Origin of the sequence: Dielma fastidiosa, assembly GCF_003475485.1 — a bacterium.
Classification (GTDB): Bacteria; Bacillota_I; Bacilli_A; order Erysipelotrichales; family Erysipelotrichaceae; genus Dielma; species Dielma fastidiosa.
This window is the reverse complement of sequence record NZ_QRQL01000004.1, coordinates 173,015-230,685: the sequence shown is the minus strand read 5'-3', so window position 1 is coordinate 230,685 and position 57,671 is coordinate 173,015. Positions and strand designations below refer to the sequence as shown.

The 57,671-nt window shown below is 39.9% G+C and carries 50 protein-coding genes and 1 other annotated feature (2 of these 51 running past the window's edge); of the genes, 27 read left to right on the top strand and 23 right to left on the bottom strand.

What is annotated here, in order from left to right; genetic code table 11:
* Positions 1–566, top strand: partial view of a hypothetical protein gene (locus DWZ33_RS10630; protein WP_118454798.1) — the 3' portion only. The gene continues 106 nt to the left of window position 1, outside the view; the window shows 566 of its 672 coding nt (coding positions 107–672); its start codon lies off the left edge, out of view; it ends in the stop codon at positions 564–566.
* Between the two features lie 197 nt (positions 567–763).
* On the opposite strand, the gene DWZ33_RS10620 is transcribed toward DWZ33_RS10630, so the two are convergent.
* Together DWZ33_RS10620 and DWZ33_RS10615 are read right to left on the bottom strand one after the other, a co-directional pair.
* Positions 764–2,350, bottom strand: coding sequence for a hypothetical protein (locus DWZ33_RS10620; RefSeq protein ID WP_118454796.1), 1,587 nt, complete (start codon positions 2,348–2,350; stop codon positions 764–766).
* The gene (locus DWZ33_RS10615; protein ID WP_118454795.1) at positions 2,350–4,119 is read right to left on the bottom strand and encodes an ABC-F family ATP-binding cassette domain-containing protein; all 1,770 of its coding nucleotides are present in this window, start codon (positions 4,117–4,119) and stop codon (positions 2,350–2,352) included. Before DWZ33_RS10615 ends, DWZ33_RS10620 begins: the two co-directional genes overlap by 1 nt.
* A gap of 155 nt (positions 4,120–4,274) precedes the next feature.
* On the opposite strand from DWZ33_RS10615, the gene DWZ33_RS10610 reads away from it, so the two are divergent.
* Positions 4,275–5,564 (top strand): MFS transporter, encoded by a 1,290-nt coding sequence (locus DWZ33_RS10610; RefSeq protein WP_118454794.1) that lies wholly within the window; start codon positions 4,275–4,277, stop codon positions 5,562–5,564.
* 139 nt (positions 5,565–5,703) lie between these two features.
* Here DWZ33_RS10610 and DWZ33_RS10605 read toward each other — a convergent pair whose 3' ends face one another.
* From DWZ33_RS10605 to DWZ33_RS10595, 3 genes are all read right to left on the bottom strand, one after another.
* Positions 5,704–6,237 (bottom strand): hypothetical protein, encoded by a 534-nt coding sequence (locus DWZ33_RS10605; RefSeq protein WP_022938683.1) that lies wholly within the window; start codon positions 6,235–6,237, stop codon positions 5,704–5,706.
* On the bottom strand, positions 6,234–7,352 hold the full coding sequence (locus tag DWZ33_RS10600; RefSeq protein WP_118454793.1) for an AAA family ATPase: 1,119 nt from the start codon (positions 7,350–7,352) through the stop codon (positions 6,234–6,236). Before DWZ33_RS10600 ends, DWZ33_RS10605 begins: the two co-directional genes overlap by 4 nt.
* Before the next feature lie 267 nt (positions 7,353–7,619).
* Positions 7,620–8,660: an acyltransferase gene (locus DWZ33_RS10595; RefSeq protein WP_118454792.1), complete on the bottom strand. Its 1,041-nt coding sequence runs from the start codon at positions 8,658–8,660 to the stop codon at positions 7,620–7,622.
* Positions 8,661–8,828: 168 nt separating this feature from the next.
* Between DWZ33_RS10595 and DWZ33_RS10590 the strand changes: the two genes are divergently transcribed.
* Complete coding sequence (locus DWZ33_RS10590) at positions 8,829–10,391, top strand: diguanylate cyclase domain-containing protein (RefSeq protein WP_022938686.1); 1,563 nt, start codon at positions 8,829–8,831, stop codon at positions 10,389–10,391.
* A gap of 289 nt (positions 10,392–10,680) precedes the next feature.
* Here DWZ33_RS10590 and DWZ33_RS10585 read toward each other — a convergent pair whose 3' ends face one another.
* From DWZ33_RS10585 to DWZ33_RS10575, 3 genes are all read right to left on the bottom strand, one after another.
* Positions 10,681–11,112: a hypothetical protein gene (locus DWZ33_RS10585; RefSeq protein WP_022938687.1), complete on the bottom strand. Its 432-nt coding sequence runs from the start codon at positions 11,110–11,112 to the stop codon at positions 10,681–10,683.
* 50 nt (positions 11,113–11,162) lie between these two features.
* Positions 11,163–11,741 (bottom strand): hypothetical protein, encoded by a 579-nt coding sequence (locus tag DWZ33_RS10580; protein ID WP_118454791.1) that lies wholly within the window; start codon positions 11,739–11,741, stop codon positions 11,163–11,165.
* Between the two features lie 82 nt (positions 11,742–11,823).
* Positions 11,824–12,804, bottom strand: coding sequence for a hypothetical protein (locus DWZ33_RS10575; RefSeq protein ID WP_118454790.1), 981 nt, complete (start codon positions 12,802–12,804; stop codon positions 11,824–11,826).
* A 494-nt stretch (positions 12,805–13,298) separates the two neighbouring features.
* Here DWZ33_RS10575 and DWZ33_RS10570 point away from each other — a divergent pair, with 494 nt between their 5' ends.
* Positions 13,299–13,973: a PBECR4 domain-containing protein gene (locus DWZ33_RS10570; protein WP_118454789.1), complete on the top strand. Its 675-nt coding sequence runs from the start codon at positions 13,299–13,301 to the stop codon at positions 13,971–13,973.
* Between the two features lie 150 nt (positions 13,974–14,123).
* On the opposite strand, the gene DWZ33_RS10565 is transcribed toward DWZ33_RS10570, so the two are convergent.
* From DWZ33_RS10565 to DWZ33_RS10530, 8 genes are all read right to left on the bottom strand, one after another.
* The gene (locus DWZ33_RS10565; RefSeq protein WP_022938691.1) at positions 14,124–14,540 is read right to left on the bottom strand and encodes a hypothetical protein; all 417 of its coding nucleotides are present in this window, start codon (positions 14,538–14,540) and stop codon (positions 14,124–14,126) included.
* 241 nt (positions 14,541–14,781) lie between these two features.
* Positions 14,782–16,674 carry a CAP domain-containing protein gene (locus DWZ33_RS10560; protein ID WP_182425654.1) on the bottom strand — a complete coding sequence of 631 codons (1,893 nt, stop codon included), beginning with the start codon at positions 16,672–16,674 and terminating at the stop codon, positions 14,782–14,784.
* 76 nt (positions 16,675–16,750) lie between these two features.
* Entirely contained in the window at positions 16,751–17,485 is a 735-nt protein-coding gene (locus DWZ33_RS10555) for a copper homeostasis protein CutC (RefSeq protein WP_118454787.1), read from the bottom strand.
* Entirely contained in the window at positions 17,475–17,996 is a 522-nt protein-coding gene (locus tag DWZ33_RS10550) for a Fe-S-containing hydro-lyase (protein WP_244925873.1), read from the bottom strand. Before DWZ33_RS10550 ends, DWZ33_RS10555 begins: the two co-directional genes overlap by 11 nt.
* 1 nt (position 17,997) lies before the next feature.
* Positions 17,998–18,843, bottom strand: coding sequence for a fumarate hydratase (locus DWZ33_RS10545; RefSeq protein ID WP_118454785.1), 846 nt, complete (start codon positions 18,841–18,843; stop codon positions 17,998–18,000).
* A complete protein-coding gene (locus DWZ33_RS10540; RefSeq protein WP_022938696.1) occupies positions 18,844–20,280 on the bottom strand; it encodes an aspartate ammonia-lyase in 1,437 nt (478 codons plus the stop codon). It abuts the gene before it with no gap.
* Between the two features lie 68 nt (positions 20,281–20,348).
* Positions 20,349–21,617 carry a UDP-N-acetylglucosamine 1-carboxyvinyltransferase gene (locus DWZ33_RS10535; RefSeq protein WP_022938697.1) on the bottom strand — a complete coding sequence of 423 codons (1,269 nt, stop codon included), beginning with the start codon at positions 21,615–21,617 and terminating at the stop codon, positions 20,349–20,351.
* A gap of 210 nt (positions 21,618–21,827) precedes the next feature.
* The gene (locus DWZ33_RS10530) at positions 21,828–24,092 is read right to left on the bottom strand and encodes a sensor domain-containing diguanylate cyclase (RefSeq protein WP_118454784.1); all 2,265 of its coding nucleotides are present in this window, start codon (positions 24,090–24,092) and stop codon (positions 21,828–21,830) included.
* Positions 24,093–24,355: 263 nt separating this feature from the next.
* Here DWZ33_RS10530 and DWZ33_RS10525 point away from each other — a divergent pair, with 263 nt between their 5' ends.
* The 5 genes from DWZ33_RS10525 to DWZ33_RS10505 all read left to right on the top strand — a co-directional run bounded on the left by DWZ33_RS10525 (position 24,356) and on the right by DWZ33_RS10505 (position 30,871).
* Positions 24,356–25,840: a DUF1846 domain-containing protein gene (locus DWZ33_RS10525; RefSeq protein ID WP_022938699.1), complete on the top strand. Its 1,485-nt coding sequence runs from the start codon at positions 24,356–24,358 to the stop codon at positions 25,838–25,840.
* Positions 25,841–26,142: 302 nt separating this feature from the next.
* Positions 26,143–27,870, top strand: a complete 1,728-nt coding sequence (locus tag DWZ33_RS10520) for an efflux RND transporter periplasmic adaptor subunit (RefSeq protein WP_118454783.1) — start codon at positions 26,143–26,145, stop codon at positions 27,868–27,870.
* Positions 27,870–28,544 carry an ABC transporter ATP-binding protein gene (locus DWZ33_RS10515; protein WP_022938701.1) on the top strand — a complete coding sequence of 225 codons (675 nt, stop codon included), beginning with the start codon at positions 27,870–27,872 and terminating at the stop codon, positions 28,542–28,544. The genes DWZ33_RS10520 and DWZ33_RS10515 overlap by 1 nt, the downstream gene beginning before the upstream one ends.
* Before the next feature lie 8 nt (positions 28,545–28,552).
* Positions 28,553–29,725 (top strand): ABC transporter permease, encoded by a 1,173-nt coding sequence (locus DWZ33_RS10510; RefSeq protein ID WP_118454782.1) that lies wholly within the window; start codon positions 28,553–28,555, stop codon positions 29,723–29,725.
* 12 nt (positions 29,726–29,737) lie between these two features.
* Positions 29,738–30,871, top strand: a complete 1,134-nt coding sequence (locus DWZ33_RS10505; RefSeq protein ID WP_118454781.1) for an S-layer homology domain-containing protein — start codon at positions 29,738–29,740, stop codon at positions 30,869–30,871.
* A 135-nt stretch (positions 30,872–31,006) separates the two neighbouring features.
* Here DWZ33_RS10505 and DWZ33_RS10500 read toward each other — a convergent pair whose 3' ends face one another.
* Positions 31,007–31,495 (bottom strand): DUF3284 domain-containing protein, encoded by a 489-nt coding sequence (locus DWZ33_RS10500; RefSeq protein ID WP_022938704.1) that lies wholly within the window; start codon positions 31,493–31,495, stop codon positions 31,007–31,009.
* A 161-nt stretch (positions 31,496–31,656) separates the two neighbouring features.
* Between DWZ33_RS10500 and DWZ33_RS10495 the strand changes: the two genes are divergently transcribed.
* The 8 genes from DWZ33_RS10495 to DWZ33_RS10460 all read left to right on the top strand — a co-directional run bounded on the left by DWZ33_RS10495 (position 31,657) and on the right by DWZ33_RS10460 (position 40,144).
* Positions 31,657–32,148: an Lrp/AsnC family transcriptional regulator gene (locus tag DWZ33_RS10495; RefSeq protein ID WP_022938705.1), complete on the top strand. Its 492-nt coding sequence runs from the start codon at positions 31,657–31,659 to the stop codon at positions 32,146–32,148.
* A complete protein-coding gene (locus tag DWZ33_RS10490) occupies positions 32,148–33,311 on the top strand; it encodes an aminotransferase class I/II-fold pyridoxal phosphate-dependent enzyme (RefSeq protein WP_022938706.1) in 1,164 nt (387 codons plus the stop codon). The genes DWZ33_RS10495 and DWZ33_RS10490 overlap by 1 nt, the downstream gene beginning before the upstream one ends.
* A 172-nt stretch (positions 33,312–33,483) precedes the next feature.
* Positions 33,484–35,211: an ATP-binding protein gene (locus tag DWZ33_RS10485; protein ID WP_118454780.1), complete on the top strand. Its 1,728-nt coding sequence runs from the start codon at positions 33,484–33,486 to the stop codon at positions 35,209–35,211.
* 288 nt (positions 35,212–35,499) lie between these two features.
* Positions 35,500–36,174, top strand: a complete 675-nt coding sequence (locus tag DWZ33_RS10480; protein WP_118454858.1) for a response regulator transcription factor — start codon at positions 35,500–35,502, stop codon at positions 36,172–36,174.
* The gene (locus DWZ33_RS10475; RefSeq protein WP_022938709.1) at positions 36,161–37,171 is read left to right on the top strand and encodes a sensor histidine kinase; all 1,011 of its coding nucleotides are present in this window, start codon (positions 36,161–36,163) and stop codon (positions 37,169–37,171) included. The genes DWZ33_RS10480 and DWZ33_RS10475 overlap by 14 nt, the downstream gene beginning before the upstream one ends.
* A gap of 110 nt (positions 37,172–37,281) precedes the next feature.
* Positions 37,282–37,527, top strand: a binding site (T-box leader).
* Positions 37,528–37,566: 39 nt separating this feature from the next.
* Positions 37,567–38,601, top strand: coding sequence for a methionine ABC transporter ATP-binding protein (locus DWZ33_RS10470; protein ID WP_118454779.1), 1,035 nt, complete (start codon positions 37,567–37,569; stop codon positions 38,599–38,601).
* Entirely contained in the window at positions 38,595–39,275 is a 681-nt protein-coding gene (locus DWZ33_RS10465) for a methionine ABC transporter permease (RefSeq protein WP_022938711.1), read from the top strand. The genes DWZ33_RS10470 and DWZ33_RS10465 overlap by 7 nt, the downstream gene beginning before the upstream one ends.
* 17 nt (positions 39,276–39,292) lie before the next feature.
* On the top strand, positions 39,293–40,144 hold the full coding sequence (locus DWZ33_RS10460; RefSeq protein ID WP_022938712.1) for a MetQ/NlpA family ABC transporter substrate-binding protein: 852 nt from the start codon (positions 39,293–39,295) through the stop codon (positions 40,142–40,144).
* A gap of 226 nt (positions 40,145–40,370) precedes the next feature.
* Here DWZ33_RS10460 and gndA read toward each other — a convergent pair whose 3' ends face one another.
* Both gndA and DWZ33_RS10450 read right to left on the bottom strand, forming a co-directional pair.
* A complete protein-coding gene (gene gndA, locus DWZ33_RS10455; protein WP_118454778.1) occupies positions 40,371–41,777 on the bottom strand; it encodes an NADP-dependent phosphogluconate dehydrogenase in 1,407 nt (468 codons plus the stop codon).
* 210 nt (positions 41,778–41,987) lie between these two features.
* Positions 41,988–42,971: a D-isomer specific 2-hydroxyacid dehydrogenase family protein gene (locus DWZ33_RS10450; RefSeq protein WP_118454777.1), complete on the bottom strand. Its 984-nt coding sequence runs from the start codon at positions 42,969–42,971 to the stop codon at positions 41,988–41,990.
* 265 nt (positions 42,972–43,236) lie between these two features.
* Between DWZ33_RS10450 and DWZ33_RS10445 the strand changes: the two genes are divergently transcribed.
* The gene (locus tag DWZ33_RS10445) at positions 43,237–44,091 is read left to right on the top strand and encodes a MurR/RpiR family transcriptional regulator (protein WP_118454776.1); all 855 of its coding nucleotides are present in this window, start codon (positions 43,237–43,239) and stop codon (positions 44,089–44,091) included.
* Positions 44,092–44,159: 68 nt separating this feature from the next.
* Positions 44,160–44,720 (top strand): TetR/AcrR family transcriptional regulator, encoded by a 561-nt coding sequence (locus tag DWZ33_RS10440; RefSeq protein WP_118454775.1) that lies wholly within the window; start codon positions 44,160–44,162, stop codon positions 44,718–44,720.
* Positions 44,721–44,778: 58 nt separating this feature from the next.
* Here the strand turns inward: DWZ33_RS10440 and DWZ33_RS10435 are convergent, their stop codons facing one another.
* The 4 genes from DWZ33_RS10435 to DWZ33_RS17990 form a co-directional block, all read right to left on the bottom strand.
* The gene (locus DWZ33_RS10435; protein ID WP_118454774.1) at positions 44,779–46,563 is read right to left on the bottom strand and encodes a flavocytochrome c; all 1,785 of its coding nucleotides are present in this window, start codon (positions 46,561–46,563) and stop codon (positions 44,779–44,781) included.
* Between the two features lie 211 nt (positions 46,564–46,774).
* Entirely contained in the window at positions 46,775–47,248 is a 474-nt protein-coding gene (locus DWZ33_RS10430; protein WP_118454773.1) for a DUF4624 family lipoprotein, read from the bottom strand.
* Between the two features lie 235 nt (positions 47,249–47,483).
* Positions 47,484–48,221, bottom strand: a complete 738-nt coding sequence (locus tag DWZ33_RS10425; RefSeq protein ID WP_022938721.1) for an SIS domain-containing protein — start codon at positions 48,219–48,221, stop codon at positions 47,484–47,486.
* Entirely contained in the window at positions 48,222–48,365 is a 144-nt protein-coding gene (locus tag DWZ33_RS17990) for a hypothetical protein (protein WP_022938722.1), read from the bottom strand.
* Positions 48,366–48,461: 96 nt separating this feature from the next.
* On the opposite strand from DWZ33_RS17990, the gene DWZ33_RS10420 reads away from it, so the two are divergent.
* The 8 genes from DWZ33_RS10420 to DWZ33_RS10385 form a co-directional block, all read left to right on the top strand.
* Entirely contained in the window at positions 48,462–49,556 is a 1,095-nt protein-coding gene (locus DWZ33_RS10420) for a hypothetical protein (protein WP_118454772.1), read from the top strand.
* Between the two features lie 77 nt (positions 49,557–49,633).
* Positions 49,634–50,401, top strand: coding sequence for an ABC transporter ATP-binding protein (locus DWZ33_RS10415; RefSeq protein ID WP_022938724.1), 768 nt, complete (start codon positions 49,634–49,636; stop codon positions 50,399–50,401).
* Complete coding sequence (locus DWZ33_RS10410; protein WP_118454771.1) at positions 50,391–52,427, top strand: ABC transporter permease; 2,037 nt, start codon at positions 50,391–50,393, stop codon at positions 52,425–52,427. Before DWZ33_RS10415 ends, DWZ33_RS10410 begins: the two co-directional genes overlap by 11 nt.
* 158 nt (positions 52,428–52,585) lie before the next feature.
* Entirely contained in the window at positions 52,586–53,197 is a 612-nt protein-coding gene (locus DWZ33_RS10405) for a TetR/AcrR family transcriptional regulator (RefSeq protein ID WP_118454770.1), read from the top strand.
* A 21-nt stretch (positions 53,198–53,218) separates the two neighbouring features.
* Positions 53,219–53,704, top strand: a complete 486-nt coding sequence (locus DWZ33_RS10400; protein WP_118454769.1) for a hypothetical protein — start codon at positions 53,219–53,221, stop codon at positions 53,702–53,704.
* 42 nt (positions 53,705–53,746) lie between these two features.
* Positions 53,747–54,943, top strand: a complete 1,197-nt coding sequence (locus DWZ33_RS10395; protein WP_118454768.1) for a DUF1266 domain-containing protein — start codon at positions 53,747–53,749, stop codon at positions 54,941–54,943.
* 9 nt (positions 54,944–54,952) lie between these two features.
* On the top strand, positions 54,953–57,382 hold the full coding sequence (locus DWZ33_RS10390; protein ID WP_118454767.1) for a DUF6892 domain-containing protein: 2,430 nt from the start codon (positions 54,953–54,955) through the stop codon (positions 57,380–57,382).
* A gap of 99 nt (positions 57,383–57,481) precedes the next feature.
* Positions 57,482–57,671, top strand: the 5' end (the start) of a protein-coding gene (locus tag DWZ33_RS10385) for an AraC family transcriptional regulator (protein WP_022938730.1). The gene runs 653 nt beyond the window's last position; the window shows 190 of its 843 coding nt (coding positions 1–190); it begins with the start codon at positions 57,482–57,484; its stop codon lies off the right edge, out of view.

Sequence of the window (57,671 nt, the reverse complement as noted above, 5' to 3'; positions counted from 1 at the left end):
AACCTATGTTTTTAGGTAAAGCGAGTGAATATGACATCATGCAAAAAGTTATCCATTGGATTTTGACAATTATTTGTTGGGCTGTAATTACTGTTTGGCTTATGAAGAGTTCTCAAAAGAAATTAGATTACAATATTATGAATATGAATAATAATAAAGTATCAATAAAAGGGTTGACCGTCAGTTTAATTCTGATTATTGCTTGTATTCTTCTAAATGTTTATGACTGGGGAACTTTAAAAATTTTTGGAGAATTCAGTAAAAAAGGCATTGTAGAATTTTTTTTCCAATACCTTTATTACATATTTGAAGTTGGATTAGTTTTTTTAATAGTTGTATTTGGTCAAAAATTTATCGAATCATTAATAAAGAGAGAAAGCAGTATTCCTTTTGGTGGAATTATATTATGCTGTACATGGGGTGCAATCCATATTTTATCACAAGGAAGTGTCGTTACAGGATTAGGTGTAATGGCATTTGCACTCATGTATGGAATGATGTATTTAGTTCTAAATAGGAATACAAAATTGTCTTACCTTGCTATGCTGTTAGCATTTATAATTTAACTAGATCTTGTATGCAGAAATAAGTACCGCTGCCTTAGCATTACCAAGCAGGAAATCTTGAAAAGGATATCCTGCTTTCTCTTTTATTAAGATCAGATAGGATCGCTTATGTGAGAAATAACACACAGCCATTAAGATCTCCGCCGTCGTTAATAGCTTCTTTAAAATCTTCCTGCCAGCATCCACAAACAATATGTTTACCCTTCATTTTCTGACAGCATTTCTGCATATTGAACCAGTTCTTCATCGCTCAGCGATAATTGATGCTGCCATCCCATTAGAACATGACGGGCATTGAGATGTCTGCCTGACTCTGAATAATATCGGGCATTGAGACAGTCACCTACCGGCAAACCACTTATAAAATCTATCGAACATACTGCTTGTTGAGGATCGTTGGCATCAACCCCCTCCCCATATTCTGAACCAAGCCGCAGCTGCGCGTAGCTCTCATCCTGCTGTATCTTAAATATTAAATCCTTTGCCTGATAGCTGATAATAAGCTTGCCATAAATAGGATCAGTAACTGATGCCGTATAAGTAAACCCATCTTTTGTATAACCAAGCTGCATAAGATAGCTGTCAAGATCTGTAACGTTACCCAGCATCGGTTTATCCGCAGTGTCTTCAGGATAAAGTTCAGACAGCTGCTCAGTGAAACGCTTTTCCTTTTCATTGATTAAGAAAGCTCTGACATCACTCATCGTCAGCTCCATGGCATTAAATAGCTCATCAATTTGGGTTCTTAAATCAAGATACTTTGCTTTAGCTTCATCAAGCGTACAGCCCTCACTATCTTGAGCATTCAAAAAATAAGTACAGCTGACACCCTCACCCATATCAAACTGCGATGTATCTGAAAGCAGGTTATAACTACTGATATGCTCATCATCGATAAACTGAATCGTTGTTTCATTAATGATACCTTTAGGCGTTGATTCACGGGTAAATTCATGGGTTTCTTCATCATAAATAAAGCCATTGATTTCAAGCTGGGCGCCGACACCGTCATCAAAGACAGTGCTTTGCCGATAGACAGGATTCTTTACCTGAACTGTTTTCAGCATATATTCTGAAAGCTGCTTTGATAAGACAGCATCCTGAAAATCAAAGTTTACCCATTCATCATTTAGGCCGATAAAGCGTCCCTCTTCATTCATGGACAGGCATAGCAGAATTGTTGAGTTAGAAAGCGTCGTTAATTGTATATAATCAGTAATTTCCTTTGGCTTTTCCGCTTTTTTCCCAAATGCAAGCATTCTTAGATAAAGCTGGAAATCATCCAACGCTTCATCCTTTAACTGGTCGGCTTTACACATTGCTTCCTCGCACGGTTGAAAAAACACAGCCTTTTTTAATGGTTCAGCAAGAGCATCAGATAAAAAAGCTGGTATCTCTGTATATTTAATATGCTTAGCATCTGCTGCCGCCAATTTCATGAAGGAAGCCTGATCCCATTTTGCACAAGCTTGTGCGCAGATCTGTTCTTCACTAAACGTAAAACGCTCACTGCTGTTATCCGCGTATACTATTACCACAAAGTTTTCTTTTTCCGTTCTCTTTTCATCAGCAGCTGATAAATCTTTAAGATATACAAGCAAGTTATGAATCTGCTTGGGATTGCGAATAATCTGTGCTGATTCCGCATCGCTGACAATGATTTTTTCAATGTCTGACGATGATGCTTTATCAAACAGCGTTGTTTTCTGCAGCGGTTCTTCTTTTATTGGCTGCTGGCAGCCGGCAAGCAAGAAACATAACAGTACAAGCAAATATTTCTTCATCAGAATTTACCTTGTTTAAAGTCTTGGATCTTCTGGTAAAGATCGTTCAGATAAAGCCATCTTTCTTCGGTTTCTGCCTGTAAAGCCTCAACGCTGTCTCTTTTTTGACTTAATGTCTGAAGCATTGTGAAATCATTTGCATGCTCCGCAATTTCTTCATCAATCCGTTTCAGTTCCTCACCAATTTCCTCAAGCCGTTGGTCAATGCCTTCAAATTCTTTTTTCTCTTTGCTGGTCATCTGCGGAATAGCACTTCTAACCCGCACACCCTTTTCCTTTTCTTTCTTTTCTAAAGGCTGCCGCTTCTCTTCATAATCGGTGTAACCGCCAGGATATGAGCGTATACTGCCATTTTCAAAGGCAAAAATCTTATCGACAACCTTATCAAGAAAGTAGCGGTCATGACTGATCGTAATCAATGCACCGTTAAAGGTTTCCAGAAATTCTTCAAGGATAGTCAGCGTTTCAATATCAAGATCATTGGTCGGTTCATCAAAAAACAGTACATTTGGTTTAGCCATCAAAATACTCAATAAATATAACCGTCGTTTTTCACCGCCGGATAAGCGGCTGACTTGACTCCATTGTGCTTTCGCGTCAAACAAAAATTTCTCACACATCTGAGAAGCTGTACAGATACCCTCAGTTGTTTCAATTGAATCTGAGATATCAGTAATAATATCAATAACACGTTTCTGTGGATCTAATTCCTCACTCATTTGAGAAAAATAACCAATGCGCACCGTTTCACCAATCGTAATTGTTCCACAATCAGGCTGAAGTCTGCCAGCTAACAGATTCAGCAGTGTAGATTTACCGCTGCCATTAGGTCCCACAATACCAATACGGTCATTGCGCAGCAGATTGTAACTAAAATCCTGAAACAGCACCTTGCCGTCAAAGGCTTTTGAAAGACCCTCAATCTCAATCGTTTTCTTACCCAGTCTTGATTCAACGGTATTTAATGATACATTGCTTTTCTGCTGAGGGCCGCTTTGCTCATTCAGCTTATTAAAACGTTCAATACGTTCACGGCTCTTTGTCGATCTGGCAAGCGCGCCTCTTGATATCCATTCCGATTCTTTACGCAGGATGGTCTGTCTCTTGCGTTCACTGGCCAATGCCATTTCTTCCTGCTGAGCTTTTAGTTTTAAATAATTAGCATAGCCGCCGGTAAAGGTTGAACATTGACCATGGTCTAATTCAATAATGCGGTTGCATACACGATCAAGAAAATACCGGTCATGGGTTACCATAAGAATATTGCCGTTATATTGTGCCAGCCGCTTTTCTAACCATGTTACCATTTCTGCGTCCAAGTGGTTCGTCGGCTCGTCAAGAAGCAGACAGTCGCTCTCACGCATCAGCACACAGGCCAGTGCCACCCGTTTCAGCTGACCGCCGCTCAAGGTTGCGATGCTCTGATTTAGATCAACAATTCCCAGCTTAGTAAGAATTGCTTTTACTTCATACTCCTGATGATCATCCTTTTTGGCATCTAAGCCTTCATGAACAACCTCAAAAATAGATTTATACCGGTCAAGCTCAGGATTTTGGGGCAGATATAATATTTTCTTGCCGCTGCTTTTGAGAATCGTACCGCTCTCACTTGGCTCCTTATCTGCCAATATTTTTAATAAGGTAGACTTTCCAGTACCATTCACACCGATGATACCAATCTTATCTTTATCATTGACATTTAGTGAAACATCTTTCAGAATCACTTTCTCATTAAATGTTTTATTTAGCTTATCTATTGAAATCAGCAATCAAATCACCTCTTCCAAGCTAGTATACCATAAACCGGTCATGCTTTGAAAGAAAGGGAAGACGCGGTGAATTAAATTGTAAATATTTCATTAAAAGTAACAATTCCATCTTATTTTTTGATATGATTATGGAGAAATGAAGGAGAGCTGAATCTATGTTTACTAAAATACTTACAAAATTGGGCTATACAAAAGAAGAAACCAGCTGGGTTCTCTATGATATCGGTAATTCCGCACAGGTATTAACGACGATGACAGTATTATTTCCATTGCTGATTGCTTCTATCACACCAGGTGACAGCACGGTTTATGTCGGCTGGGCAAATGCTGCCTATGCTTTAATTCTTGCTTTTTTATCACCTATTCTGGGGACGATTGCTGATTATAAAGGGAAAAAGAAACGCTTCTTTAAATTTTTCCTCTATCTTGGTATCATTACTGGTTTTCTGTTAGCCATGCCGTTCTTTGACTGGCGCGCCTGTGTTATTCTATATGTTCTGGCAATGATCGGTTATACTGGTGCTAATATTTTCTATGATGCTTTTCTGGTTGACGTTACGACAGATGAGCGCACTCACACTGTTTCGGCTGCCGGTTATGCATGGGGATATATCGGTTCAGTTCTGCCTTTTATCGTTTTCATTATCCCTTTCGCATTAGTTACTTTATTCGGCGGTGAGCTTGGTTATATCATGATCGGCGGATTTAAACTGACAAATCGTCTGGCAATTACAATATCCATGGTTTGTGCAGTTGCTTGGTGGTTTGCGTATTCAAGACCCATCATCCGCAATGTACATCAAATTCATTATCACGAAGAAGTACCGCATGTTGTAAGAGAGAGCTTTAAGCGTTTATTTGCTACTTTTAAAAATCTAAGTAAAAATCGTAACGTATTCCTGTTCTGCCTTGCCTATTTTTTCTATATTGATGCGGTTAACACTGTTATCTCAATGGCTATTTCATTAGCTACGGATATGGGCATTGATCAGATTGTCTCATTGGGAGTTGTCATATTCATCAATATTATCGCCTGCCCAGGTTCAATTATCTTCGGCCGGCTGGCGACTCGATTCGGCGGTAAAAAAATGATTCTGACAGCAATCATGGGTTATCTGATAATTGTACTGGTTGGCAGCCAGCTCTCTAAAAACGCGAACCTGATCTGGGTCGTAGGCTTCTTAGTCGGCATGTTTCAAGGCGGTATACAAGCCGTATCCCGCTCATATTATGCCCTGCTTATTCCTGAGAAGGATGATGCCAATGAATATTTTGGTTTCTTTGAAATCTTCTCTAAATTCGCTGCAATCATCGGGCCGGTTATTATCAGCGTATTAACAATGGTTACCGGTAAACCAGAAATTGCTATTCTCGGTCTGATTCCATTGATGGTTTTAGGTACAATCTTCTTATTGATGGTAAAGGATCACGAAGTTAAAGCATAAAATTTCAATAAGCTGCGGCAAGTAAGAGAAAATAAAATATCTCTGAAAGTCGCAGCTTTATTATTATATTTGGCAATTTTTTCTATGTGCATTTAGGTCTCATCGTAATTCTTTACTTCCTGCTAAATTTATACCATGGTTATTTCAGCAAGTCAGCAAGATAAAGCTCATCTCTCTGATGTTTTCCTTTAAGCTGTTTGTAACGCTTAATTGAATCTACCAGCAGATCAATTCTTTCACCATAATAATCACGATAGAACGCCGTGTTATTGTTGTATCGTATTCGGTTGTAGATTACATTTTCCTTACTGAAAGTTTTAGGAGAAATTCTAGATTTCACTTTTTCAAAATCTGACTCTTTGTTTTCAGATAGTATCAGCAACATTTCCAATTCCGGTTTTGTACAATATTTTTTTATGTCTTTTATTTTTCCTTTGTACTCTCTTGGAATTTTCAGTTCATCATTAAGCTTATCACCGATTCGAAGTACATGTACATCTCCATGGTACAAATTCAGCGCAGCTTTTACCGCAGCATTATTTCCAATCTGCCTTGCATGGTAAGGAATCAAATTCAATAAATCATCTTCTGTAATTATTAATTGTTCGTGCTCCAACAACAATCGGATAATTTCAAGTTCATTTGGACCTTCACACATAATCAGATACTTCATATCATGAGCTCCTTCTTCAATGCCATAAGATCTTCATAATTAACAGAAGTATCAAAAGCATTATTGTAAAATTGACGGCTCTTTAAAAGTTCCGGTCTGATATTGTAGATTTCATACATATTATCCAAGCGAATCTTATCATCTGATTTTGCAATCCAAATATTGTCCTGACGATTGAATAAATCTAAAACTTCACAATAATGCGTAGTAAATAAAAGAGTTGCTGATTTTTTATTAACCGTCTTATCTTTAAACAAGCTGATCATATTTTCAACAAGCGTCTTATGGAAATGATTTTCCACTTCATCTATCAACAGATCAAATCCATTTTCCAAAGCCGCAACTACCATTATATATAGAAGTACGCCTTTTGTCGTACCGCTGGATAAAGTGTAAATCAGTTCTGAATCAGAAAGTTCTTTTACATGATTCTGATACACAAGTTTGTAATGATTATCATCGACCATTTCCAAACTCTGAATCTTATCATCAAAAATCTTAATCACTTTTGCCAGAACATTCTTTGAAATTTTATAGTTTTTCATAGTTCTGAACATTAGACGATATGTGTCTGCACCTTCACCATCACAGTTAAAATAAATAGCTCGGGTAGCTTTCTTTTTTAAAATAAAGAACACAATAGAAGTATCTTCTGGAAGCTCTCCTAAATCGAAAATTTCTTCAAAACCTTCGATAGAATAAATTTCTTTATTCTTTGATTTATAATATTTTTTTCGATAGATATGCTGCTCGGTGAAATTGGCTTTATTTCCTAATATCGCATCAGATTTTAAAACTGTATTGTATTTATAGATGGTATCTTCATGATAGAAAATGATTTCTAATTTCACATTGTCATAATTATAATGTTTATCTTCCAAACGGAACTCGCCAAGAATAGAGTAACCGCATTCCATCAGCTCAATCGCAGAAGTTTTACCAGAAGCATTCTTACCGATGAATGCAGCTGTATTAAACACATATAAATCTTCAGCAATCTCCTGCAGCTCATATTCCTTATCCTCGCTTGTTTTTTTAGATTTTGCCACAAGATCAATGGTAAAATCATCGCAGCAGTTTTTATAGTTTGATGCACGAACTCTTAATAGTTTCATATAATTTACCTTCCTTTACCATCATCTATTTGTATTATAGCCAAATAAGTTATTTAAAACAAGTTTTTTGTTTTAATTTGTTTATTTTATATATTTATGTGTTTTTTATTTATTTTTAATATATTTTTTTGTATTAAATATTCCACTTGTTAATCTAATGTGATTAGCAAAAAACTTTTGGCAGAATGCTGCATTCTTATTCAATTTTTTTAATGCTCTCTTCTGAATTGCAAATATTAAAAAAACCTGAAATCAAAGGATCTCAGGTTATTCAAATAACTTTTTAAGCAGCGGTACTTTTTTCAGACACCATGCCGCCAACGCACAGAACGCAAATAAAAATATTTCATATAATACGACGCTGACAAGACGGTTATTAAAATAAAGAATTTCATAACGTACAACACTCAGATGGGTATTATAAATCATATGGACAACATAGATGCCAAAGGTCGTAGCCGCAATATTGGACAGCATTTTGCCTGACCATCCTTTAAATTCACATTTACCCGCCAGCGTATAGACTGTGAAAAACACCAGCACCGCCAGTATCATCGTTGGCAGGTAATAAAGATTATCCAGCATCAAATACATCTGTCCCCATGTATTTAACTCATACAAGCCGCTGTATACGCTTAGAATTAATATACAAGGAATTGCCAGCAGTGTCAGCAGCCAGCCGCACCGCTGTACTTTAAGACTGAAATCGGTCTGAGTAATTGCATAACCGGCAAACATATAACCGATAAAATTACTCATAATCTGCACATCAAACCAGAAAGTAACCGTCGGTATAATTTCATAACGCACCAATACCGGCAGCAAGCCGCTGAAAAAAGCCCAGCCAATGAAGAAATAAAGCCAGTCCGCCTGCTTCATGGCGATGATGATCTTTCTTAAAAACGGCAGAATGAGATAAGCACCTAACAGCATATAAAAATACCAGTAAGAAGTGATAATCGGTGCTTCAATAATGCGATTGATAAAATCATGAAGATTGAATGCATTGCCTTCTTCAACTAAATATATATAAAGTGAAAATAAGAGTAAAACTGCCGCAATCTTCCCCACTTTATGAATCAGCAGCTCCTTGTAACTGTACTCTCTGCGCAGCAGCAGCGCTCCTGAAATCATCAAAAAGATTGGTACCGCAATTTTACTGAAATAAAAATATGCCAGTGATAATGCCCAGGTCAGACTGGGATTCATTCCTAAAAATACTTCTGAATTTGTATGATTGACAATTACCAGGAAACACGCCAGAATCCTTAAAATATCAAATGCATAATTATGTCCTCTTTGCTTCATAGTGCCTCCTCTTCCTTTCACTATAATAACCGATTTATTTCACTTTATCAATCATGCCATGAAAGATCATGAAAATCCTTACTCAAAGTACAAAAACAACAGAAACATGATATAATAAAATACATATAAACATAACGGCAAATAGAAATGGTTACCCTGGAGGTGCATATGGAAACTTCAATTAATCAAATCAAGGACCAGATTCTTATCGCCAGACAAAACGATCTTGAAGAATCAAAACGTCTTTGTCTCAGTCTTTTGAACAATAATAATGCTGATTATCATACATACGCATTCGCATATACATTCCTTGCTGATTATTATATGGCTAAAGATGACATGGATAACTGTACCTATATGCTGTATATGGCTAAAACCCTTTCAGAAAAGAATAACTTTGAAGATCTTTTAATCCGCATCTATCTTTATTATGGCATGATCTATCTGAATTACAGTGATTATCAGACTTCCGTGGATCATTATTTCAAGGCGCTTGCACTCGCTAAAAAGAATAATGAAACACTGTTTATTTCTGCTATTTATAATAATATAGCTAATATATTTGAATCTGCTGATGATCTTGAAGAAGCCTTTGCTTATTATAAACAAAGCTATGAAACATTAAAGATTCCTGATCTGCCCTCCCGCTATTCTTCTGAAGCAATCACTCTGACAAATTTATGCAACATCAGTTTCCAACAAGGAAAACACGATGAGCTGGCACTTTATTACGCAATGTTTAAAGAGATACCAGAAGAAGCTTATACTGAAACGATGCTTTTCCTTTTTTATTTCAATAAGTTTTTATATAAGAACAGTGTCCACAAATACGATGAAGCGCTTGTCGCTTTAGATCAATTGATGGTGCTGCAGGAAAAGATGGAAGATCGGCTGACGGTTTATCAGATGCTTGTTTATATTGGTGATATCTTGATCAGTATGAAAGAAAAAACAAGGGCTTCAAAAGTGCTGACAATGATCCAAGACAGTGATTCTGCCAAGGAAGCGATCAACGCTTTAAAAATTGTTGATATGAAGGTGCGTTTCTGTGAACAGTTTGATTTAGAAGACGAATTAAAGCAAGCCTATAAAGAATACTATGAGGCAAATCGCATCAGTTCAAAAATCATTAAAAAGAATAGCTCAAATGGCTTAAAAGCTAAGATTACCCTGCATCAAAGCAATGATGAACGCATGGCAATCCAGCATCAGAATAAACGTCTTGAATTAATGATGAATATTGATGAACCAACCAATCTTTTAAACCGCCGTTTTTTTGATCATTATCTGGTTAAGCTATGCAGTGAAGATGTCTGTCATCCTTTAGGTTTAGCGATGATTGATATTGACTGTTTCAAAGAATACAATGACTATTACGGACATATTGAGGGTGATAAGATCCTCTATGAAGTAGGTGATTCATTGAATAAATATAAAATGGATACCTTTCATATCTGCCGGTATGGCGGTGATGAGTTTGCCTGTATCTTTGAATATTGCAGCGGTGATGATATTGAGCATTATCTGAAGCGGGTTTATGACGATCTGGCGGCTAAACAGCTGGCTCATATCAAGAGTACAGTGGCATCAAGAGTCACTATCTCAACGGGCTTCATCATGTGCAAAGAGTGTTCTGACATGGAGTTTTTGATTCGCTGCGCAGATGATGAGCTATATAACGCAAAACGCAAAGGACGCAACTGCTGGAGCAAGAGTCCGCAGAGTATATAAAAGGAAAAAGCTGATACCGGCGGTGGGGGAATCGTCCGGTTCAGCTTTTTCCAACTACAATTAGAATTCGCTTTATCAATTCTAAAGCTAATTTTATTGTATAACGGAGACCTGTGTTTGTAAACCCTTTCATCAAAAAATAATGAAAGAATTACTGTTATTATGCCAGCCAATCTAACAGAAAAAAATTTACTGTAATGGTGATACAATTGCAGCTCCATTTAAAAAGTTCCTTTTATTGCAGTGTCCAGCTTTTTGCGGATACTACATTTAACAAGGAACTTTTGTTTTATTTTTTATCTTTGTTTTTAATCAATGCAAGCAGATATTTAGGCAATGCGTAAATACCGACAAACGGTGACAGAATTACTTTCACAAGATAATACAGCAATTCACCGATTCCTTTGATTTTCATGAAGCTGCTGCGCCTCATTTCGCCTAAATAGATATAACCGCTGGGCATCAGTAAACATACTAATACAAGCAGGAAGGTGGCATAGCCAAAATTCATCATATAACCAAAGACTAGACCAACGGCTCCCAGCAGCAGGGTTGGTTTGCCGATTAGTTTTTCTTCATGGGCTGCTTGACGGATGGATTTATGAAAACAATCCATACAGATATTCAGATTTGTGAAATCCGCACATTCTTTACAGAGCGGTTTTCCGCATTTGGAACATGTTGTAGTTGCTTCTCTATCAGGATGATATGCACAATTCATAGGTTAACCTCACTTTACCTTTAAAATAATACTATGTGCCGGCTTTCCTGTCAACTGTCATATACGGCATGCATAATGCGCAATAAACGGCTGTTCATCATAATTAAAAAATCTAATGAACTGTTTTCACGCTGATTATAATACTTTCTGATCTCTTCATCACGTTCAATCAGCAAACGGGCTGACTGTTCAAAATCAAATGCATCCCCTGCCCGATATTCGCTGAATTCATGAATTGGCTCACAGCCGCAGACCGGTGCCAAAAAGGTGTTATGAAATTCTACAAACGACGTTTCAGACTCCGTGTCACTTTGCTTTTTCAGCTCGTAAAACTGCGTATTTAAAAGCATTCTGACATAAGTCTCATGAAAATTCTCATCATTGATCAGCCGCATCGCAAACTCATAGGCGTTTAGGCTATTTAGAAATTCTTCAAGACTCATCGCAAAGTATGGATCAGCCAGTGCTTCATGATTCATATCTAAAATTTCATCAATAAAATTATTTCTCATACGGCAGCGAACGATTTGCTGGTGCGTAAGTCCCATCATTTTCTGATTCATGTCAGCTAGATAATGATCGATGGAAGCCAGCTGGGCTTCCAATTTTTTCTTCTTATCAGATTCCATTCTATCCCCTCATTTCTTAATGAATATCAATATCCATAACGATTCAAAAGGTTTGCTGATAAACAAACCTTTGTCTTACTTATTAATTTTTAAGCCATTTACCGTTGTTGTCAAAATACATCATTTCACCATCGATCCAACGACCACCGGTAACCATTTTACCGCTGCCGTCAAAATAATACCAATTGCTGCCTGATGCCATCCAACCGGTTTTCATAATACCATCTTTATCCGCATAATACCAGTTATTGTATGAAGGTACCCATTTGCTTGTGACAAGCTGACCCGCTGTGTTGTAGCATTTCCACACACCGCTTTCAAGCTTCCAGCGCAAATCACTGCTGTCAGCCGCTGTAATTGTACCGCCGGCTTTTTCATAAGCTTCATTATACAGCTTTACAAGATCATCATAAACCGTATAACCGCGGAAACTATTGATAGCGACATAACTCGCTGAACGGCCGGCTTTTGCGTCTTCTTTGCCGTCAGTAACAACATCCTTCTTCGCCTGTGTCAGTTCTTTGTTGTAGCTGTTATAAGCATCTGTATAAAACTCACGGTAATCAGCTTTCTCAGAAGATTTTGTCAGGGAATCCAGCGTCGTATTGCGGCCAAGACGGTTCCAGCAATCCTTCTTTGCATTCTCATCAGCTAATTCCTGAAGATTATCAACGGCATTATCTTCAAGATCCGCATAAGTTTCTTTATAAACCTTACGCCATTCTGATTTAAAATCAATATCAGAAGGACATTTTGTGCGGTTCTTGCGCTTTGCCTCAAAATCGTTATTTGCCGCTTCAATGGCCGACTTTGTAGCTTCATCCATCATTTCATCATAAGCCTTATACCAGCCTGCCTGATAACCGCGCTTATATTCATCAGTACCGCTTTTCTGTGTAAACTTTGTATTGGCATGTTCCTTTTCATAGGCATAGCCATCATCATAGCCTTGTTTGTAAGTACTCTTATCTGAGGCTGCAACAATTGGCATTAACGATTGAGCGTTATAAGCAACAGGTGCCAGACAGCATGCTGCCAGCAGACAAGCACATAATTTTTTCATAGTGTCATTTCCCTTCTTTTTCTATGGTAAGTATAACAGTTATCTGTCTTAAAAATATGTGATTTCTTTAATTCTTATTCATTTTACCAACATTATCAGCAAAAAGCCACAATTCTAACGATATTGTTATGTTTATGATACTTGAAATGTTACTCTATTTAATCAATAAATTGAAATGAACTATTTATTAACACAATATATCTATTATGGATTTATTACTGAATAAGATTATGATAACAGCCATAATCAATTGTGAATACTTGAGACATTATCATAAACGAATCATATTCGTTCTATCAACTTGTTGGATTCATTTGACAAATACAACAATTTGATATATACTAATAATGAACTAAGATTAGTTGGTTGGCAAGCAACGGAAAAACTTGATACGAAGTGAGAATAACTGGCTCACACTAGTTGGCAAGCAACGGAAAAACTTGATACAATAGAACGCTCCAAACAGCGTTCTATTTTTTTAAGGGGGGGAAATAATGGTAATAAAATTTTATGACGAAAAAAATATAATTAGAATCATACAATCTGGATTAGTTAATTATGAAACATATTTATTGAATAAAAGCTTTTTATATGTTTACTATGATACCTTAAAAAAAGATTACGATTTTATTGAATTAATATTTAAAAAAGAACATTTCAAGCATTTGTGTGGAATAAGCAATAATCCTAAAGATGTTTTTATTTATGAAAATGCCGGCATTCATAAGGAAGTCTTGTCTCCTATAAAATTTTATGATATTTGTAAAGCCAAACGGTTAGGTTATAAACACATAATAATAAAAAAGGATTCTTCAACTATACAAAAAATGAATATCCTTAACAATCTTCATTTATTAACACAAAATGAAACTATTTATTGTAATATATTGGGTGTACATAATATTTTACGATGCGATGGTATGATTGGGCTTTCAAAAGGCAATATCTCTTTAGCATTGCGTAATTTAAATGGTTATTCCATACCACTAAGTTCATTAGATTTCGATATAACCGATAGTGGTGAGAATCTATTTGAAGTTTATCTAGTAGCTAGTAAAAAGATAAATGAAAAAAAATATTCTTGTATCAATCTACAAAAAATAGATATAGAAAAACTTCCTTATGGAATTAAAGAATTATTAAATATTAAAGATAACGTACATTGTTAAGTTATGCAAAACTCGACAATTGATAGTTTTTTATGTAAACTTTTATCCAATGTATCTCATAAAAGTTACTTCATAAATCAAATAAAACCATTGTTATGTTTCTCAACCAGAAAAAAAAGAAAGCCGGGTTTTATCCCGGCCTTCACATGATTAACAACGGCATTCATTTTCAAAGCAATCATTATAAATATGCAAAAACAGGAATATACCGCCAGACATTAATGTTAAAAAGAAGAAGCTTAATGCTAGAAATAACTGTTGAAAACTCATTGAGCAATAACCGACCAAGGTTACAAAAAAGGCCGAGATCAGCAGTCCTGAAGCACCCAAAACCGCCCATGTTCCGGCTGAGCAAAAGGCTATCTTCAACAAACGGCTTTTTGGTGACCACAGCAGTCCAATCACAAAAAAGGTTAATACGACAAGGGCTGTAAATGCAAGCCCGGTTGAGAGAATCATCGGATCATCTAAACAAATTTCACCATTGGCAAGCAGCAGATAAACACCAAAGCCAATCAACAGGCTGACTACCAACAGCGCACTCTTCCATCGATTAATCACTTTCATATCGTTCACCCCCCTTCATAGACTAAGCTATGCGTCAATTTGCAGTTGGACTGGTTTTTTATCTTGCCAACATAAAAAAAACCATTTGCAATCAACAGATGGTTTACTATTCATATTTATTGTTTTATATGCCGCAAATTAAGATTTTTTCTTTATTCATGATATAAAATAGGTTCAAAACTTGACTATTACCATCAGTTTTGAACCTATTTATCATTTAAATTACCGAATAACCTTCAGCTTATTTCTGAGTAAGCAATACTACCCAATACATTTTCTTCTTGTATTCGACAGCGCCTACTGCTATCTTCTTATAGCGTGTATTGTCCACAGCGCTGTCATCAGTGATTTCATCAATAACATAATCGATATCATCTTCATCCTTGACAATGATTTCATACGCATATGTACCATAATCATAATCTAAATCATCAAGGAAATCTTCAATATCATCCTTATCCTTACCTTGTGCTACTTGTACTACACGCTGGAAGGCATATTTGTCAAGATTGCCGGAAGTGACTTTCGTTAAAGCGGTACCGCTGCGGTAATCATTAACACCATTCATAATTTCCAGCTTATCCGTGCGGTATGCTGTAGAACTGTAAGTCAGTGAAGTATCTGGCTCCACAAGCAATACAACTACATATGTATGCTTGCCGTCTTCGACAATACCGATACCGACATTTTTGTAATCCTCATCAACAATTGCACGTTTGTCAGCACGGACATCCATCCATTCATCAACGATAGTTTCATAATCATCTTCGTCTTTATAAATCAATTCATAAGATGAATTATAATCAACCTTGAAATCATCAAGTACTGTTTCATAATCTTTGCCGTTTGGACGCGTATCACTGAATTTGCTGGCGATTTCCACCGCCCGTTTATAAGCGGCTTTATCCAATTCATCATTGTAAGCCAATGTCAGTGAATCAACCTTGTCACTCTTGCGGTAATCATTCAGATAACCTAGAATCTCACGTTTATCAGTACGGTATTCACGATAATCATAACCGGATACACCAGTACCTGAACCGCCGTCTGTCAGCAGGATCACATAAACATATTCATCATTGCTGTCCTTAGCGATACCCACAGCGATTTCATTGAAATCTTCATTCAGGATATCCCGTTCAGCCCAGCGGTCATTAAACAATTCTCTCAGTGCGTCTTTTGGTGACGCCGCCTTTACGAAATGTTCCTCAACCATATCATAATCCAGTTTTAAATCATCCATTAAATCATCCAATGACTTGCCGTTTGGACGATCATAGCTGAAATCATCAACTAATTCATTCGCACGAATATAAGCTGCCTTATCAAGGCCGTCAGAACGTACCCATGATAATTCATCCAGCTTCTCATAATCACGTTCATCATTCAGATAATCAACAAGCTTACTCTTATCCGTGCGGTATTCCGTCGCACTATAAGCATCGGCATAATCAGTATCACTGCCGCCCTCGCTTAACAGCACACCGTTTTGTGCAAACGTATAAGTCTTACCGTCAATCTTCTGAGTGCCAATCAGCATACGGTTATCGCTGCCGCCCAGATAGTATTTCTTTTCACCCAGTGTCAGCCAGCCTGATTGTTTCACATCATTCTTATAATAATAGAATTGTGTACCTTCTTTAACCCAGCCGTTCTTCTTGGTTTCATCAACCTCATCGCTCTTATCGCCTTTGCTGACAAAAGCACCGTTCTGCTGGAAAACATAATTATAACCGTCAATAACATGATTGCCGCGAACCATGATGCCATGTTCATCAAAATAGTATTTTGTACCGTCACTTTCAACCCAAGTCTTAGCCTGCATAATACCATTAGCCGGATTCAGATAATACCAATCAGTTGAATTGGCAGCGATCCAGCCAGTTTTCATTTTACCTGTCTCATAATCTAACAGATACCATGCCTGACTTGAATCCTGTGTCCAGCCCTTAACCATTTCACCAGTATTGCTGAAATAATACCAGGCATCCTCAATATATCGCCAGCCAGTTGCAAATGCACCGTTGTCGATCCAATGATTATTGCCATCCCATTGGGCATGAGCAGGAACCGCAGATATGGAGAAGGCCATCGCGGCCGCTATACTTGCACTGATCCACTTCTTTCCATTCATTCTCATTTTCCTCCTGTTTCCTTTAAACTATTATATCATGCTTTTCTTACAAGAAATCTAAAGATTTTGTCACATATTAATGATTATGAAACCGTTTTACTTTTTCAGCATCAACAGCATCATAAGAATCGCCGTTGATATACGCATAATTGACGGGTGAACCATAGTTGGTAGTCGGATCAATTTTCCAGCATTTAGCAGAAGTATGCAGCTGTTTTATTCCCGTATTGCGAATGATTTCCAACGCGTTCTCAGCATTCACACCGCTGCCGGCTAAGAATTCAATAGAGCTGCCATAGGTATCCTGAAGATATTTTAAAGCTTTAATACCCTCAACGGCAGTTTTAGCTTGACCGCTTGTTAATATACGGTCGCAGCCGCATTCAATCAGCTGTTCACAGGCTTTCATCATATCGCTTGTGCAATCAAAGGCTCGATGAAATACCGCTTCACCATTAAATTCATGAATCAGCTTTACCATCTTACACGTTTGTTCAACATTGATCGTCTTATCTTCATTCAAGAAGCCAAAAGCGATGCCATCGGCACCATGCCGCAGCAATTCTCTTGCTTCAAGAAAAATAACCGCCAATTCACTTTCATTGTAACAGAACCCCGCACCGCGCGGACGCACCATGCAGATAATTGGCAGCGCCGTTTGCTGCTTCGCAAGAATCAGCGTGGCACATGTTGGTGTCAGACCGCCTAAGTATAAGGCTGAGTTTAATTCAACCCGATCCGCGCCGCCGGCATCAGCCGCGATTACATCCTCAAGACTGCCGCAGCAGATTTCTAAAATATTATTCTTCATATAAGTTATGACCCTCACCGTCAATGGCTAAGGTTACCGGAAAATCAACAACCTCCAGACGATAAACCGCTTCCGGGCCAAGCTCTTCAAAAGCGACAAGTTCAGCCTTTTTTATACATTGTGACAAAAGTGCTCCGGCACCGCCGATGGCAACCATATAGGCAGCGTGATTGCGTTTGATCGCGTCCACAACCGCTTGGGTGCGGTAGCCTTTGCCAATGCTTACGCTTAAACCCAGATCATAGAGCCGGGGTGCATAGGCATCCATCCGCATCGAGGTTGTAGGTCCAGCGCTGCCAAACACATGATTAGGTGCTGCCGGTGTCGGACCAACATAATAAATCACCGCATCCTTAATATCAAAAGGCAGTGCCTCAGCGCGTTCAAGCATCTCATTCATTCGCTTATGCGCGGCATCACGGGCAGTATAAATAGTACCGGTTATTTCGATTGCATCACCGGCTTTTAAGTCAGCCAGCTTTTCTTTAGTAATGGGTGTTGTCAGCTTCATCTTAAAACTCCCTTCTCGCATGTCTGGTGATATGACAGGATATATTGACCGCGCATGGCAGGCAGGCAATATGTGTCGCATGGGTTTCAATGTTTACCTTAAGCGCCGTAGTATCGCCCTTTAATCCCTGCGGACCGATATTTAACTGATTGATTTCACTCAGCAGCTGGTCTTCAAGCGCTGCGTAGCGTGGGTCTGGATGCGCGCTGTCACAGCTTCTTACCGTAGCCTTTTTGGCCAGATAAGCCACGTAATCAAAGCTGCCGCCCAAACCGACACCGATCACCATCGGCGGACATGCATTAGGGCCGGCTTTTTTTACAGCATTGAGTACCGTTTGTTTTACACCTTCAATACCCTGCGCGGGTTTCAGCATCTCAATGACACTCATATTCTCACTGCCGGCACCCTTACATGTAATTTCAAGAATCACCTGTTCACCGTCAATGATGGAAGTATAAATCATACAAGGTGTATTATCCTTCGTATTAACACGTTCAAACAACGGCTCTGAAACCATTGATTTTCTTAAATAGCCCTTATCATAGCCCTGACGCACACCTTCCTGAATCGCCTCATTGACCGAACCATGAGTAAAATGCACATCTTGACCGACATACAGGTATACGACAACCATCCCGGTATCCTGACAGATTGGGATATGCTTTTCATCCGCAATAGCCGCGTTCAGCTTTAAATATTCCAGCGTTGCTTTACCGATGCGGCTGGTTTCTTTTTCACAGGCTGAATCAAGACAGTGCTTCACATCTGCAGGATAGCGGTAGTTCACATCCTGAACCATGGCAGATACAGCCTCTGTGAGCTGTCTTACATCAAATTCACGCATCTACTTATCCTCCTTTTTACGCTTATGACGGCGCATTCCCGGGATACCCGGCCGTGTCATTTCACGCGCATTCAGCACCTCATCAAGCTTTTCCTTAGAGATCAGACCCGCTTCAAGAATCAGTTCCTTCAGCTTTTTATTCTCAGCCAGTGCCTGTTTCGCATACTTCGAAGCATTGGCATATCCGATATGCGGTGCCAGCGCTGTCGCGGTACCCAAAGATATATCCACAAGATCGGCACACCGTTCTTTATTCGCAACAATACCCATGATGCAGTTGCAGCGCAGTGTCGCACACGCGTGACTTAATGCCTCAATTGACTGAAACAAATTGAAGAACAGCACCGGTTCAAACACATTCAATTCCATCTGACCGGCTTCCGCCGCTTTTAAAATCGTTACATCATTGCCGAATACTTGGAAGCAAACCTGATTTACCACTTCAGGAATAACCGGATTAATTTTACCCGGCATGATTGAGCTGCCCGGCTGACGGGCAGGCAATATAATCTCATAAAAACCAGTTTTAGGGCCTGATGCCATTAAACGCAGATCATTGCACATTTTAGATAAATTGACACCCAATGTCTTTAAAGAACTATGCGCCCAGACAAATGGATCGACATTGCGTGTACCGTCAATCAAATCTCTGGCACTGGTCAGATCAATATCTGTAATCTCACTTAAAATTGGAATTAAAGTACGGCGGTAATTCTCATCAGCATTCAAACCAGTACCCACCGCGGTAGCACCCATATTCACTGATTTTAAGTTTTGAAAGGCAATTTTAATCCGCCGGATATCTCTTACCAAAGAAGTCGCATAGGCATGAAACTCCTGACCTAACGTAATCGGTACAGCATCCTGAAGATGAGTTCTGCCTAATTTGATGACATCATTAAATTCCAGACTCTTATCAAGCAATGCTTCCTGAAGCAGCTGCAGCTCATTCAGCAGCTCATCAACTAAAAACAGACAGGTAATCTTACCTGCGGTCGGAAACACATCATTGGTTGACTGTCCAAAATTAATGTGATCATTAGGGTGTATGTAATCATATTTGCCTAATTCACGGCCAGCCAGCTGAGCCGCCCGATTAGCGATAACCTCATTGGTATTCATATTTACTGAAGTACCGGCACCGCCCTGGATCACATCAGTAACAAAATATTCATTCAGCTTGCCGGCAATCACATCATCGCATGCCTGTAAAATATAATCAAGCCGTTCTTTATCAAGATGATTGGTGCGATAATTAGCCAATGCGCAGGCTTTTTTAACCATTCCTAATGAACGGACCATCATCGGATGTGTACGCAGACCGGTAATTGGGAAATTTTCCTTTGAACGCTGAGTCTGAATGCCATATAACGCATCCTTAGGTACCAGCTTTTCACCTAATGAATCTCTCTCCAACCGATAATCTTTTTCTTCCATGTTTAAACCTCCTAATGGAAATATTAAAGAAAATGCATTGATTCACTTAATGAAACAATGCATATATCTTAAATCGTTTCTCGCCAGATTTTAGCACCCAGTGCTTCTAATTTACCGTCAAGGTTTTCATAACCACGGTCAATATGATATACAGCATGTATTTCAGTAACACCATCAGCAATCAAACCGGCAATCACTAAACAAGCACCGCAGCGCAGATCGGTTGCCTCTACCACACTGCCGGATAAACGGCTTGGCCCATTGATAAAAGAGGAAGGAATCCGCACATCAATATCCGCACCCATTTTATTCAATTCCTGACAATGCTTAAAGCGTTCCGTATAAATCGTTTCAGTAATTACCGACTGGCCGTGCGCCTGCGTCAGCAAGGCAGTCAGCGGCTGTTGGATATCAGTCGCGAAGCCCGGATACGGCAAAGTTTTAATATCCGTACACTTTAAAGGCTGATCACCGCGGCGAATCGTTACCTTATCCACATCAACCTTAATATCGATACCAATTTCCTGCAGCTTAGAAAGCAGACTTTCAAGATGAGCCGGAATAATATTTTCAACCGTCATCTCATCAGCCGCAGCCGCCGCCAGTACAATATATGTGGCAGCCTCAATACGGTCTGGAATAATCTCATGGAAACATCCATCAAGATGATCCACACCATCAATCGTAATCACATTCGTACCAACACCGCGAATCTTTGCGCCCATTTTATTAAGCAGGGTTGCGACATCAATAATTTCCGGTTCCTTGGCGGCATTCTCAATAATCGTACGGCCCTGCGCATAAACGGCAGCCATCATGATATTGATTGTAGCACCCACTGAGGAAATATCGAGGAATATCTTATTGCCGATCAGCTTATCAGCCGTAATCTCATAAGCGCCATGCTCATACTTCACCGCAGCGCCCAGCGCTTCAAAACCTTTAAGATGTAAATCAATTGGCCGCGGCCCCAGATAACAGCCGCCCGGCATTTTCATTACAACCTTGCCATACTTACCCAGCAAAGCGCCCATGAAATAATAAGATGCCCTAAGCTTCTGCACCGCATCCTGAAGCATTGGCTTATTTTCCATATGCGTAGGATCAATAACGATATGATCCTTACTTTCCTTAATACAAACATCAACACCCAAATCACGAAGTAAAACGGAGAGTGACTCAACATCCGAAATATTCGGAACACCGCAGATCGTTACCGGCCCATTTGCCAGAATCGCTGCCGGGATCAATGCTACCGTAGCATTCTTAGAGCCGCTGATTTTAACGCTGCCTCTTAATCGATGCCCACCTTCGATTTTAATTACTTCTTCACTCATAAAAAACCCTCCATCTGCTTCTATCTTATTCATCAGCCTGTCATCGTGACACACACTGTTTTTTTCACTCCTATTGTATCATAAAAGCGATTGCTTCAACATCTAAAAAATTTAACTTATCCTTAAGCGATCCGTTCAATATTATACACGATCAAACAAGTACCGTCTTTTGGAATCAGCTGTAATATTTTCCAATTAAACGATCCGCCTTTAATTATGAATGCTGATGCGATTCTTCCCGCTGCGCTTGCTTTCATAAAGCGCCTGATCAGCACTCTCATATAAATCAGCAAAATTATGATGCTGCTGATCAATAAATGCAATACCGATACTGACTGATATCCTCAGTTCGACACGTTCAGGCAGCTTAATATTTTGAATATCTGCCAAGATCCGCTCTGCGATATCCATAACATCCTGCCGTTTGTCACCCTTTAAATAAGCAACAAATTCATCACCGCCAAAGCGGGCGATCGATATTTCACACAAACCGTTATGATCGCGGATATCACGCAGATGATAAGCAACCTGCATCAGCAGCTCATCGCCTGCATTATGTCCCAATGTATCATTCACCAGTTTAAATTCATCGAGATCCATCATAAAGAAAGCCGCCGTCTGATTCAGCGATAAGCTGTTTAAATCATCATTTACCAGCTGTTCAAAAGCCGTTCGGTTATACAGGCCGGTCAGCGGATCTCTTTCAGACTTAAATTTAAGCTCCATGCGTCTTCGCTTTTCCTCGTTAATATTCATCGTATAACATAATAGCATCGGTGTCTGATTATCTAATGTGTAAAAACTAAATACACTCTCTACCCAGATAAAATCTTTTACCTCATGGCGCCGGTTAATGCGATATTCAATGCGCTGTTCCCTGCCTTCCGCAAATTCACGCTTCAAATTAGTAAAATTCATTGCCTCGGCAACCATTTCAGCATCATCCTCATGAACAATTTTCAGCATTGCCAAACAAATCTCATCATAATTTGCTTCAACCGCATCCTGAATCATGCCATCACGCGTGTAGCTGCAGATAATCTTGCTGTCAAGATTCAGTGTCCAAACACTGATAGCTTCATGGAACAGCGCTTCTTTCATGCTGATTTCCTGTTCCAGCTGACGGCGTTTGCGCACATCATCGCTGATATCTTCCACTATGCCCAGAATATTTTTACCGTCGGCTTCTGAGGGCAGCTTGGCCAGCGTAAAACGGAACCAGTGCGGCTCATCAAACTTTATCCCTGAACTAATTTCAAAGACGGCTTTTTCAGCGCCATCCGCCATCTGGCTCAGTGCGTCCAACAGTTTCTCTTTTTCCGTCTCATTCAGACAACGGTTTTCAAACACCAGCTTGCTGAAAGGACACAAACTGTCATAATCACAAAGCGCTTTGATATTTCTTTCCTTCAAGAAATAGGCGGCATCCTTTTGTATATCATATTCAAACATCGTCGCAAAGGAGTGCTGGAGCGCCAGCTCAAACATTCGATTGCTGCGTTCCACTGATCGTTTGGCTTCTATCGTTCCTTGATAAGAACGGTTTGCCAAATAATAATAAGCGGCAAAGAAACAGATAAAGGTCAAAACCAGCTTAATGGTCAGATAATAAGCAGACTTTGAAAGCTTCTCATTTTGAACCAGTAAATTATCACTGGATACCAGAGTAAACAAATACCAATTATTAATAGGCAAAGGACGGATATACACATAACGATGCTGGCTGCCAATACTCAGATAAAAGCTGCCCGTCTCGTTATTCATCATCATAGCCTGTAATTCATCAACCGTTATGCCGGGATCATCCATCGATTTGAGGTAGTCATAATAATTACGGCCGTCATACAGTGAATCCTGATGCTCACTCTGCTGAATCATTGTACCATCAGCCGCGATGACATAATAATACGCGTTGCTTTGGAAAGTTGTATTCAAGCTTGTATCAGCAATCTTTTCAATCGACATGGTCGCGATGAATTCACCTGCCAGCTCACCATTATTAAAAGCCGGAACATAGTAGCTGATGACTTTTTGATTCATCGATCCCAGCTGATAAACATCACTGATGCCTTCCTGCCCAAAAAGCGATGAATCATAAAAACGCAGATCTGCCAGTGAGCTTTCTATGCCGCTGACAGCCAGCTGCTGATTCTCCTTATCAATAAGTAAAAACTGATTGAAATGATCATTATCCATCAGCTTTTCCATCACTTCATAGCGAGCATTAGCGTCTGTTTCCTGAATCAGATAGTCCGCAGTAAAGCGAAGATTAACCAGTCTGTCATTGACTTGACGGATTATGGAGTCACTTCCCTGATTGGCGCTTTCCATAAGATAGCTTTGTGTGATAGCTTCAACCTGATAATCAGTACGGCGATTAAAGTCATAGAGGAAAATCACAGTGAGGATTGATAATAAACAGATCCCAATCGCTATAATCTTACGGCTATGCAGCAGCAACTTATCATTCTCCATAACGCTCCCCCCCAATTTTGGAACATTAAATCATTTTGATTCATCAAAATGAACCTCTTTCTATCATAATATCACATTGTTTGGATTTTTGCTGAATTAATGTAAATTTCAATACCATTCCTTATATATAAAAGAGAATTTATAAATAATTGAAACCAATGAAAGACTTACTCTTATTTTGTAATTATTTATTCTCAATATCTTTTTATAAAAGATCAATTATGGTAAAATAGTTAAGGTTATGGCAAGAAAAGAGGGATAGTATGAAAAAAATTGGTTTTGATAATGATCTGTATCTGAAATTACAATCCAAACATATTCAGGAACGTATTTCACAGTTTGATAATAAGCTGTATTTAGAGTTTGGCGGCAAGCTTTTTGATGATCATCATGCTTCCCGTGTATTGCCTGGTTTTCAGCCGGACAGCAAGTTAAAAATGCTGCTGACGCTGAAGGATCAGGTAGAGGTGCTGATCGTAATCAGTGCCGGTGATATTGAAAAGAATAAAGTCAGAAGTGATCTTGGCATTACATATGATGTGGAGGTATTAAGACTGATTGACGCATTCCGCGGCGTAGGTCTTTATGTCGGCAGCGTTATTATTACACAATATACCAATCAGCCATCAGCTGATGCATTTAAGAAACATTTAGAACAATTAGGCATTAATGTCGCGCTGCATTATCCGATTGCCGGTTATCCAAACAGTGTTTCAGTCATTGTTTCGGATGAAGGATATGGCAAGAATGATTATGTAGAAACAACGAAGCCTTTAGTCGTTGTGACAGCGCCGGGGCCTGGCAGCGGTAAGATGGCGACTTGTCTTTCACAGCTTTATCATGAGCATAAGCATAATGTGAAAGCCGGATATGCGAAATTTGAGACATTTCCGATATGGAATCTGCCTTTAAAGCATCCGGTAAATCTGGCATATGAAGCGGCTACCGCTGATTTGAATGATATTAATATGATTGACCCGTTCCATTTGGAGGCTTATGGTGAAACAACGGTTAACTACAACCGAGATGTAGAGATTTTCCCAGTATTAAATGCTATTTTTGAAAGAATTGTCGGGGTATCGCCTTATAAGTCACCTACGGATATGGGGGTTAATATGGTTGGCAAGTGCATTGTCGATAATGATGTCTGCATCAAAGCCAGTCAGGATGAAATTATCCGCCGTTATTATCAGGCGCTGGTGGATCAGAAAAAGGGCTACGCCGATGAAGCGACAATTAATAAAATTGAAATTGTTATGGGACAGGCGAATGTGGAAACTTCTTCACGGCGCTGTGTCAAACCGGCACTGGATAAGGCTGAGCTGACTGATGCTCCGGCTATGGCAATTGAATTAAATGACGGACGAATCGTAACAGGTAAGACAACTTCATTGTTAGGCTCTGCCAGTGCCGCTATTCTTAACGCGTTGAAACATTTAGGGAATATTGATGATCAGATTCCTTTAATCTCACCGAGCATCATTGAACCAATTCAGAAGCTGAAAGTAGAAAATCTAGGCAATAATAACCCGCGTCTGCATGTAGATGAAATATTGATTGCCCTGGCAATTTCAGCTACTACCAATCCATTGTCACATTTGGCAATGACTCAGCTTGAAAAACTAAAAGGCTGTGAAGCTCACTCCAGTGTAATCTTATCTGATGTAGATATGAATGTTTTCAGAAAACTGGGTATTAATTTAACGTGTGAGCCAAAGTATCATACAAAAAAGCTTTATCATAAATAAAAGATTTAAAAGAAACTTTACAGATAAGCTGCATATAGCACACCCAATCAAAAAGGGCGTGCTTTTTTTGTGTTTATGTAAACCAAATTATTTAATCACATTAAACAAAACTACGCCAATGATTTTTTCATTAAGCATTTTGTAAGGGTTATAGTATACATACTTAAAACCGTGCCTTTCATTGACTTTTCTTATTTGCTCAGGTAATTCTTGGTATTTTCAGCTAATTTTCACTTAGCCAACAAATATCATTCACTTGCTAACCGTATTGTATATGATATGAAAAGGAGAGTGTTTCTGAGATGAATCTAAAAGTCCAACTACCTAAAAAGCTTCCTAATATCCATTTCACAAAAAAGAGGGCAGCCATTTTATGCTGTGCGGTACTGATTGGCGCATCAGGGGTCGTTTATGCCTTAAAGGTAAGCGGCAGCAGCAATGAAGTAATTTATACACCCTATACTTTGGATACTGGCAGCATTACCACCAGTATCAGCGGCAGCGGTACTTTAACGGCCGCTAAAACCTATACCTTAACCGCCAATGTTAAGGGCGAGGTGCTCAGCGATGATTTTGAGATCGGTGACAGTGTCAGCGAGGGACAAGTCCTTTATGAATTAGATAACAGCGATGCTGTTGAGGAATTAAACAACACGAGTCTTTCCCTGAAGCAGCAGCAGTTAACCACTCAGCAGGCACAGACAGCGCTCACCAATTTAACTATTACCGCACCGCTTTCCGGACTAGTCAGCGAGGTTTATGTCAAGGTCGGAGAAAGTGTTAACAGCGGCACAAAAATTGCCGAGATTGTCAACAATGAGGATTGCACACTGCGGCTTCAGTTTAACGCCTCAGATATTGATTCAATAAAGATCAACGATACAGCAGCGGTATACTTGCTGAGCAGCGGTGAAACAGTCAGCGGGACAGTCAGCAAGATCAACAGCGGTGCTTATTATAACAGCGCGAATGCTTATGTAAGTGATGTGGAAATCAGCTTCACAAATCCAGGCGGTATTACTGAGCTTGACAGTGCGGCGGCAATCGTCAACGGCATCGCGGGCAATAATGAGGGAAGCATCAGCTTTAATTCTTCGGCAACCCTGACAGCAAAAACATCAGGCGAAATCACTGCTTTAAATATTGATACAAATGATTATGTCAATCAAGGGGATCTTTTGGTACAGCTTGAAAATGACAGCACTGTACTGCAGGGAGAATCAGCGGCGCTTTCACTCTCCAATGCCGAACAAAGCTATAAGAATAAAGAAGAAAAGCTTGCTGAATATACCATTACCGCACCTTGCAATGGTACCGTTTTAAGCAAGAATATACAGGCTGGCGATACGATTAATGAAGCGGGAACGACAATGGCTATCGTCGCTGATCTTTCCAGTATGAAATTCACTATGAGTATTGATGAATTAGATATTAAAAATGTCTCTGTGGGACAAAAGGTCACCGTAACAGCCGATGCCGTAAATAAGGTTTATACCGGTGAAATTACAGCCATCGTATTAAATGGTACAACCGCTAATGGTGTAACGGTGTATCCTGTAACGGTTACCTTAGAAGAGTGTGATGAATTATTGCCGGGAATGAATGTAACGGCACAGATTATCACTCAGGAAGCTAATGATACATTGCGTGCGCCAATCAGCTGTGTTTCCCGCAATGATATGCTGCTGATTGATGAAGCAAGCGCTAAGTCTTTAAATGCGGAAACTGCCGAATCTATTCAAAGCGCTGAAGTAGGCCAAATCATTAAATCTGATGATTATAAGGGATATTACTTTTTGAAAGTGGAATCCGGTCTGTCAAACAGCAGCTATACCGCGATTTTAGATGGTGCAAAGGAAGGGCTGACTGTTTATGCGGTATCAAATGCCAGCGGCAATACCAGCAACAGTGAACCAAATATGATGAATATCGGTAAAGATTCTTCATCCGGCGGTGCTTTCTCATTTGACGGCGGCGGCATGGGCGGCCCGCAAGGCGGCGGTATGGGCGGCCCAGGAGGAATGCAGTGATGATTGAATTTAAAAATGTATACAAAATCTATCATATGGGTGACAGTGAGGTAAGGGCCATTGACGGCATTTCTTTCACTATTGATAAAGGGGAATTTGTGGCCATTGTCGGTCAGTCCGGCTCCGGCAAATCAACATGCATGAATATCATCGGCGCTCTTGACCTGCCCAGTGAGGGTGAATATTTACTTACCGGTTTAAACATCACCCGCTATGATGAAGATCAGCTGGCTCAAATCCGCAACCGCACATTAGGTTTTATTTTCCAGCAATACAATTTAATCCCCAAGCTTAATGTTTATGAAAATGTTGAATTGCCGCTGATTTATGCCAATGTGCCGGAAAAAGAACGCTATGAAAAGGTTATCCGCGCGTTAGAACGGGTCGGGCTTGCCAACCGAATGAGGCATTATCAGCATGAATTATCCGGCGGTCAGCAGCAGCGGGTATCCATTGCCCGTGCCTTAGTCAACGATCCAAGTGTAATTTTAGCGGATGAACCTACCGGTGCCCTTGATTCTAAAACCGGCATTGAGGTGCTGGAACTATTGAAACAATTAAACAATGAAGGGAATACGATCGTTTTGATTACCCATGATAATTCAATTGCCCATCAGGCGAAGCGAATGATTCAGATTCATGATGGCAAAGTAGTCAGCGATACGCTGAATTAGGTGTGCCTATGCAAGTGAAACAAGCATTTAAAATGGCCGTGAAAAGCATTAAAGGGAATCGCTTCCGTTCCTTTCTGACGATGCTGGGAATCATTATCGGCGTTGCCTCAGTTATCGTTTTAGTTGCCCTAATCAATGGCTTCTCAAGTGACATGAGCGAATCCTTTTCAACCCTGGGCACCGAATTAATTACAGTCAATATTACCGGTCGTTCCGCTGATAATCAGGTTGCTGTTGATGAAATGATTGAGGTGCTTGACAGTTCAGAGAATTTGGCTTATTGTTCACCGCAGGTCAATATCTCAGTAACTGCAAAGGCGGATAATGAAAATGTCTCAACTACAGCTTTCGGTGTTAATGAAGATTACACCAGCATTAAGGGTTATCAGCTTAATGAAGGCAGATTGCTGCAGTATGGGGATACCAAAAACCGGCTCAAGGTGGCAGTGATCGGCACTTATATAGCCGACACATTATTCAGCGGCAAGAGTCCGATCGGCAAATCAATTAAGCTTAACGCGGAAAGCTATGAAATTGTCGGTGTACTTGAAGAGAAGGCAGACAGCAGTGAGGGCAGCGATGATGATATCGTTCTGATTCCCTACTCAGCCGCCTCCCGTCTGACCCGCAATTCAACCATTTCTTCTTATCTGTTCAATGCCTCAAGCAGCACCAGCGTAGAAGCTGGGATCAATGATATTCAAGCATTTCTGAATACGAAGTTTACCAGCTCTGATTATTACCGCATCAGCAGCGCCGCTGAATCACTGGAACAAGTTAATTCATTAACCTCGACACTGACACTTGTATTAGTGGGGGTAGCCTCCATTTCCCTTTTGGTCGGCGGTATCGGCATCATGAATATCATGCTTGTATCAGTCAGCGAAAGAACTAAAGAAATTGGTATTCGTAAATCTTTAGGCGGAAGATACCGTGATATTCTGACTCAGTTTGTAATTGAAGCGGGACTGACCAGCGCCATGGGCGGGGTAGCCGGAATCTTCCTTGGTATTATTTTAGCCTACATCGCATCAGGTCTTTTAGGTATGACAGTAAAAATATCACTGTTATCCGTTGCCGTCTCATTCAGCGTTTCAGTGGGTATCGGCATCCTTTTCGGCTATTCACCAGCCCGCAAGGCTGCGCGTCTAAGTCCGATTGAAGCGCTGCGTTATAGTTAGGAGAATAAGCAAATGAAAAAATTAATTACCGCGGCTTTAAGCATGCTGCTGGTATTGGGGAATGCACAGCCAGTGCAAGCCGCAGCCAGTTCAATCTATGAGATTTTAGTATTAATGAATTTACTGACCTATGACAGTGATAATACAATCAGTGAAACAACACCGATTTCACGAGCCGAATTTGCCAAGGCACTGTATCTTCTGGCCGGTTATGGTACAACCGCTGCCAATTCCTACACCTCTCCCTTTAGTGATGTTTCGTATTCAAATCAATATGCAGGATATATTAAAACCGTTGCCTCATTAGGTTATATGAGCGGTTATGCGAAAGGCTATTTCAAACCGGATCAGACAATTACCACTGATGAAGCAATTAAATCACTCCTGCTGATACTGGGCTATTCAGCAAATGAAATCGCTGGATCAGACTTGCTTTATCAGACAGCCAGAATTAAAGGGTTATTGGATAATACAGCATTGAATGTCAATCAGCAATTGACTAAGGGTGATTATGCCCAGCTGATTTACAACGCGCTGTCAGCTGCTTTAAAAAACAGCAATCAAACACTTGCCCAGTCTTTAGGTTATACGCTGCGCAGTGATTCCTTAAGTTTATCCGATGTTATCGATGTCAATGCTGTGGGGCCGATTGCCCTGACCGGTTCAGCATCTGCCAGTGATTTCGGTTTGACTTCACCAACTACCTATCTCAATGGTGTAGAAAAAAGCGTATCAATGCGTAAGGGTGATGTTGTGTATTATTCCACTGAAACAAATAAATTATGGGTATACCGCAATTATGCATATGGCACGATTACCCAAATCAGCGCTAATCTGGAAGATGTTACCTCCTTTACTGCCGGCGGTAATTACACTTGTTCCACCGATGTCATCAAGGAACTATTTGCCGCCAATAAGCTGCGAGTCGGATATCCGGTAAGAATCAGTCTTGACCGTGACGGCAATGCCGCCTATGCCAGCTATTATGAACAAGAAAGTGATACCGACAGCACAAGCTCAAATTCAAATTCCGGCAATAATTCAGGAAACCCTTCAAGTTCCACCGTTGTTTATGTCAATGATGGCTATGTCTATCTTACGATTGACGGTAAAACATATACTTTTGAATTAAATTCCGCATCATAAAAATGATTCCTCCTAAGCAGTACAAATTGCGAAGGGGGAATCATTATTTATTATAATATATTTTCTTTAATCGCTGATTGAAAACAAATCGCTTTGAAGCATTGTCTGAATCATTAAACCTGGTATGCTTAATGCTTAGCTTGCATTCTCTTCTGCTGAATCCTCTTCTGCAGCCTTGGCAGCATCCCGATGCTTATTCTTAATCACCTGATCGATTTCCTTAAGCATGCGCTTTGCTCTGCGCTTGATTTTACGCTGATAGAAAAAATCTGATACTTTAAACAAGAAACCATGTTCTTCAACCTTAGCCTTAAAATCCTCATAGTAACAAACTTCACATAGACCATTTTCTTCAGATTCAAAACGCATCCCCATTGTAATCGTACCACTATTTGTCTGAACCTTTAAATTATAACCCTTTTCAGGATCAAGCTCAGTCAGATGATAATGATAATCAACTGTATGCTTTCCTTTTTTCTGATGCTTTGTATGCTTAAAACCCTTCTTTAAAGATGATTTATTAATTTTCTTATTCGAGGATTGACTCACTTCATAATACAAAGAATCCAGAACAATATCATAAACCTCAGCTTTTGAACCGCTCAACAGCATATACATTTCCATGACTTATTCCCTCTTTCTTTCCTTATCATAACATAAGTACATATGCATACTCAATCACTCATCTTCTTGTTTCAGTTTGTTTCATTAAATTATGATAATTTATCATTTACTAGAAATCTTTTTCAAGGTACAATAGGAATAGAATGTTGAGAGGTGAACTTATGGAAGAAAAAGTATTATTATCACTCATAGAAAAGAATGCCAGAAGGACGGTGAGTGATTTAGCGGATATTTTACAGGAAAGTGAAGAAAACATCTTAGATACCCTCACTGAACTTGAAAAAGAAAAGGTCATTAATGGTTATCATACCATCATTAACTGGGATCGGGCTAATGTTGACCGTGTAACTGCCGTCATTGATGTGAAATGCTCACCGGAACGTGATTATGGCTATGACCGCATCGCTTCGATGATTTATGCCTATCCAGAAGTGGATACAATGTATCTGATGAGCGGCAAAACTGAGTTTATTGTAATTATTTACGGCAAGAGTATGCAGGAAATTGCGAACTTTGTCGGCAGCAAGCTGGCAGTTGTAGATGGTGTTACGGGTACGTCTACTAACTTTGTGCTGAAGCAGTATAAATCAGCTGGAGTAATCTTTGACCAAAATGAAGATGATGAAAATGAAAGGTTAATTGTGACGCCCTAATGTATGAAGAATTACTAAGCGATAAGGTCAAAGTTCTTAAACCTAGCGGTATCCGTAAATTTTTTGATTTGGCAGCTACCCGTGAAGGGGTTATTTCACTCGGTGTAGGCGAGCCTGATTTTGCGACACCATGGCATATCCGTGAAGCCGCTATTTATTCTATCAAACAAGGTAAAACGTTCTATACCGGCAATGCTGGACTGCTGCCGCTGCGCAGGGAAATCTGCAGCTATATGCACCGGCAGTTTAATCTGGACTATGATCCGGTAAAAAATGTCATTGTGACAGTCGGCGGTTCAGAAGCCATTGATATTACCTTAAGAGCCATTGTGAATCCAGGTGATGAAGTTATTTTGCTTCAGCCATGTTATGTAGCTTATGAGCCAAGTGTGATTCTTGCCGATGGGGTGCCTGTTTTTATTGAATTAAAAGAAGAGAATCAGTTTAAACTGACCGCTCAGCAGTTAGAAGCGGCAATCACTGATAAAACAAAGGCAATTCTGCTGAACTTCCCTTCCAATCCTACCGGCGGGGTGATGACGCGTGAAGATTATGCACCGTTAATTCCGATTATCAAGAAACATAATCTGATTGTGATCAGTGATGAAATTTATGCGGAATTAAGCTATTCTGAAAAACATTGTTCACCGGCTAATTTTGATGAGATCAAGGATCTTACTATTATCATCAGCGGTTTTTCTAAGGCTTTTGCGATGACTGGCTGGCGGCTTGGCTATATGCTTGCTAATGAAACCTTTATAACCCAGATTTTAAAGATTCATCAATATGTTATTATGTCGGCACCGACAGCCGCGCAATTCGGCGCGATTGAAGGTCTTCGCAATGGTCAGCGCCATGTTGATGAGATGGTGGAGCAGTATAAGCTGCGGCGTAATTTCATTGTTAATGGCTTTAACCGCATCGGTTTAAAAACACATATGCCGGAAGGTGCCTTTTATATTTTCCCAAGTATTAAATGCACTGGACTCAGCTCATTAGAATTCTGTGAGCGCCTGCTTGAGGAACAGAATGTTGCCTGTGTACCGGGTGATGCCTTTGGATCTGCAGGTGAAGGGTATATCCGTGTTTCCTATGCATACAGCATTGAAGAAATCAAAGGTGCGCTGGAAAAAATCGGCGAATTTATGAAACAATTCCAATAAATAGAAAAACTCTCCGCGGAGAGTTTTTTATTAGTTAAACTGTTTTTTTAATTTGCGCAAAACCTCATGAATCAATGGAAAACCTTGTAAATATGATATACTAATCATATATGTAAAGCATAAATTTTATAATAATATAATCATAAAGCTGGGGCTTAGGGATGGAATTCATATGAATAAATATAAAATCAGAAAAGTCATACCTGTTTTCTTTACAGCTCTCTTCTGCATCATCGCTCTGGTGATGCTTACTACCATCTGGAGTCTGCAGGGAAACGCGAGAGTAATCAATTATACCGGCATTATCCGCGGAGCCTCACAGCGGCTGGTTAAACAGGAAATGGCGATGCAGCCCGATGATGAACTGATCGTTAGGCTGGATGCTATTCTCAGTGAACTGGCAAGCGGCCATGGGGATAACAAACTCACCAAGCTGCCTGATGAACAGTATCAGCAATATATTAAACAGCTGCAGGCTGCCTTTGATACACTGAAGGATGAAATCATGATTGTACGCCAAAGCGGTGACAGTCAGCAGCTATATACGTTAAGCGAGGATTTTTTCGTATTATCTGATCAGGCGGTATCGGCCGCGGAAAACTATTCCCATCATCAAGTCAATCATGCCCTGATCTTATTCATGATCCTCAGCGCTGCCTTTTTGATGCTGATTTTATTGTTTTTGAAATTTGAGAAGCAGCAGCGGCTGACTCAGGTTGCTTTAGAAAGTGCTGAACATGCAAATAAAGCTAAAAGTGAATTCCTTTCTAATATGTCGCATGAAATCAGAACACCAATGAACGGCATTATCGGTATGACTGAAATCGCTCGGCGCAATGCCGATAATAAACCAAAGCTTTTAGACAGTCTGGATAAGATAGATCTGTCCTCTGCCTATCTGATGTCATTGATCAATGATGTATTGGATATGTCAAGAATTGAAAGCGGCAAGATTGAGCTTGATGATCAAGTCTTTGAATTACCGGAAGTGCTTGACCGCATTCATAGTATGTTTGCGCAGAAGGCATGTGATGCAGATGTTGATTTCACTATCAGTCATAAAGATATCAGTGTTCATACATTGATTGGTGATGAACTGCGAATCAGTCAGATTTTAGTTAATATAATTTCTAACGCTTTAAAATTTACACCTAAGGGCGGCTCAGTAACACTGGAAGTAAGAGAAAAAGAGTTATCAGATGATACCGCTAATATTGAATTTATCATTACTGACAGTGGCATCGGTATCAGTGAAGAATTCCAAAAACGTATTTTTGAACCCTTTGAACAAGCTCAGGCATCTACGGTGAAGCAATATGGCGGAACAGGACTTGGCTTGGCAATCAGTGGCAAGTTTGCGAAAATGATGGGCGGCGATATTCAGTTACAAAGCAAGCTGAACGAAGGCTCTCGCTTTATCGTCAATATACCCTTAAAACGGCCGCCGGTGGAAGCTGACATACCCGTGATTGATGATTATACACCTAATATTGATTCTTTACAGAATATCCGTGTACTGCTTGCGGAGGATAATGAAATTAATTCTGAGATCGTGGTCACTATGCTTGAAAGCTGTCAGGCGGCTGTTGATCCGGTTTTCAATGGTGCTGAGGCGGTAAAACAATTTGAAGACTCTCCAGAAGGTACATATCAATTAATTCTGATGGATATTCAGATGCCGGAAATGAATGGACTGGAAGCCACCAGAACTATCCGTTCCCTAGATCGTGATGATGCCAATGAGGTTTTAATCATTGGTTTATCGGCGAATGTATTTAAACAGGATGTAGACAATGCCCTGCAAAGCGGCATGAATGATTATCTTGGCAAGCCGATTGATATGAATCATTTATTTGAAGCAATCAGCACTCACTTAGCTTATGCAAATCCAGATCAGTGATCTGGATTTTTGTGTATGAACCTTACAAAAATGATAGCTTTCTGTTAGCTGATTCGATGGGTAAAACACTGATTCTATCGTATACTAAAGCCATAAAGGAGGAATGCAGGATGAAACATTTACTAAATAATATCAGAATCATCTTTTGTATTCTGGTACTTGGCTATACAGAAAAGGAGTTTGGGATGTAACATGGAAATAATGATACAAATTATAAAGGGAACACTTCATCGTTTAAAAGTTTTTATTTGGATGCTGATGTAGTGTTATAATGATGGAGAGGTGAACATCATGCATATTATGATAATTGAAGATAATGAGAAGATCAGGAATGAGCTTAGTGATTTTCTGCAGAAAAATGGATATAAGACATCAGCACCTGATGATTTTGAACATATTCTTGAAAGCATTGATCAGCTTAAGCCTGATCTTTTGCTGCTTGATCTGAATCTGCCGGTCATGGATGGACATTATATATGCCGGGAGGTACGCAAAAAAAGCTTTATTCCAATCTTGATTGTCACCAGCCGTGATTCGGAAATCGATGAGCTTGTCTCGATGAATCTGGGAGCTGATGACTATATTACCAAGCCTTACAATCTGCAGATCTTATTAGCTAGAATCGCATCAATCCTGAAACGCGCTTATGCCAGCAATCCCCAGCAGCTAATTGTCCGTAACGTAGCCTTGGATATTTCAAAAAGTGTAGTCAGCTATAAGGGACAGAGCGTTGAGCTTACTAAAAATGAATTGCGAATCCTGCATTGTCTGTTTACCAATAAGAATCAAATTGTATCAAGATATAATCTGATGCAGCATATGTGGGACTGCGATTGTTTTGTCGATGACAATACATTAACCGTGAATATCAACCGGCTGCGTAAAAAACTGGAATATCTGAAGCTTGATGATTTAATTCAGACAAGACGGGGATTGGGGTATATGGTTGATGAAAACAATTGAGTTTATTAAGGAAAAATTCTTGCTGCTTGTGGCGGCGATATTAGTTTATTTGGCAATGCTTAGCTTTATGCTGATCACTAAAATACAGATTGAAATCGTTTTAGTCATAACTTTTCTGTTTTGGTCGTATACCTTAGGCAGCTTTGTTGTGGAATATATGCGGCGAAAGAATACTTATGATGAATGGATGATGACAATGGAAAAGCTTGATCAGAAGTATTTATTAAGCGAATGCATGGAAGAGCCTAATTTTTTAGATGGTAAAATTCTTTATGAGCTGCTTAAGGAATGTGATAAATCGATGCTTGATCATGTGAATGAGTATAAGTATCGGCAGCTTGATTATAAAGAATACATTGAAATGTGGGTTCATGAAATTAAAACACCCTTGGCGGCGGCAAAGCTGATTCTTGAAAATAACCCATCTCCGGTTAGAGATTCCCTGCTTGAAGAAGTCAATAAGGTTGAGGATTATGTGGAACAGGCTTTATTCTATGCCCGTTCCTCTACCTTGGAAAAGGACTATATTATTAAAAAATTTACGCTTGAGGAAATGGTAAATAAAGTAATCCGCAAACATTCGAAGATTTTCATCATGCGGGGCATCGGTTTAAAGCTGGAAAATCTTGATCTCAATGTTTATACAGACAATAAATGGGTTGAATTTATTCTTGATCAGATTCTTGTCAATGCGTTAAAATACTGCGATGCCAGTCAGCCGCAGATTGAAATCTGTGCTTGTCAGTATGCTAACTCTGTCCTGCTTGAGATCAAAGATAATGGCAGCGGGGTTGCTGATAATGAAATCGGCAGAGTGTTTGACCGTGGGTTTACCGGCAGCCGGGGCCGCAAGCAGGAAGCGTCAACGGGTTTGGGCCTTTATCTTTGCAAACAGCTTTGCAACAAGCTTAATCTTGGTATTGATTTTCGAATGAGCGGCCATCAGACCATCGTCGGCATTACCTTCCCGCTGAATACATATAATTTAGCTGATTAAATGAACAGCTAGAATGATTTGTTTTCAGTCAAAGTCATTAATGTGAAAATTCATAATTTTTCAGAAACCAGTTGACTTATTTTCACGAAAATGATAATGTAATAGCATTAAGAAACACAAGGAATTGAAGAGTAGCTTTAATGCAAGTCAAAACAGAGAGTTTATGGTTGGTGCAAATAAACAAGAGGCGCTTAAAGTGAAGATGGTCAAGGAGTGGCACAGGTGAAAGGCAGTAGCTTGTGACGGCAGCACCCGTTAACGTGATAGAGTATAACTGATGATTCAGCGTACTTGATGAGATATTGTTTGTGAGAACAATATGAACCTGGGTGGTAACACGATAACTCGTCCCTATATGGAGACGAGTTTTTTTATAGATAAGGAGTGAAACCATTATGATTAAACTAAATCACATCACCAAAACCTTTCAGACACCAAGTTTAGAGGTTCATGCTTGTAAAGATGTTACATTGGATATTGGCGCCGGTGAAATTTATGGGATTATCGGATTTTCCGGTGCCGGTAAATCAACACTTGTGCGCTGTATCAACCTGCTTGAAAGACCTACCAGCGGTCAAGTCAGTGTTGACGGCATTGAGCTGACGGCTTTGCCTGAAAAAGAGCTTAGGGCAGTGCGTAAAAAGATCGGTATGATCTTCCAGCATTTCAATCTGATGCGTTCCCGCACAGTCGCTCAAAATATTGCTTACCCCTTAAAAGGCAGCGGTTTGAGTAAGGATGAGATCAACAAAAAGGTAAATGAACTGCTGAAGCTGGTTGATCTTGAAGAAAAAGCCAATGTTTATCCTTCACAATTAAGCGGCGGTCAAAAACAGCGTGTGGCAATAGCCCGTTCACTGGCTAATGATCCAAAGGTCTTGCTTTGTGATGAAGCAACCAGTGCCCTTGATCCGCAGACGACTAAATCAATCCTGCGATTGCTGAAGCATGTCAATGAGCAGTTAGGAATTACTATCGTATTGATTACTCATGAAATGGCTGTAATTAAAGAAATATGCAATCGAGTGGCAGTCATGGAAAATGGCGAGGTTGTAGAAGAGGGCAATATTCTTGATGTATTCTCTTCGCCTAAACAGCAGGTAACCCGTGATTTCATCGATTCCACATCGACGATTAATAAGATCTATGAACTGATTGAAACAGATGATCCAATCGTCCAGCTGGCAAAGGGCGAAAGCCTTGTCATCCTGCATTATACAGCCGGCAATACCGATAAGGCATTGATTTCCGATGTATCAAGACAGTTCAATATTGATTCAAATATTGCGTTCGGCAATATCGAAATTATTCAAAATACACCGCTTGGCAGCTTAGTGGTGAAGCTCAGCGGTGAAGAAGAAAATATTCAGAAAACAATTCTCTATTTAAGAGAGCATAATGTGAAAGTTGAGGTGCTGAAAACATGCTAGACTTCCTAACTCAGCTGATGCCTAACGTTATTGATAAGTGGCCCGCTTTCGTTCAGGCATGTGTTGAATCACTTCAGATGATTGCCTTTTCAGGCATTATCTCCTTTGTATTTGGCCTGATCTTTGGCGTTACGCTTACAGTTACAAATAAAGATGGCATCCTGGAAAATCGAATCATCTGGACGATTCTTGATAAGCTTGTCAATATCTTCCGCGCCATTCCCTTCATTATATTGGTTGCTTTGCTGATGGATATGACCCGCGCAATTGCCGGTACAACAATTGGTGTCCGCGGCGCAATCTTCCCATTGATTATGGGTACGGTTCCTTTCTTCTCAAGACAGATTGAGTCTGCGCTGGCGGAAGTTGATTACGGATTAATTGAAGCTAGTCAGTCGATGGGCGATTCCCCATTTCAGACAATCATCCGCGTTTATTTAAAAGAAAGTATTCCAGGTATCATCCGTGCCACAACCATAACCCTTATTTCACTGATCGGTCTGACTGCCATGGTCGGCGTTGTCGGCGGCGGCGGTATCGGTAACTTTGCGATTCAATATGGTTATTCACGGCATCAGACAGATATTACCTATGTATCCTGTATCGTTATCTTAATCTTTATTACTTTGATTCAGTCAATAAGCAACGTACTGATTCAGAAAACTACACATTAGAAAAGGAGAAAACTAAAATGAAAAAATTATCAAAAATCTTATGTGCATGCCTATTATCACTTTCCCTTGCTGCCTGCAGCTCCAATGACAAACCAAGTGATCAGACAGAGGGTAATAACCCAACCGATGAAAGAATCACGGTTAAGCTGGGTGTTGTTGGTACAACAAATGAATGGTGGGACCCGGCTATCGCTGCGTTAAAAGAAGAAGGCATTGACCTGCAGCTCGTTGTGTTTTCTGAATATGTACAGCCAAACCGCGCTTTATCAGAAGGTGAAATTGACTTAAATGCATTCCAGCACTATGCTTATTTAAACAAAGAAATTGAAGAAGTAGGATACGATATTACCGCTATCTCCGATTCAATCATCGCCCCATTTGGTATTTATTCTAAGAAGATTGCATCTTTAGATGAATTAAAAGACGGTGATCAAATCGCAATTCCACAGGATCCGACAAACGGCGGCCGTGCCTTAAAGGTTCTTGAACAGGCAGGGTTGATCAAGGTTGATCCGGCAGCTGGTTATACACCAGAGGTTAAGGATGTTACAGAGAATAAGTTAAATCTTCAGTTTGTACAGGTTGAGGCAAGTCAGACAGCGGCATTGCTTGATGATGTAGCGGCTGGCTTCATCAATGGCGCTCATGCGGTTGATAATGGATATACACCAAACCAAGACGCAATTTATATTGAACAGGTTGTAGAAGGCGGCGATAACCCATATATTAATGTGATTGTTGCCAGAACAGCTGATAAAGATAACGAAACTTATAAAAAGGTCATTGAAGCATTCAAAACTGCTGAAACTGTTAAGGTTATTGAAGATGTTTATAAAGGTGCTTATAAGCCAGCATTTACATTAGAATAAGACGTGAATATCAAAAGACAGGGTCTCGCCTGTCTTTTTTAATGCTCATTTAAACCTGTCTACCCTCAATATGAAAGCGTCTATAAAAATTATTTGACAGTGTTTTTGTACCATCGGGGAAGCTGAATCTTTTGAATTTTTAATACTTAAGCTATTATGTCCTTTTGTAATATAAAACAGCGGCAATCCTAACGATCCCGCTGTTCTGTACTTTTATTTACTGTGTTTACTCCCAATGTGTATGGAAGAAGCCCGGTTTATCCACTCTTTCATATGTGTGGGCGCCAAAGTAATCACGCTGTGCCTGAATCAGATTAGCACTTGTCCTAGCACTGCGATAGCCATCAAAATAAGCAATGGTACTCAGCATTGCCGGTGCATAAATGCCGCTCTCAATAATATTGGCCGCAATCTTGCGCCATGCCTTTTGAGCTGCCAGTAATTCATTACTGAATTTCTTAGTCATCATCAGATTTGGTACAGCTTCCTCATCATATGCTTTCTTGATTTCTTCCAGGAAATCAGCTCTGATAATACAGCCTTCACGCCAAATCATAGCAATTTCGCCAAAATTCAGTGTCCAGTCATTTTCCTTAGCCGCTTCCTTTAACAATTCAAAACCTTGGGCATAGCAGCAAATTTTAGCTGCATATACCGCCTGTTCTAATTCATTTATGAAAGCTTCTTTATCATCAATTTCAAGTGTCGATTCAACATTAAAGACCTTGCTTGCCTGTACTCTTTCATCCTTAATCGCCGATATATATCTTGCGAATACCGATTCAGCAATTGTAGGAATTGCGGAACCAATATCCAAACCTTCCATGCTTGTCCATTTACCGGTACCCTTTTGACCAGCCCGATCCAAAATAATATCTACCATATATTCTCCGGTTTCTTCATCACGGCGTTTCAGAATTTCTGCAGTGATTTCAATCAGATAAGATTTAAGTTTACCTTTATTCCAACGTTCAAAAATATGCTGAATCTCTTCTACGCTGAACCCTGCACCATTGCGCATTAAATCATAGGCCTCACAGATAATTTGAATATCCGCATATTCAATACCATTATGTACCATTTTGACATAATGCCCTGAACCATCCTTGCCGATATAGGTACAGCAAGGCTTACCATCTTTTGCTTTTGCCGCGATGTCTAAAAAGATTGGTTCTACAACCTGATAGGCTTCATAATTACCTGAAGGCATCATGCTTGGACCTTTCAATGCGCCCATTTCACCGCCCGATACACCAACACCGATAAAGTGCAGACCAAGCTGCTGCAGTTCCTGAAATCTGCGGATCGTATCTTTATAGAATGAATTACCGCCATCAATGATAATATCGCCCTTTTCCAATACATCCTTTAAACCATCAATTACCAGATCAACCACCTTACCGGCGGTAACCATTAAGAAAACACAGCGGGGTTTCTGTAACGATGCCACAAATTCATGCAGATCATAACAAGGTACGACAGCTTGATTTTCAATCTTTTCCTTCATGAATTTCTCAGTAACCTCATGACTTTTGTTGAATACAGAAACCTGATAGCCATGATTCATCATATTCAGCGCTAAGCTTTGACCCATTACACCTAACCCATAAACACCAATTCTGCTCTTTTCCATTTTGCCACTTCCTTATCTTTTCTTGAATAATTCATCACATTATTCATGCCTAATTTCTTAGGATTATATTTTTTGGCTTAAATACAGTCTGCTTTCTGTATGAAAACCATTGATGATAACTTAACTATTTATTAATCATTGAATCTATTAATAATCATACACCCATGTGATACTAACAGCAATTGACACGACCATACAGCATCTAATTCTTTATAAAACTACTTTACAGCAGTCAGGCATCATGTTATTGACAACCCTCTCTACATCACTGACACATTTATTACCCATCCCCTCAAGGCATTCTATGGTATATGCGGAGGTATGCGGTGTTATGATGACATTATCATAACGGAAATAAGGATGTGAATTGTCTGAGGGTTCATCATGCATTACATCCACTGCCATTCCCTTCACAATACCTGATTCTATTGCTCTGCACACAGCTTCCTCATCAATCAGATCACCGCGTGCTGTATTAGTGATATAAACACCCTTTTTCATCTTATTGAAAGCTTCATCATTTAAAATATGATAAGAAGTCTCATTTAATGTACAGTTTAAAGAGATTACATCCGCTTCTCTCAATAAAGTTTCAAGGTCAGCCTCTTCAATATCATGTGCCGCTGCCCATGCTTTATCCAATAACGGATCACAGGCAAGCAATCTTGAATTAAAACCATGTTTCAGAATTTCCGCGACCCGGCTGCCAATATTTCCGCAGCCAATCACACCAATTGTCTTGCCGCTCAAACCATGACCTACAAACTGCGCGCGTTCAGACCAGCGATTTTCACGAGCCGCGTTGACTGCCTCAACAGTCATCCGCATAACACACAAGAGATTTGCAACCGCATTTTCAGCAACCGCGTCTCGTTCAATCAGCGGCCAAACAATGGAAACCAAGGTGTTATGCTTCTTGGCAGCTTCTAAATCTACATTGTTATAACCTATACCATGACGGGAAATCAGCAGCAATTCATCCTTATATTCGAAGAACTCCTGATCAAAGAAAGGGGTAATAGAGGCAATGATGATATTATAACCGCTTAATCTCTCTGCAAGTTCTTTGCCATGCATGGCTCCATCCACCGTTATACGCTTAACTTCACCGATTTTCTCTAAACGTTCCATTTGCGATGGAAAACGTCTGCCAAAACTGCTTGAATTAACGATTGCGATACGATAATTGCCCATATGAATCTCCTTTACATGCAGTCTGTAAACATGAATCTTAGTTATCAACCATGATTGATAACCTTATGGCTATATACTAACACAAAATATTTTTTTGTAAATATAAATTATAGAAAAAATATTTTTTTCTTTGCTATGAACGGTTTAAGCATCCAGAATATCGTCCTTGAATTATTATTCATATGCTTTTATGAAGAAAATCTTTTTCTTGTGATATAATTCTATTAAGAAAAAATATTTTTTATTATCTAAAGGATGAAATAAAATGACACAGGAAAGCACACGTTTAAAAATCAAATCAATTTACCGCGATTTAAGCGTTAAGGAAAAAAGTATTGCCGATTATATCCTAAAGAATCCCAAACTAGTATCCCGCTCTACGATCAATGAATTATCCAATGAGCTGGGAATTGCTGATTCGACATTTTTTCAATTTACCCGCAAGCTTGGCTATTCAGGGTTCAAGGATTTTAAAATTGCCCTGCTGACCGAAGAATTCGATGCGGAAATTTCCATTCATGAAAATATATCTAAAAGCGACGATGAAATTACGATTGCGAAAAAGGTGTTTGATTCCACAATTCAATCCCTTGAGGACACGAAAAAACTCATTGAAGCGGATAGCTTTAAGAAAGCTGCGGATATACTGCTCTCATCAAAAGAGACTTGTTTCTTTGGCCTTGGCGGTTCCAATGTAATTGCTCAGGATACTTATCATAAATTTTTGCGTTCGCCGATTAAATGCACTTGGACTTCTGATTATCATATGCAGCTGATGCAGGCTTCAATGCTTACCGATGAGGACTGTGCCTTTGTCATTTCTCATACCGGCATCACCAAGGAAGCGATCGAATTGGCTAAATGCGTGAAGGAAAATGGAGCGAAATTGATTGTTGTTACCAGCTATCCGCTTTCAGAACTTGCTAAAATGGCAGATGTTGTTTTCATATCGACAGCTGAGGAAACTTCTTACCGCTCTGAAGCACTATCGTCACGTATCGCTCAGCTGGCAATTATTGACGCGATCTTTGTGATTGTCATGTTTCATGATGAAAAAAGTTCTAATGAATCATTAAAGAAGATTCGTCATGCGATAGCGATTACTAAGGACAGCATTTAAAAGAATTATTGTTTTATTTTGTAATGCCAAATTTTATTTAAGCTTGAAAATTATGCTATAATAGGTGCATGAAAAAACATTCAAATAAAGATAAAATTATTGAACAAGTAAAGCTATTGATGGATGAAGATGCCTTCAGCACCATGACGGTGAGGGAAATATGCGGGCGTGCTGACGTATCAATCGGCAGTTTTTATCATCACTTTAAATCAAAGGAAGATTTAATTATGGAACTCTTCCGCATTAGTTCTAAAAGAGCGGAAGAAAACCAGCGGCTGAATATGAATAATGAAAATGAGTGGAAAAACCTTGATGCCTATATCTTATTTCAGATAAAGCTGCTGGAAGAAACACCAATTGATCGGCTGAAGTATATTTATACATATAATTTGAACCATTATCAGCCAGCGGCATTAGCGCCTAATCGTGATATCATTAAAAGTCTGCTGGTACGGGCACAAACAAAAGGACAAATGAATCGACAGCTGACGATTGAAGAAAGTTTGGAACATATCTTTGCCTTGATTCTGGCCAATTCAATTAATTATTGTATGCGGGATGCCCAGTATGATATCAAGAAACAGCTGCTTGATCAGATTCACCATCTTGTAGCCTTAATCAGTGCTTAAAACAAAAAGAGTCTCAGTGAAACGTCTGCGTTATCCTGGGACTCTTTATTTAATCTATTTATTTGTTAGCTTTTGCATATTCGGCTGCTGTTTCACCAGCAATACGTCCCATAGTGACAAAGGACTGAATTGCGGTTCCGCTGCCTGGGTATTCTTTATCGATCAAGTCGCCGCTGCTGACTTCACCTGCCGCGTACAAGCCTTGAATTATTGAACCGTCTTCACGCAGAACTTCCGCTTTTAAGTTTGTTTGCGGGCCTGCGAATGTACCTGCGGTATTCATCGTACAGCGAATCGCGTAATATGGTGCGCTGTCAATACTGCTCATCAATTCCGCATTCTTGCCAAAATCATCGTCGACACCCTTAGCCGCCAGTTCATTATAACGGGCAACTACGGCGCTTAACTTCGTGGCATCCATACCAGTCTGGGCTGCCAGATCTTCCAATGTATCCGCGGTAAAACCATTGCCTTCTTCGATGGATTTAGTAATGTTTTCACTGCTCATTTTATCATCCAGAATAATAAAGAATTCAGGTGCATTGGTTTCTCTCAAAACAATCGGTGTTCTTACAGGTCTAGGTGCTGATTCATCCATAAACCGTTCACCTTGAACACTTACAAATAAACCAGAGTATGTAAACAGATCAGCCATCGCAGAACCATAAGGGAGGATTTGAGCGATTGCACTGTCATTACCAATAATTTTAGCTCCAATATCTCTAGCCATGATTAAGCCGTCGCCCTCATTACCAGCGCCGACATTGGTTCTTGAATCAGCATAAGAAGGTGAATATTCAGCCTTTAATTCAGGGTTGCGGTCATAGCCGCCAGTAGCCAGTATAACAGCCGCGGCATTGATGATGACCTTATCGCCATTGCTCTGAGTAGCTTCGACACCTACTACCGCATTATTTTCATCAACAATTAATTTTTCTCCGCGCGTTTCCATCATAATTTCTACACCGGCATCTTTAGCTGCCTGTGCAAGTGGAGTAATGAAGCCCTGACCGCTGCCGCTGGCCGCATTTAAGCCGCGGTTAGGTGTCATTTCCGGATTAGGAGTATCAATTACATCCGAGAATTCAACACCATTTTCAATCAGCCAATCGATATTTGCACTGGAATGATCAGCAATCATACGCAGTTTATCTTCATTAACCTTGCCATTGCCTAATTTAATTAAGAAATCAGCAAATTGTTCAGGCGTATCCACAATCCCCTGTTCACGCTGAAAAACACTGTCAGCTGCTAAGATTTTACCGCCTGACAAAGATGTACTGCCGCCCAGCACCGCTGTTTTTTCAATCAGCAGGATGTTTTGACCGGATTTAGATGCTTCAACAGCTGCTGACAAACCAGCAACACCGCCGCCGACAATCACAATATCAACATTCTTTTCAATAACTTCTGATGTTCTATCTTCTTTTTCAATTGGCTTCTTTAAAGCTTCAATGTCAGCGCCAGCCTCACTTAACGCCGCTTCAGCTGCTGATAAGATTGCCGTTGATGTTTCTGTAGCACCGGAAATTGTATCAATCGCCAACGATTGATGATCAACAATTAAACCCGGAAGATCAGCCAGCGGTTTATCAGAAATTCCCGCTGTCTCCTGATGTTCAATAACATTTACTTCAGTGATTTTATGATCCTTAACCGTTACTGCCAGTTTCAAATCACCGCCATGGCCGCTGCCGCTGCCTTCATAGCTGCCGTCAGCAACATTCTCTAATCCATTTTTCACATCGCCAGTTTCATTTCCTGGATCTTTAGTAGTACAGCCGCTCATCGAGAAAAACAGTGTCAGCGACAATAAAGCCGCCAAAATTTTACTAGATTTCATAGTGTCCCTCTTTTCTTACTAGAACATGTTCGGTTTTATTGTAGAAGATAACAACGATTTTGTCAATACTATCACAAGCAGAATGTTTTCTCAGCAGAAAAATCGCAGAGTACATCACTCTGCCCTGCTTGTCGGTATTTAAAACAACTAGATAGCATTGTACGCCATCTAGCAATAAGAACAAGGTAAATCAGTACAACAATCCAGAAGTTTATTTTGAGGGTCTTGATTTTTCTTGAACCAATTCACTTTCAAAAGTAACTTTTACAACAGCATAATTAATTTTAGTTCCAGTAAACTGTACAACGTACTCTTTTTCTTTTTGCAGATTGTTGAGCACAACTGAAACAGTAACACCGCTGACGTTTTCATTCCATGTATTGCTCCATAAAACCTCGTCTGTATTTCTGTCTTTTATTTCTACAATACCACTTTCACCATCCATCTGAAAATAAACCTCGGCGTCTAAGGCTTCCATATCCTCTGTCACACAAAATAGGCGCCCATTCTCAAAGGAATCTGAACTACTATAATTCGCATCCATTTCCATTTCAAGAACAGTTTTTTGAGTTCCCTCAGTATCTATTACATTGGATTGTTGAGCATTGGGTTTTTGACACGCCATCAAACTAACAATACCAATAATGCCAACTAAAAAAATAGCAAATTTTTTTCTATTAAACATTCTTTTACCTCCTTTACAAATTTCATTTATTTTTCTGCGCCTTGTTCGTCAAAAGTGTATTTGCTTACATTCTAAGGCGATGCCTCATATAATACGCAAATAATTACAATAATATTAAAAGGACTAACTCCTGTTCAGCATAGAAATTAATCCTTAATAATAGCTTAACAAAGCTTATTCTTTTAATTGGTTTACACCATACATCTATGTGATGCGCATACTGCTCTATTTGTTTTTAATCTTTCTTCCGATTGATGATGTACTTGTCAAACAATACTTTATTAAATTCATCTGCATTGTCCGCATTGCTGCTTCTGAATACCGGGATTTCTTCCATGCCGTCATCAATGCATTTTTGAATAAAGGTAGACATCATAGCCTGCAGCATAAAGCATGACATAATTGTTGATACAGGGCCTGTTGAGATTAAATCATTATGTTTAATGCTTGCATCGCCTAAAGGGCCGCGGTTATCGAGAATTACATCTGCATATTCAAACAGCCGTTTGCCGCTTGGATGTCTTGAAGCAATACTCTTTGAATGAGAAAGTGAAGTTACCGCGATAATCTTAACTCCCTTCTCCTTCAGCCGTTTTGTATATTCTACTACTAACCCATTACGGCCAGAATTACTTGAAACAATGACTACATCATTAGCCTTCACATGATATAAATGTTCCAAAACATCAGCATATTCCGGAATTCGTTCAATCGTCGTACTCTTAGTAGGGTGCGTTAAAAGCGTCAGCTCAATTTCGACAATCGGCACAATCTTCGCATAACCGCCAGCACGGGCATAGAGATCCTGCCCCATCATATGTGAATGTCCAGTACCAAACGCGTAAATCGTTCCACCCTGCTTTTCACAGTCAAATAACAGCTGAGCCGCCTGCTCAATCGCATCCTCATCATGCTCCTTCACATCATTCAGACGCTTGGTAATCTCATTATAATACTGTTCAAGCAGACTCATTTACGCAACCTCCTTCTTTCTTAATTTACAGCATGGGCAATGCTTCATTTCTTCCGGTGCATACAACATAAAACCAACCGTTGTCCCCACTACCACACCTAGCAGTACACCCGCTGTCAATAAACAAATTTTTTTCTTCGACATAACAGATCTCCTTTCGCTTTATATTCTCTATCATACACCGAAAGCACTTGCGATACAATTGGATTCCCTTATAATTAAGGATAAGGGAGTGATATAATGCGAGCTGCTTCAGTCTCATTTTGTTTTACACCGGATAATGCGGTCTATCTTAACGGTTATGAAAAAAGGCGCTGTCTGTCGGAAGGTGTGCATCAGGATTTAATGGCCACCGTGTTATTGCTTGAGGATGTGGAAAAAACAGCAATTATCAGCTTTGACTTATGTGGTATTGATCAGGATCTGATTCAGCGTATCGCCGGCTTCAGCAATTTTTCCGTTGATCAGCTTTTTGTCTGTGCTACACATACACATGCCTCACTGAATGAATTTCCGCTCTATTTATCGTTTGGTCAGCTGGCAATGCGTTCACCGAATGAAAATATCCGCAGCGAGTTAGCGCGCCAAACCGCGAAAGCATTGCTTGAAGCAGAAGGAGAGCTAGAGGAAGTAATTCCTTATTCAAAAGTCGCGCAGGCTGCCGGTCTTTACGCCAACCGCAATGATCCAAGCGGTTTAGTTGACCGTTTTTTAAACCTGCTTCTATTTCAAACTCATGATGGGCGCAATAAAGGCTGTATTCTGCATTTTAATGCCCATCCTACCGTACTTGATTATCATAATACACTTATTTCACCAGATTTCATCGGTACAACCCGTAATTTAATGACGGCTCAGTTTCATTGCCCAATCACCATGATCAACGGTGCCTGCGCGGATGTCAGCACCCGCTTTACCCGCCGTGATGCCAGTATTGCTGAATGTGAACGAATCGGAACAGAGCTCTATCATCGGATCAGTGACTGCACCGATTTGAAAAAACTTGATCCTACCCTTTCACTTAAACATCGAATTTATCAAGCAGCTACCTGTGTCTATCTGCCAGAGCTTAAGATGGATCTTTCAATTCTCGAATTAGGTGAACTGGTACTATTTGGTTTCCCTGGTGAAATCAGCGTCCGCTTTTCCCGGGAAATTAAACAGCTGTTTGATGAACGGCGGGTATTGGTCTGCGGTTATACGAATGATTATCTTGGCTATTTCATTGATAAGGAGGATGCCAGAGATACTTATGAAGCCAAGATCTGTACGCTTCAGCCTGAGGAAAGTACAACATTTATTGAATGGTTAAAAGCAACCCTTACATTTTTGTAAGGGTATTGTTATCCAAAGCAATGGCTTAGAATTAAGCAAACGGATACAATAAAGACAAGGAAAGAGAGGTTTGTTCTATGAATAATCTTGTAGACATACAGAATATAGAAAAATACTACGGCAATCGCAGCAACGTCACAAAAGCGATTGACAATATTAGTTTTACTGTCAAAAAAGGGGAATTCGTAGGTGTTATGGGTCCTTCTGGTTCAGGTAAAACAACCTTGCTGAATTGTATCTCAACGATTGACACAGTAACCAGCGGCAAGATTTTTATTAATGATCAGGATATTACTAAGCTGAAACGAAATGGCCTTGCGAAATTCCGCCGTGAGGAATTAGGTTTTATCTTTCAGGACTTTAATCTTTTAGATACCCTGACTGCTTATGAAAATATTGCTTTAGCCTTAACCATTAATAAAGTACCGGCATCTAAGATTGATGAGCGGGTCAAAGATGTCGCAAGTAAGCTGGAAATTCAAAATGAATTAAATAAATACCCGATTCAGATGTCCGGCGGACAAAAGCAAAGAGTTGCCTGTGCGCGTGCTTTAGTTACGAATCCAAGTCTCATTTTGGCAGATGAACCAACAGGTGCTCTGGATTCTAAGAGTGCCAGAATGCTGCTGGATTCAATGGAAAAGCTGAATCAGGAGTTTAAAGCAACCATCATGATGGTAACTCATGATGCCTTTACTGCCAGCTATGCACACCGTATCTTATTTATTAAGGATGGTAAAATATTTAATGAAATCATTCGTGGAACAGACAGCCGCAAGACATTCTTCAATAAAATCATCGAAGTTGTAACCTTATTAGGCGGAGACAGCGGTAATGTACTTTAAGCTTGCACTGCGGAATGTCAGAAAATCATTCAAGGATTATCTGATTTATTTTCTGACGCTTGCCTTCTCTGTCTGTCTGTTTTATGCTTTCAACTCATTTCAGGAGCAGCAGGCTGTTCTCGAAATGACAACGATACAAAGTGATATGATGGATAACGCGGCGATGATCATGCTGGCATTGTCATGGGTTGTAGCTGTTGTTTTGGCTTTTTTAATCATCTATGCGAATAATTTTCTGATTAAACGCAGAAAAAAAGAATTTGGCCTGATGATGATTATGGGCATGTCCAAGACTAAAATATCCAAGATACTCTGTTATGAAACATTTATGATCGGTATTGTTTCATTGATTACCGGTTTATTTGCAGGTTTTCTATTATCCCAGGGACTGACAGTGCTGACGGCTCAGCTGTTCGTACTGCCGCTGACTAAATTTAGATTTATCTTCTCATGGAGTTCAATGCTGATTACAATACTCAGCTTTGCCATTATCTTTATTCTTGTCATGTTATTTAATACTTTTATCTTAGGTAAATATAAGTGCATTGATTTGCTGAATGCCGATCGAAAGAATGAAGCTTTTGAGATTAAATCAACAACGCTTACTATCATTCTATTTGTTCTTGCATGCATTTTGCTGATCGGCGACTATATCTTTGTTATGAAAGCAGGCATCAATATGTTTACGAATCTGCCTGCAATCATTATTGCCGGCAGTCTGGGCACCTTGTTTTTCTTCATGTCATTATCCGGCTTCCTGCTGCGTTTTATCCAATCAAGCAAGCGCTTATACTTCCGCAAGCTGAATATGTTTGTGTTAAGACAGGTGAATTCCAACATTAATTCCAATGTAATTTCAATGAGTGTTATCTGTGTTATGCTGTTATTGGGAATTGGTGCTTTTTCTACCGGACTTTCAATTAATCAGACAGTCAATGCCAATATCAATGCCAATACGCCGTTTGATGTTACCGCTGATGTTTATTATCAGAATATGAGCTTTGATGATGCAATGGCCGAATTAGGGGCTGATTTAAGTGATATTAAATCTAAGTTCACAATGGATATATATTATGATTATGCCGGAGAGGATACACCGGGTACAACCTATGCCACATTAGCAAAACTGATTCCTGAAACTGATCTGGATAGTGTGATGATTAATGCCGGCAGTATGCCGTTAGCGATTTATCCATTATCTGATTACAATACCTTCCTTCAGGCTAAAGGATTGCAGACAATTTCACTCAATCCTGATGAGGCAGTCTTAGCGGCTGCGAATGAGCAGGCATATGATGCCATCAGCAGTGTGTACAATCATGCTCAAACCATTCAGGCATTGAATCAGGAATTAAAGCTTGTAAAGCGGGATCTTCCGATTACCAATGTAATTAATAACACAGCAATCACCACAACTATCGGGTTAATCGTTGATGATTCGCTGATTGAAAATAATCCGCCTAATTCATTTTATATGGATACCCAGTTTGCAATTTCGCATTATACGAATATTACCTTAAAGGATGGCGCAGATGACACTGCCTTTGCCCAGAAAATCTATGATGCTTATGCTCAGAATCAATTAGACGATATGTTTATCTATATGGATACCCGCAGTGAAATTTATGCAAGCTGCACTGGCTTGACGGTTACCTTTACTTATGTCGGCATTTATTTGGGCTTTGTATTCCTGCTGACTAGCTGTGTCATGCTGGCGCTCCAGCAATTATCACAGGCTGCGGATAACCGCCGTTATTATCTGGTGCTTAATAAGATTGGTGCTGATGCGAGAATGTGTTCCCAATCAGTTAACTTCCAGATTGCGATCTATTTCATGATGCCGCTGTCACTAGCTATCGTGCATTCATTGGTAGGTATTACCGCTATGGACAAGGTTATTGCGATTCTTGGCAAAACAGATCGTTTAATGCCGGCATTGATGACCTCAGGCATTGTTGTCCTCATATACGAGTTATATTTCCTTGCGACCTGCAGCGGTTATAAACGAATCCTAAATCAAAAGTAAAAACATAATCAAAACTTAATATTACAGCATGGCATATGTCATGCTGTTTTTAATCGTTTTATGTCTGGTTTGTGTTGGTCACACTTGTGTCATTGAGTTGCCCTTGCTATAATAAAGACAGATTTAAATATTTGTTTTTATTTTAAGGAGGGTATATCATGCCTAAGGTTGCTTATTCTGAAATAGACCGCAATAAAATCAAGGAAGACCTAATAGAAACCGGACTGGAATTGTTTTCTAAACAAGGGATTCAGCATACGACGGTTGAACAAATCTACACCCGTGTTGGCATTTCAAGAACCTTCTTTTACACCTTTTTCCCGGCAAAAGAAGATTTGGTTGTACAGGCCTTTTATTGTCAGCAGCCCAAAATCTTGGCATATGCGAAAAAGCTGATGGATGACCAAACGCTGAACTGGCACGATAAAATCAATCATTTTCTTCATGATTTCTGTTATGGCGGACAAGGTCATTTCACAATCATGAGTGTAGAGGAACAGCAGTCACTTTCCAAGTGCCTTTCCGGTGAAAAGCGCGAAGAATTTCAGACAAGAAGGCTGACATTTTTCAAAGAAGTGCTGAATATCTTTGAAATTGATGCTGATACGCAGACCACAAAGCTGCTTGGCAATTTAGTATTCTCTGCGGCTGTCTTATGCAAAGCAATTCCAGATACACTGCCTTTCCTATTTTCTGACGCAGCGGATGATTTGGCAGAATTTCAAATTAATCACATCCTTAAATATATGGAAACGCTGCATCAATCATAAATTACAAGGAGGAATAACATAATGGGATTATTCAACAAATTTTTTAAAGGACCTGAGATTGATCAGGCTAAGAGTGATGCAAACCGCAGCAAGATGCGCGCCTGCTTTGATCAAGCTGTGGAAAACGGCACTGGATACAAGCTGGCGGCTGGCTATACTGAAGATGTAAGCCGTTTTAACTATGGCTTGGTTCACGGCAGCAAATCAAAAATCGGCAGCTTGATTGTCGGCTGGAATGAGCAAAATGAAACAATTGTTGTAGTACCTACAACGCCTGACCTTGATGAATGCGGCAATCCTGTCTACTATCGCCGCTCAGAAATTTATAAGGCATACCGTAATAAATATCCAACCGATGCTTTTATCATCTATCCGGATAAGAAGGGTTACATCGCGATTAATATTTTTGAGTGGCTGGAAGATGAAAGCAACTATATTTATATTGATCAAGAGGCTGAAGCAAAGGCCTTTACCGATTTCTTTATGAATCACTTTAAGACGAAGTAAGAGTTACAGTTCATATCATAAATCCATAGGAGGATACTTATCATGATTGATATTGAAGAAATGATGAAACGAGCACAGGAAGCCAGTGAAGCTGCATCCAAGCAGTTAAATGAATCAATTGAAAAAAGTAAAAAGATCAGTGAACAGATGCAGGCTGATGCTGAAAAGGCTGAAGCCGAAAGAGCAACCCGCCAGTTGTCAGCCGATGAACAGGCAATGGCAAACCAGCAGCGGCAAGTCGAAATTTTAGGCCAGATGTTTAATCCTGAAATCATGGCACAAATGACAGCTAACGAAGATATGCTTAAACAGATGGTGGATCAGAAAGCCGCTGAAGCAACGGCTGGCATCATGGATCAGCTGTTTGGCGAAGATATGGGAGTGATTGCGGCTGCTTTAGAAACCTTGGCTATGGAAGAAGAGGATGAGGACGAGGAGGAAGAGGCTGAATTTGATGATGCTTTAGAAGCGGAGTTATATAATATATTAGATGAAAAAATGGCACAGCTTGCAGCACTGCCGGAGCCGGAGCCAATCACATATGCTAAGGATGATGCTCGGTGGAGACAGTTTGGAATTCTGCTTTCAGGCATGATTGCTAAGCTAAATGATCATCGATTAGACTGCATCGATGTTGAGGAACACATTCCTCTCATGGAACAGCAAATTGTATCGTTAGTACGCCGCACTTGGGGAATTAATGGACGCGGTGAGCTGATGGACACCCTCCGTTCTCTGACTCAGGCGGGTTACGTTCTGCGCTATCAGATATATTGTGAAGCTAACTCACCGGAAGAATTAATAAGCAATACTGACAGTGAAGAGGAACAAGCTTCACTGCGCCGGGCTTGGCGTTTTGCACAGCATTATAAAACCCAGTATACTCCTAGTTTCATGATTGGCTGGGATATCGGGCGTGCCGCTATGCTGACACGGTGGGGATGCTATCTTGGCTGGCTTACTGAAGGAGAAGCGACGGGAATCCTATGGGATCTGTCACAGCGGGCAGTCAAGGCTTTAGATAACTGGCGCGAATTTGCTCAATCTTATCTTTTTGGCGGTTTGATGTGGAAGCTGCTTTGCAATGATGCTTCAGCAGAAAGCTATCTTAGCTTCTTAAGCGATGCTGCTGCCGATTTGCTTGCCGGCTTGCCTGAAGACGATGACGGTCAATGGGCTGCCTGTCCTTGGCCTGAATATCAAGAACCTCAGCTTTCAGAAATGAACCGGTATCATTAGAGGAACATCATGTTTGACCTTATTGCTTTAGAGAAAGATGCCCTGGACATTCTTAATTTTGATGGAGAGATAACTGATACACTGGCAGAACTGCGCAAAAAATGGGGGCGGGATATCCCCGCTCTTTTTGACCAGCGATTTGATGATGTTGCGATGCAATATATGACCTTTGAACATGAAGATGGAATACAGGCGCTGGGTCAGGAACTAACTGCTTTCGGATGGTGTCTCTATGACTTTGATGAAGAAGACGAGCATTTATTCATCATGCTATCTGATAAAGAAAAAGCCGCCTTTGAACCGCAGTGCCGCAAAGCTGATCACTATTTTAAGCTGATGAAGCAGCGCGGACGCGCGTTTGGGCAGGCTGCCAAAGAACAGCCTACACAACCGTTAATGCCTTGCAATGACACATATTTCCCTCAAGATGCCTACTATACGATACAAACAATTGCCGGTAATTTCGCAAGTGGTATTTGGATTGCCAAGGATGAGATACAGCAGGGAAAGTTTGTAGCTGATCTGCGTGAACAGCCTTTAAAGCCGATTAAAGTAAACTGGGAAGGATTTCATGGCTTTACTTATTCCCCGAAATTAGACTTTTATGCCGCTATCTATACTACAATGTATGCTCAAATGATAATTGGCGGAAAGGATGCGGCAAGCGTTAATGATTGGGGAAAACTGACTCCTCGTTCAATGCGTAAATTAAACCGCTTGTATTGGTGCAATGACTATCTCTGCACAGGGGATGAGGAAAGTGTTTTGATTCTCAAAATGAACGAGTCCGGCGTAGAGGATGTCCAGCGGTTCATTCTCTCCCCCTCCGACAGTATCTGCCGCTTTGCAATTGACGGTTTGGGACATCTTTATATAAATCGAGGTCATAGTGACAGAGAAATTCTCAGATATGAAAATCGAGATTTACAATGCCAACCCTTCCGCCGCAGCGGCTATGATGAATTGGACAACTCTCTGCCTGTCTTTAATACATCACGCCTGATGATGATACGTGAAACTTCAGGATGGGATAACAATCATTCTAATCTGTTGGATTTAGACATGATGAATGGCTGCTGTAAAATTGTTTCATTGCCAGGGTTAGGTGAAAATCTTAAGCTGCGTCCTTTCATCAATGATTGGGTGATAATCTATAATTCAGGGGATGATTTTCGAACTGATTTCGCCCAGCTATGGAATCAAAAAAGCGGTGAAATACTGCGCATCCGTCCCGGTATGTTCGCTTCCTGCAAGCCAAATCAAATCACGGCTTTGCCTGATGGCCGAATAATCATTACAACTCTGCATACAAAGGTGGGCAGCGTTATCCATGAGCCTAAGGATTTTTGGGGATTTCTGCGCTTAGCCAATAAGCCGAAGCATCTGGGAAAATGGCGGCGTTATCATTCTCTTTATCCTGACATTCCGCGTACCTTGCCAGCAAATCAACAGTTACATATTAAAAAGAATCAGCTTGTGATTTGCGGAAAGAAACTAATTCCACCCTTCACTTTAGAAAAAGTGACTGAAATTCTTGGCACCGCTCGCATTGTGACTAAGCAAGGGGCCCGTAAGGACAGCAATACTAACGATGCGCAGCTAAAACCAGTGATTTATTATGTATGGGACAATCTAGGTATTCAAGGTCAAGTCAATAATAATGAAATTGAAAATTTTATAATCTGCCTTTCTCGCCATGATCACAATCTTGCCGCAAAATCATTTGACGGCAATGTGCTAATTAACGGCAGGGATTATATTGAAACAGACTGGGAGACTTTTGGTTCTATCAACACGCTTAAGCTGGGCTGTTTCACAATTTTTACCTGTTTGCCTCGCTGTACTTTAGAAAACAGCGATGAAAAGCTTAAGGCTATAATCGCTTATTATGCCAGTCATATTAAAATATACTACACGCCTGTAAAGCTCAACGCTAAATCCTTAAAATATAAGCTCCCTAAATGTAACGAACCATTACTAAAATTTAAAAATCTGAATTTCAAATTGGCTGTGATGAATGTTTTGATGTATGAAAAGAACTTGATAAAACCAAAGTTTAATATCTGGGAATTTGCCAGTGAATACACTCAACGCAAAATCGATCCTGAAACTGAGGGCTATGACAAATTAATACCTGAAGCCGAAGACTGGTTTAGGCGTTATCCAATTCCTGCCCGGTTAGCTTCTGAAATAACCGAAATCAACATGGATGGCGGCGATGAAATTAACTGCCAGCTTGCTCCTAACTGGGATGGTGAGGACAGCTTGTTTGATATCGATGCCATTGATGAAAATGAATTGCGTCAATTCCCTAAGCTTAAACGAGTATCTATCTTCACAACCAATGAATACAATGTTGTTTCAATATTTCGTAAATTAGGAATTAAGGTTGTTTCAGCCTATGATATCCCTTTTGAAATGGATATAAAAAAAGTTTAAGAAGAAGGACATCGTATCTGCGGTGTCCTTTGTGTCATATCATACAAGAAATTAAAATCAGAAGGTGCTACAATAATGAATAATGAAAGGAGGATCAGCATGTCTCAAATACAGGAACAGCGTCATGTCTATTATGATCATGACTTAGATATAGAAGCCTATAACCTCAGCGGCATCGTTCAGAAATTCCCTAATCATTTTCATGAATATTATGTCATCGGCTTTGTCGAGGGAGGCAGCCGGCATCTTTGGTGCAAAGGAGAGGAATATGATCTGTCAGTGGGTGATC

Excerpts from the sequence above, each read along its gene's own strand:
- DWZ33_RS10515 (WP_022938701.1), top strand. The coding sequence starts at position 27,870 with ATGATTGAATTTAAAAATGTATACAAAATCTATCATATGGGTGACAGT.
- DWZ33_RS10485 (WP_118454780.1), top strand. The coding sequence starts at position 33,484 with ATGAATAAATATAAAATCAGAAAAGTCATACCTGTTTTCTTTACAGCT.
- DWZ33_RS10475 (WP_022938709.1), top strand. The coding sequence starts at position 36,161 with ATGAAAACAATTGAGTTTATTAAGGAAAAATTCTTGCTGCTTGTGGCG.
- DWZ33_RS10510 (WP_118454782.1), top strand. The coding sequence starts at position 28,553 with ATGCAAGTGAAACAAGCATTTAAAATGGCCGTGAAAAGCATTAAAGGG.
- DWZ33_RS10610 (WP_118454794.1), top strand. The coding sequence starts at position 4,275 with ATGTTTACTAAAATACTTACAAAATTGGGCTATACAAAAGAAGAAACC.
- DWZ33_RS10545 (WP_118454785.1), bottom strand. The coding sequence starts at position 18,843 with ATGCGTGAATTTGATGTAAGACAGCTCACAGAGGCTGTATCTGCCATG.
- DWZ33_RS10400 (WP_118454769.1), top strand. The coding sequence starts at position 53,219 with ATGGGATTATTCAACAAATTTTTTAAAGGACCTGAGATTGATCAGGCT.
- DWZ33_RS10555 (WP_118454787.1), bottom strand. The coding sequence starts at position 17,485 with ATGAAGAATAATATTTTAGAAATCTGCTGCGGCAGTCTTGAGGATGTA.
- DWZ33_RS10490 (WP_022938706.1), top strand. The coding sequence starts at position 32,148 with ATGTATGAAGAATTACTAAGCGATAAGGTCAAAGTTCTTAAACCTAGC.
- DWZ33_RS10520 (WP_118454783.1), top strand. The coding sequence starts at position 26,143 with ATGAATCTAAAAGTCCAACTACCTAAAAAGCTTCCTAATATCCATTTC.
- DWZ33_RS10560 (WP_182425654.1), bottom strand. The coding sequence starts at position 16,674 with ATGAATGGAAAGAAGTGGATCAGTGCAAGTATAGCGGCCGCGATGGCC.
- DWZ33_RS10535 (WP_022938697.1), bottom strand. The coding sequence starts at position 21,617 with ATGAGTGAAGAAGTAATTAAAATCGAAGGTGGGCATCGATTAAGAGGC.
- DWZ33_RS10425 (WP_022938721.1), bottom strand. The coding sequence starts at position 48,221 with ATGAGTCTGCTTGAACAGTATTATAATGAGATTACCAAGCGTCTGAAT.
- DWZ33_RS10620 (WP_118454796.1), bottom strand. The coding sequence starts at position 2,350 with ATGAAGAAATATTTGCTTGTACTGTTATGTTTCTTGCTTGCCGGCTGC.
- DWZ33_RS17990 (WP_022938722.1), bottom strand. The coding sequence starts at position 48,365 with ATGTCGAAGAAAAAAATTTGTTTATTGACAGCGGGTGTACTGCTAGGT.
- DWZ33_RS10395 (WP_118454768.1), top strand. The coding sequence starts at position 53,747 with ATGATTGATATTGAAGAAATGATGAAACGAGCACAGGAAGCCAGTGAA.
- DWZ33_RS10505 (WP_118454781.1), top strand. The coding sequence starts at position 29,738 with ATGAAAAAATTAATTACCGCGGCTTTAAGCATGCTGCTGGTATTGGGG.
- DWZ33_RS10525 (WP_022938699.1), top strand. The coding sequence starts at position 24,356 with ATGAAAAAAATTGGTTTTGATAATGATCTGTATCTGAAATTACAATCC.
- DWZ33_RS10435 (WP_118454774.1), bottom strand. The coding sequence starts at position 46,563 with ATGAAATCTAGTAAAATTTTGGCGGCTTTATTGTCGCTGACACTGTTT.
- gndA (WP_118454778.1), bottom strand. The coding sequence starts at position 41,777 with ATGGAAAAGAGCAGAATTGGTGTTTATGGGTTAGGTGTAATGGGTCAA.
- DWZ33_RS10405 (WP_118454770.1), top strand. The coding sequence starts at position 52,586 with ATGCCTAAGGTTGCTTATTCTGAAATAGACCGCAATAAAATCAAGGAA.
- DWZ33_RS10600 (WP_118454793.1), bottom strand. The coding sequence starts at position 7,352 with ATGAAACTATTAAGAGTTCGTGCATCAAACTATAAAAACTGCTGCGAT.
- DWZ33_RS10470 (WP_118454779.1), top strand. The coding sequence starts at position 37,567 with ATGATTAAACTAAATCACATCACCAAAACCTTTCAGACACCAAGTTTA.
- DWZ33_RS10440 (WP_118454775.1), top strand. The coding sequence starts at position 44,160 with ATGAAAAAACATTCAAATAAAGATAAAATTATTGAACAAGTAAAGCTA.
- DWZ33_RS10550 (WP_244925873.1), bottom strand. The coding sequence starts at position 17,996 with ATGAAGCTGACAACACCCATTACTAAAGAAAAGCTGGCTGACTTAAAA.
- DWZ33_RS10430 (WP_118454773.1), bottom strand. The coding sequence starts at position 47,248 with ATGTTTAATAGAAAAAAATTTGCTATTTTTTTAGTTGGCATTATTGGT.
- DWZ33_RS10410 (WP_118454771.1), top strand. The coding sequence starts at position 50,391 with ATGTACTTTAAGCTTGCACTGCGGAATGTCAGAAAATCATTCAAGGAT.
- DWZ33_RS10565 (WP_022938691.1), bottom strand. The coding sequence starts at position 14,540 with ATGAAAGTGATTAATCGATGGAAGAGTGCGCTGTTGGTAGTCAGCCTG.
- DWZ33_RS10495 (WP_022938705.1), top strand. The coding sequence starts at position 31,657 with ATGGAAGAAAAAGTATTATTATCACTCATAGAAAAGAATGCCAGAAGG.
- DWZ33_RS10450 (WP_118454777.1), bottom strand. The coding sequence starts at position 42,971 with ATGGGCAATTATCGTATCGCAATCGTTAATTCAAGCAGTTTTGGCAGA.
- DWZ33_RS10465 (WP_022938711.1), top strand. The coding sequence starts at position 38,595 with ATGCTAGACTTCCTAACTCAGCTGATGCCTAACGTTATTGATAAGTGG.
- DWZ33_RS10585 (WP_022938687.1), bottom strand. The coding sequence starts at position 11,112 with ATGAATTGTGCATATCATCCTGATAGAGAAGCAACTACAACATGTTCC.
- DWZ33_RS10420 (WP_118454772.1), top strand. The coding sequence starts at position 48,462 with ATGCGAGCTGCTTCAGTCTCATTTTGTTTTACACCGGATAATGCGGTC.
- DWZ33_RS10575 (WP_118454790.1), bottom strand. The coding sequence starts at position 12,804 with ATGAAAAAATTATGTGCTTGTCTGCTGGCAGCATGCTGTCTGGCACCT.
- DWZ33_RS10580 (WP_118454791.1), bottom strand. The coding sequence starts at position 11,741 with ATGGAATCTGATAAGAAGAAAAAATTGGAAGCCCAGCTGGCTTCCATC.
- DWZ33_RS10390 (WP_118454767.1), top strand. The coding sequence starts at position 54,953 with ATGTTTGACCTTATTGCTTTAGAGAAAGATGCCCTGGACATTCTTAAT.
- DWZ33_RS10460 (WP_022938712.1), top strand. The coding sequence starts at position 39,293 with ATGAAAAAATTATCAAAAATCTTATGTGCATGCCTATTATCACTTTCC.
- DWZ33_RS10445 (WP_118454776.1), top strand. The coding sequence starts at position 43,237 with ATGACACAGGAAAGCACACGTTTAAAAATCAAATCAATTTACCGCGAT.
- DWZ33_RS10415 (WP_022938724.1), top strand. The coding sequence starts at position 49,634 with ATGAATAATCTTGTAGACATACAGAATATAGAAAAATACTACGGCAAT.
- DWZ33_RS10595 (WP_118454792.1), bottom strand. The coding sequence starts at position 8,660 with ATGAAGCAAAGAGGACATAATTATGCATTTGATATTTTAAGGATTCTG.
- DWZ33_RS10500 (WP_022938704.1), bottom strand. The coding sequence starts at position 31,495 with ATGGAAATGTATATGCTGTTGAGCGGTTCAAAAGCTGAGGTTTATGAT.
- DWZ33_RS10530 (WP_118454784.1), bottom strand. The coding sequence starts at position 24,092 with ATGGAGAATGATAAGTTGCTGCTGCATAGCCGTAAGATTATAGCGATT.
- DWZ33_RS10590 (WP_022938686.1), top strand. The coding sequence starts at position 8,829 with ATGGAAACTTCAATTAATCAAATCAAGGACCAGATTCTTATCGCCAGA.
- DWZ33_RS10570 (WP_118454789.1), top strand. The coding sequence starts at position 13,299 with ATGGTAATAAAATTTTATGACGAAAAAAATATAATTAGAATCATACAA.
- DWZ33_RS10540 (WP_022938696.1), bottom strand. The coding sequence starts at position 20,280 with ATGGAAGAAAAAGATTATCGGTTGGAGAGAGATTCATTAGGTGAAAAG.
- DWZ33_RS10605 (WP_022938683.1), bottom strand. The coding sequence starts at position 6,237 with ATGAAGTATCTGATTATGTGTGAAGGTCCAAATGAACTTGAAATTATC.